Origin of the sequence: Pantoea latae (assembly GCF_002077695.1) — a bacterium.
Taxonomy (GTDB): Bacteria; Pseudomonadota; Gammaproteobacteria; order Enterobacterales; family Enterobacteriaceae; genus Pantoea; species Pantoea latae.
In genome coordinates, this window is the sequence record NZ_MWUE01000029.1 from 1 (window position 1) to 45,134 (window position 45,134).

The window sequence follows — 45,134 nt, forward strand, 5'->3', positions numbered from 1 at the left end:
CTGCCTGACGGACCGGTGGGGATGGAACATCCCTGTTCCAGCCCCACCTTTCGCCCGCTTCCCTGCGGGCTCTCCTGGCAGACTCATTCTGTTCAGCGCTGCGAAATGCCCGCCCCTGAGCGGCCCCGGCCTGCTGGCAAGCTTCCGCATGCGCTGCTGGAAAGGGCACGGCCCGGCAGCCGAGGAGGCGCAGCGGCCCGCACCAGCCTCTCACACGCATAAAAAAGGCCGCCATTTGGAGAAAATAGCGGCCTTACCTTAACTATTAAGCATTAGGCCAGTTGGCCGCCCTTTTCATTACAGCGCTTTGAGAATCCCTTCCACGCTCGCTTTGGCGTCGCCAAACAGCATCTGGGTGTTCTCTTTAAAGAACAGCGGGTTCTGCACGCCGGCATAGCCGGTGTTCATCGAGCGTTTAAACACAATGACGTTCTGCGCTTTCCACACTTCCAGCACCGGCATGCCGGCAATCGGGCTGCGCGGATCGTCCTGCGCCGCCGGGTTAACGGTGTCGTTGGCGCCGATAACCAGCACGGTGTCGGTATCGGCGAAATCGTCGTTGATCTCGTCCATCTCCAGCACCACGTCGTAAGGCACCTTCGCCTCCGCCAGCAGCACGTTCATATGCCCTGGCAGACGTCCGGCGACCGGATGGATGCCGAAGCGCACCTTAATGCCGCGCGCGCGCAGTTTCTCGGTGATCTCCGCCACTGGATACTGCGCCTGCGCCACCGCCATGCCGTAGCCTGGGGTGATAACCACCGAGGAAGAGTGCTTCAGCAGCTCGGCCGTCTCTTCTACGTTGATTTCGCGGTGCTCGCCCGCCTCTTCGCTCTCGCCGCCGACGCTGCTGTCAGTGCCGAAGCCGCCAGCGATCACGCTGATAAAGGAACGGTTCATCGCCTTACACATAATGTAAGAGAGGATGGCACCCGAGGAGCCGACCAGCGCACCGGTCACGATCAGCAGGTCGTTGCTCAGCATAAAGCCCGCCGCCGCCGCCGCCCAGCCTGAGTAGGAGTTAAGCATCGACACCACCACCGGCATATCCGCGCCGCCGATAGAGGCCACCAGATGCCAGCCGAACGCCAGCGCGATCAAGGTCATCAGCAGCAGCGCAAACACCTGCGCGCCAGTGCTTTCGGTGCGCACAAACCACAGCAGCAGCAGAAAAGAGACCACCAGCGCCAGCAGGTTCAGCTTGTGACGATGCGGCAGCATCAGCGGACGCGACGAAATCTTGCCGCGCAGCTTGCCGAACGCCACCAGCGAGCCGGTAAAGGTCACCGCACCGATAAAGATGCCGAGGAACACTTCGGTCAGGTGAATATTTTCCAGCACCGCCGGCAGGCCCGGCGCATGATCGATAAAGCTGTTAAAGCCCACCAGCACCGCCGCCAGGCCGACGAAGCTGTGCAGGATCGCCACCAGCTCCGGCATTTCAGTCATTTCGACCTTCTGCGCCAGACGCACGCCGATGGCGCCGCCGATGACCATCGCCAGCAAAATCCAGGCGACGTTGCCGCTGTCGGGACCAAAAATAGTCGCCAGCAGCGCCAGCGCCATCCCGCTGATGCCGAACAGATTGCCCTGCTTCGAGGTCTCATGCTTCGAGAGCCCCGCCAGGCTGAAAATAAACAGAATCGCGGCAACAATGTATGCCGCAGTCACTAATCCGCCAGACATCAGTTACCCCTTACGAAACATTTTCAGCATGCGCTGGGTGACGGTGAAACCACCGAAAATATTGATGCTGGCGATCAGCACCGCAATAAAGGAAATAAAGGTGACCCAGCCGCCGTGACCCATCTGCAGCACTGCGCCAACCACGATAATGCCGGAGATGGCATTAGTGACCGACATCAGCGGCGTGTGCAGCGCGTGGCTGACGTTCCACACCACGTAGTAGCCGACCACGCAGGCGAGCGCGAACACGGTGAAGTGCGACAGGAACTCGGCCGGCGCGACGTTGGCCAGACAGGCGAACAGCACGATCGCCAGCGCCAGCAGCAGGTATTTGCGCCAGGTCGGCGCCGGTTTCGCCGCTTCCTTAACCACCGGCTGCGCGGCCGCAGGGGCGGCTTTCGGCGCAGCGGAGACCTGAATCGGCGGCGCGGGCCAGGTGACTTCGCCGTCGCGGATCACCGTGACGCCGCGCACCACCACATCCTCGAAGTCGATGGCGATTTCGCCATTCTTCTCTTTGCACAGCAGCTTCATCAGGTTCACCAGGTTTGTGCCGTAAAGCTGCGAAGACTGCGTCGGCAGGCGGCTAGGCAGATCGGTATAGCCGATGATCTTCACACCGTTGTCGGTGACGGTGACGCGGTCGGCCACGGTCAGCTCGCAGTTGCCGCCGGTTTGCGCCGCCAGATCGACAATTACGCTGCCCGGTTTCATGCTGGCCACCATCTCGGCGGTGATCAGCGTCGGTGCCGGCTTGCCCGGGATCAGCGCCGTGGTGACGATAATATCGACCTCTTTCGCCTGCGCGGCGAACAGCGCCATTTCCGCCTTAATAAAGGCGTCCGACATCACCTTCGCATAGCCGTCGCCGCTGCCCGCTTCCTCTTCGAAGTCCAGCTCCAGAAACTCGGCGCCCATGCTCTGCACCTGCTCTTTCACTTCCGGACGGGTGTCGAAGGCGCGCACAATAGCGCCGAGGCTGCCCGCCGCGCCGATTGCCGCCAGACCGGCCACGCCAGCGCCGATCACCATTACCTTCGCCGGCGGCACTTTGCCCGCCGCGGTGATCTGGCCAGTAAAGAAGCGACCAAACTCATGTGCAGCTTCCACAATGGCGCGATAGCCAGCGATATTGGCCATCGAGCTGAGCGCGTCCAGCGACTGCGCGCGCGAAATACGCGGCACGGCGTCCATCGCCATCACGGTGACCTTGCGCGCCGCCAGCTTCTCCAGCAGCGCCGCGTTCTGCGCCGGCCAGACAAAGCTCACCAGCGTGCTGCCGGCGCGCGTCAGAGTGATCTCCTCGTCGTCGGGCGCGTTCACCTTCAGCACGATATCGGACTGCCACACCTGCTGGTTGTCGCACAGCGTGGCGCCAGCGGCGACGAAACTGTCGTCATCAAAACTGGCGCGTTTGCCGGCGTCATGCTCAACGGCAACGCTGAAACCCAGTTTAATAAGCTGCTCAACGGTTTTCGGCGTCGCCGCCACGCGCGCCTCGTTGGGCAATCGCTCTTTGGGTATTCCAATTAACATATTCTTCCCTTTCATCGAGTGATGATGGCCTGTTGACTGCATAACGACACAGCGCCCGAAACAGGGTTTCAGGCGCTTATGAACGAAATGCACTTGTATCAAAGTATTTATAACCTACTGAAAATATGAATAGCGATCTACAGCCAGTGCTTGTACTTATGACATTCATGCGATTATTCAGCGTCTAAAGAGAAAAGCCGCGTTATGCGACTGGCAATAGGGCACTTTCACCTATTTTCTGCTGGGCAGAATCGTGTCATGTCGAATATCGCGTTAATAAAAACCTTTATTTAACAATGTATTAACTGTTTAAGAACTATGGGTTACCACATTTTCAGATATTCGGGTTAAAAAAGCGCCTTAACACAGTTGCATGACGACTGAGTGAATTTCGCTATCAATTTCACGCGTTTTGTCGCATAAATTGGCTGCGACAGCCTGTTTATAACATGCAATAATCAGCGGCTAATCTGTTATACATCAAGAGTCCAGCACGTTTTCGTACTCATTTTTGCGTAAGGCGAAGGATCATTTTTATGAAGCTGAAGAACACCATTCTGGCGTCAACCTTGTTATCCCTGCTGACGGCCAACGCGTTTGCCGCGCAGGAACTGACGCCGGAAAAAGCGGCCGAGCTGAAACCATTCGAACGTATTAACGTCACCGGCCGCTTTAACGCTATCGGCGATGCGGCCGATGCCGTCTCGAAACGTGCGGATGAGATGGGCGCGGCCGCCTACTTTATTCAGGGCATTAACGACAGCAACGGCAACAGCGGCAACTGGCGCGTGACGGCCGACCTCTATAAAGCGGACGCGCCGAAAGCCAATGACGAGACCACCTACCGCGTGATGAACGGCGTGAAAGAGCTGCCGAAAGCGGAGGCCTTTCGTCTGGAGCCGTTCGACACCGTGAGCGTCAGCGGTTTCTTCGCCAGCCAGCCAGACGTCAACGACGCCATCAGCAAAGCGGCAAAAGAGAAAGGCGCGGCCTCGTTCTTTATCGTGCGCCAGGTGGACGCCAACAACGGCGGCAACCAGTACGTGACCGCCTATGTCTATAAAGCCGATGCGAAAGAGCGCAAGGTGCAGAGTCCGAACCTGATCCCGGCGGACTCCGAAGCGGGCAAAGCGGCGCTGGCGGCCGGCGGCGAAGCGGCGAAACGCGTGGAAATTCCAGGCGTCGCCTCGTCAGAGACCCCGAGCAACGGCGTGGGTCGCTTCTTTGAAACCCAAAGTTCCACCGGCCAGCGCTATACGGTGAAACTGGCGAACGGCAAGTCGATTCAGGAAGTGAACGCCATTACCGCTGCGCAGATGCAGCCGTTCGACAGCGTGACCTTTACCGGCCACTTCGGCACCCCGACCGAAATCTCCGAAGAAGTGGCGAAACGCGCCGCCGACAAAGGGGCGAAGTACTACCACGTTACCCGTCAGTGGCAGAACCAGAGCGGCGGCAACCTGACCGTCACCGCCGACCTCTTCAAGTAATTTTCTTCAGGGCGGCGCCCGCCGCCCTGCTGTTTGCATTATCCCTTCACAATTTTGCATAACCACGCATTGCCATCCCTTTTCGCACTCCGTAGAATCTGCGCCCTGCTTTTAGCGGAATCCGTCATGTAAAAGCAAAACAGCGCGGTTAAATTCGACGCTCAGAACATAATCCAGCCACTTATGCTAGCGGGAAGGGTATTTTGGAGAAAAAATTAGGTCTCAGCGCACTTACCGCGCTGGTGCTCAGCTCAATGCTCGGCGCGGGCGTGTTCAGTTTGCCGCAGAATATGGCGGCGGTGGCCGGGCCGGCCGCGCTGCTGATCGGCTGGCTGATCACCGGCGTCGGCATTCTGTTTCTGGCGCTGGCAATGCTGCTGCTGACCCGGCTCAAGCCAGAGCTGGACGGCGGCATTTTTACCTATGCGCGCGCCGGCTTCGGTGAGCTGCTCGGCTTCTGCTCCGCCTGGGGCTACTGGCTGTGTGCGGTGATCGCTAACGTCTCCTACCTGGTGATCGTCTTTTCGGCGCTAAGCTTCTTTACCGACACGCCCGAACGCGTGGTGTTCGGCGACGGCAATACCTGGCAGGCGATGCTCGGCGCCTCGGTGCTGCTGTGGATGGTGCATTTTCTGGTGCTGCGCGGCGTGCAGACCGCTGCCAGCATCAATCTGCTGGCGACGCTGGGCAAGCTGGTGCCGCTGCTGCTGTTTGTGGTGCTGGCGGTTGCGGCCTTTAACTATGACCAGTTCCACTTCGACTTTTCCGGCCTCGCGCTCGGTAAGCCGCTGTGGGAGCAGGTGAAGCAGACCATGCTGATCACGCTGTGGGTGTTTATCGGCGTTGAGGGCGCGGTGGTGGTCTCCGCGCGGGCGCGGGAGAAAAAGGATGTCGGCCGCGCCACTCTGCTGGCGGTGCTGGCGGCGCTGCTGGTCTATCTGCTGGTCACCCTGCTGTCGCTCGGCATCGTGCCGCGCGCCGAGCTGGCGCAGATGCGAAATCCGTCGATGGCGGGCCTGCTGACGCGTCTGATGGGGCACTGGGGCGATGCGGTGATCGCCGGCGGCCTGATCGTGTCGGTGTGCGGCGCCTACCTGAGCTGGACCATTATGGCGGCGGAAGTGCCTTTTATCGCCGCGCAGCAGGGGGCGTTTCCGCGCAGCATCGCGCGTCAGAACGCGCGCAGCGCGCCGGCCGCCTCGCTGTGGCTGACCAACGGCAGCGTGCAGCTCTGTTTGATCCTGATCGCCCTGACCCACGCCGACTACAACACGCTGCTGACCATCGCCTCGGAGATGATCCTGGTGCCCTATTTACTGGTGGGGCTCTATCTGGTGAAGCTGACGCGCGGCAAACAGCAGCCGCTGGCGCTGGCCATCGGCCTGGGCGCCAGCCTGTATGGACTCTGGCTGCTCTACGCCTCCGGGCCGCTGCATCTGCTGCTGTCGGTGGTGCTCTATGCGCCTGGGCTGCTGCTGTTTCTCTTCGCCCGCCGCGGCGGACGCGGCGACGTCTCGCTCACGCAGCTGGAGCGCATCGCTATCGGCTTGCTGATGGCGGCGTCGCTGCCCGCGGTGTGGCAGCTAACGGTTTAGTGCGGCTGACCGGGGATCACCACGCACAGCAGGTCATCCTGCTGTGTGAGGCTGAGAGGCTTGCGGTATTCCTGATGGATGGCGTCCAGCTGCTGCGCGGAGAGCGGATAAGGCAGCTGGATGTCAAAATGGCTGATGTGCTGCTGTTCGGCCAGGGTGATTAAGCGCGCGATATTGATCTCGTCGCTGACCTGGGTTGAAATGATTTGTAATGCTAATTCTTTCAGGTGCTCGTCGCTCGCCTGTACACTGCGAGCCGAGGATTTGCGCGTCACCATGCCGAAGATCGGCATCACGCCGTAAATGGCGTCAACGAAACTCCAGCGTTTTTTGCAGGAGGCGGAGAGAAAATCGCTGTAGTTGAAGCAGATGCGGTCACTGTATATGGCTGAAGCCAGCTCTTTATCAGACACCCTCGCACTCCCCCTGTTTTTCATTACGGTTCAGAACCTTGCTTAAACGCTGTGTCAATGATGGCACATTTTGCCGTGTAGATACCAGTGAAGTAAGGATATTTCGTGCGGTGGCATAGTGCCCAGGACCGGGAAAAGTTATGCTGCTCGCCAGGCTAATTTGTCGTAGTGGATTATGAACAAAATCGTTTTTGTTGAAGACGAGCCGGAAGTCGGTTCGCTGATTGCGGCCTACCTGGGCCGCCATGATATTGAGGTGATTGTCGAGACGCGCGGCGATCGCGCTGAAGCGGTGATTGCGGCAGAGCAGCCGGACCTCGTGATGCTGGATATTATGCTGCCGGGCAAAGACGGCATGACGCTGTGCCGCGATCTGCGCAGCCAGTGGCAGGGGCCGATCGTGCTGCTTACCTCGCTCGACAGCGACATGAACCATATTCTGGCGCTGGAGATGGGCGCGCAGGACTATATCCTGAAGACCACGCCGCCCGCGGTGCTGCTGGCGCGCCTGCGGCTGCATCTGCGTCAGGCGCAGCTGGGACAGAGCGACGAGGCGCCCGCGCCCGCCGCCGCGCAAAAACAGCAGAAGCTGCTGCGCTTCGGCTCGCTGACCATCGACGCGCTGAACCGCGAAGTGACGCTGTTCAGCGAGCAGATTGTGCTTTCCACCGCTGATTTCGATCTGCTGTGGGAGCTGGCCAGCCACGCCGGTCAAATTCTGAATCGCGACGCTCTGCTGAAAACCCTGCGCGGCGTGAGCTACGACGGTCTGGATCGCAGCATCGACGTGGCGATCTCGCGGCTGCGTAAAAAGCTGCACGACAGCGCCACCGAGCCTTTCCGCATCAAAACTATTCGCAACAAAGGCTACCTGTTCGCTCCGCAGGCGTGGGACACCCAGGCATGAGAAAACTGTTTATCCAGTTCTACCTGCTGCTGTTTGTCTGCTTTCTGGTGATGGCGCTGCTGGTGGGGCTGGTCTACAAATTTACCGCCGAACGCGCCGGCAGGCAGTCGATGAACGATCTGATGGCGAGTTCGCTCTACCTGATCCGCAGCGAACTGCGCGAAATTCCGCCGCGCGACTGGAACAAGACGATTAAAAGCCTCGATCTCGGGCTGTCGTTCGATCTGCATATCGAGCCGATGAGCAAGTATCAGCTTGACGAGCCCGATATGCGCCGGCTGCGCGCCGGGGAGATCGTGGCGCTGGACGATCAGTACACCTTTTTACAGCATATTCCGCGCAGCCATTACGTGCTCTCAGTTGGCCCGATCCCCTATCTGTTCTATCTGCACCAGATGCGGCTGCTGGATATTGCGCTACTGGTGTTTATCGGCATGTCGCTGGCGCTGCCGGTGTTTATCTGGATGCGGCCGCACTGGAAAGAAATGCAGCGCCTGGAGATTGCGGCGCAGCGCTTCGGCCGCGGCGAACTGGATGTGCGCACCCATTTCGACAATACCTCCAGCCTGTTCCGCTTAGGCATCGCCTTTAACCAGATGGCGGAGAACATCAACACGCTGGTGGCGAGCAAAAAGCAGCTGATCGACGGCATCGCCCACGAGCTGCGCACGCCGCTGGTGCGCCTGCGCTACCGGCTGGAGATGAGCGACAACCTTACCGCCGGGGAGTCCGCCGCGATTAACCGCGACATCGGCCAGCTGGAGAGCCTGATTGAAGAGCTGCTCACCTATGCGCGCCTCGATCGCCCGCGCGTCGACCTCAACCTCACCTCGCTCGACCTGGCGCACTGGCTGCGCGAGCATATCAACGACGTGCGCGCCCTTAATCCGCAGACCCAGATCGATCTCGACCTGCCGCAGCGCGAAAACCACGGCGTTTCCGACACCCGCCTGATGGAGCGTGTGCTGGACAACCTGGTCAACAACGCGCTGCGCTACGCCAGCCAGCGGCTGCGCGTCAGCCTGTGGTTCGACGGCGCGCTCGGCTGCCTACAGGTGGAAGATGACGGCCCCGGCATTCCCGCTGAGGAGCGCGAACGCGTTTTTGAGCCGTTTGTCCGCCTCGATCCGAGCCGCGACCGCGCCACCGGCGGCTGCGGGCTTGGGCTGGCGATCGTTCACTCTATCGCGCAGGCGCTAGGCGGCCGCGTCAGCATCGAAAACAGCCCGCTGGGCGGCGCCAGCGTTCGCTTTTGCTGGCCGGTTGATCTACCCTTGCGCGATGTTTCCGCACGATAACTTTTCACAAGGAGCTTCAGGTGACTACTGCTTATCAACAACTTAGCGCTACTTTTCAGCGCCTTTCCCGTTTCGGCCACCTGATGGCGGTGGCGGGCTGGGACATGCAGACCATGATGCCCGCCGGCGGCAGCCAGGCACGCGGCGAAGCGCTGGCGGAGATGGGCGTGCTGCGCCATGAGATCCTGACCGATGCGCGCGTCGGCGAGCTGATTAAGGCGGCTGAACAGGCGGACCTCAACGACGTCGAACGCGCTAACCTGCGCGAGATGCAGCGTGCATGGCAGCAGGCCTCCTTGCTGCCCGCCTCGCTGGTAGAAGCGAAATCGCTGGCCGGTTCGCGCTGCGAGCACGCCTGGCGCGAACAGCGCCCGGCCAACGACTGGCAGGGTTTTGCCGCCAACCTGAAAGAGGTGGTGCGCCTGAGCCGCGAAGAGGCGCAGCTGCGCGCCGAGGCGAACAATACCTCGCGCTATGACGCCCTGCTCGATCTCTACGAACCGGGCATGACCAGCGCCAGGCTGGACGCCACCTTCGGCGAGCTGAAAAGCTGGCTGCCCGATCTGCTGCAGCGCGTGGTGGAGAAGCAGGCGCAGGAGAAGGTAGAGCAGCCGCAGGGCCCCTTCGCCATTGCCGCGCAGCGCGAGCTGGGTTTAAGCGTGATGACGACGCTGGGCTTCGACTTCCGCCACGGTCGGCTCGACGTCAGCGCGCATCCTTTCTGCGGCGGCGTGCCGGAGGATGTGCGTATCACCACGCGCTACAACCAGGATGAGTTTCTCAGCGCGCTGATGGGCGTGATCCATGAAACCGGCCACGCGCGTTATGAGCAGGGTCTGCCGCAGCAGTGGCGCAGCCAGCCGGTTGGCCTGGCGCGCTCCACCGCTATCCACGAATCACAAAGCCTGTTTATGGAGATGCAGCTCGGCCGCAGCCGCGAGTTCCTGCAGCGTATTCTGCCGCAGGTGTGCGACAAGCTCGGCGCGCAGCCGGCGCTGCAGCCGGAAAACTTTGTGCGCCTGACGCAGCGGGTGAAGCCAGGCTTTATTCGCGTCGACGCCGACGAACTGAGCTATCCGGCGCACGTGATTTTACGCTTTGAGATTGAGCGCGCGCTGATTGAAGGCGAGATCGAGGTCGAGGATATTCCGGCGCTGTGGGACGAGAAAATGCAGCAGACGTTAGGGCTGGATACACGCGGCAACTACCGCGACGGCTGTATGCAGGATATTCACTGGACCGACGGCGCCTTCGGCTACTTCCCCACCTACACGCTGGGCGCCATGTACGCGGCGCAGCTGTTCCAGGCGGTGAAAAAGGCGCTGCCCGATCTCAGCGACCGGCTGCAGCATGGCGAGCTTCAGCCGGTGTTCGACTGGCTGCAGCAGAACATCTGGCAGCACGGCAGCCGCTTCCCCACCGAGCAGCTGCTGATCAACGCCACCGGCGAAGCGCTGAACCCGCGCTTTTTCCGTCAGCATCTTGAACAACGTTACCTGAATCGCTAATCTGTGCGGCCTTCGCGGCCGCCCTTTTCCCCCTTTGTACAATCCGTTACACGCCGATACCAAACACCCACGGAAACCCCGCCCCTTTTTTTTTATAGTCTTTTCACCGGCCCCGCAGTGGGCTACACATGAAAAAAATGTTCGAGGAATTTGCAATGAAAAAATTGTTTGCACTGGTCATCGCCGCTGCTATGGGTCTCTCTTCTGCTGCTTTCGCTGCTGACACCACCGCTGCGCCGGCTGCTGCCCCTACTGCGACCACCACTACCGCTGCGCCGGCTAAAACCACGCACAAAGTCGCTCACAAAAAACACAAAGCCGCTCAGAAAGCGCAGGCTGCTAAAAAGCATAAAAAAGCCGTGAAGAAAGATGCAGCTCAGAAAGCGCAGGCCGCTAAAAAGCACCACAAAAAAGCAGCTAAGCCAGAAACTGCACAGAAAGCGCAGGCTGCGAAAAAACACCACAAAGTAGCCAAGAAAGCCGCTGCGCCGCAGAAAGCTCAGGCTGCTAAAAAGCACCACAAAGTAGCCAAGAAAGCCGCTGCTCCGCAGAAAGCTCAGGCTGCTAAAAAGCACCACAAAGTTGCCAAGAAAGCCGCTGCTAAATAATTAAGGCTGCGCACCTGCGCCTTAAGAAGCGTTGAATAATAAAAACACCCGGTTCTGCCGGGTGTTTCGTTAGTGGAGTTGCGGAAATGGTGCGTCGCTATCGTTTTGAAATTATTTTGCTGGTGATGATCCTGTGCGGCGTCGTCGCGGCCTTCTTCTTTATTTAGTCGTTGTAGCGTGCTGATTATCCCAATAAATCTCCCTTTTTTACCGCTCACCGGCTATAGTTATTGCGCACGCGTGATGACATTAACCTCTTCTTAAATCTCGCCGTTGAGAGACCTATGCGCCTGGCTATGTTGCTGTTGACTGGATTATTCTGTTTCACCACTCTGGCCCACGCCGATGATGATGACGATGCGCCGAATCCTGATGAAATCAAAACGCTTTTCTTTGGCAAAGATCACCGCAAAGCCATTAGCGACGTCACGGCCGCGCCCTGGGACGCCATCGGGCAGCTGGAAACCGAGAGCGGCAACCTCTGCACCGCCACGCTGATTTCCGCCCATCTGGCGCTGACGGCGGGACACTGTCTGCTGACGCCGCCCGGCAAATTTGATAAACCAGTGGCGCTGCGCTTTATGGCCAGCGACAGCGGCTGGCGCTATGAAATTCACGATATTGACGCGCGCGTTGAGCCTGCGCTGGCGCGCCGGTTGAAAGCAGACGGCGAAGGCTGGATCGTGCCGACCGACGCCGCGCCCTATGATTACGGCCTGGTGATCCTGCGCAACCCGCCTTCGGCGATTACCCCTATCCCTTTGTTCGACGGATCGCGCAGCGATCTCACCGCCGCGCTGAAAGAGACGGGGCGCAAAGTAACTCAGGCGGGCTATCCCGAAGATCATCTGGATACGCTTTACTCTCACAGCGACTGTTTAATCACCGGCTGGGCGCAGCGCGCCGTGCTGTCGCATCAGTGCGATACGCTGCCGGGCGACAGCGGTTCGCCGCTGCTGCTGAAAAACGAGAGCGGCTGGCAGCTGATTGCGGTGCAGAGTTCCGCGCCGGCAGCGAAAGATCGCTATCTGGCCGATAACCGCGCCATCGCCGTGACCTCGTTCCGCGATAAGCTGGAAGCGCTGGCGCAGTAACCCGCGCGACCAGGATGCAAAAAAGGCGCCGCTGGCTATCCAGCGGCGCCTTTTTCATTTCCGCACGCGTCTGCGCGGCGGCTCGCTAACGATTACGCCGCGATCTGCTCCATCGCCTGCAGGATGCGCTTGTCGGAAACAGGATAAGGCGTGCCAAGCTGCTGTGCGAAGTAGCTGATGCGCAGCTCCTCGATCATCCAGCGCACCTCGCGCACCTCTTCATCATCCTGGCGCTGCGGCGGCAGCTTATTACGCCACGCCTGCCAGGCCTGTTCGACCGCCTGCACTTTCAGCATGCGTGCGCGATCGCTGTGCGGATCGGCCGGCAGTTTTTCCAGACGACGCTCGATACCGTGCAGATAGCGCAGCGTGTCGCCGAGTCGCTTCCAGCCGTTGCCGGTGACGAAGCCGCGATAGACCAGCCCGCTCATTTGCGCCTTGATATCCGCCAGCGCCAGCGCCATGGTCATATCGACGCGCCCTTTTAGTCGTTTATTGATGTTGAACACGGCGGTGAGGATCTGCTCGACCTGCTTCGCGATCTCCACCACGGCGTCATTTAGCTCGGCACGTACTTTCTCACGCAGCTGGTCGAAGTTCTCCTGCTGCCAGGCCGGGCCGCCCGCTTCCGCCATCAGCTTGTCGACGCCGCAGGCGATGCAGTCGTCGATCAGCTCCAGCACTTTGCCGTACGGGTTGAAGTAGAGTCCCAGCTTGGCTTTGTTCGGCAGCTTTTCGTGCAGATATTTAATCGGTGACGGAATGTTCAGCAGCAGCAGGCGACGCTGGCCGCGCCACATCATCTTCTGCTGCTCCTGCTCGCTGTCGAACAGGCGGATCGCCACGCTCTCTTTCTCGTCCACCAGCGCTGGCCAGGCTTTCACCTGGTAGCCGCCGCGCTTCTGCTCATAGCTGCGCGGCAGGTCGCCGAAGCTCCAGAGATGCAGGCCGCTCTGCTCCAGGCCATCATCCGCCACTTTAGAGAGCGTCTCCTGCACCTTGCCCTTCAGCTCCGCCTTCAGCGCGCTGAGATCTTTGCCCTCTTTCAGCTTGCGGTTGTGCTCATCCACCACGCGGAAAGTCATTTTCAGATGATCGGGCACCTGTTCCCACTGCCAGTTTTCCCGCTCCAGCGTCACGCCGGTCATGCGGCGGAACTCTTTCGCCAGCGCGTCGAGCAGCGGCAGCTCCATCGCGGTGACGCGGCCTAAAAAGGCGTCCGCGTAGTTGGGTGCCGGCACCAGGTTGCGGCGCAGCGGCTTCGGCAGCGACTTAATCAGCGCGATAATCAGCTCGCGCCGCACGCCGGGGATCTGCCACTCGAAGCCCTGATCCTCGACCTGATTGAGCAGCGGCAGCGGAATATGCACCGTGACGCCGTCGGCGTCGGCGCCCGGCTCGAACTGGTAGCTCAGCTTCAGCTTCAGATTGCCCTGATGCCAGAAGTTGGGGTAGTCGAGCTGGCTGACCTTCTCCGCGCCCTCTTTGATCAGCATCTGCTTGTCAAAGCTGAGCAGATCGGGATTCTCGCGGCTCGCCTGTTTCCACCAGCTGTCGAAGTGCCTGGCCGACACCACCTCCTGACCGATGCGGCGATCGTAAAAACCAAACAGCGTTTCATCGTCCACCAGAATGTCGCGACGGCGCGATTTATGCTCCAGATCTTCGACTTCGCTGCGCAGCTTCTGGTTGTTGCGGAAAAAGGCGTGGCGCGTCTGCCAGTCGCCTTCCACCAGCGCGTGGCGGATAAACAGCTCGCGGCTCAGCGTCGGATCGATGCTGCCATAGTTAACCTTGCGCGCGGCGACGATCGGCAGGCCATAGAGCGTCACTTTCTCCTGCGCCATCACCGCACCCTGGCCTTTTTCCCAGTGCGGCTCACTGTAGCTGCGCTTGATCAGGTGCTGCGCCAGCGGCTCGATCCACTCGGGATCGATGCGCGCCGCGATGCGGCCCCATAGCCGACTGGTTTCCACCAGCTCGGCCACCATGGTCCATTTAGGCGGCTTTTTAAACAGCCCGGAGCCGGGGAAAATGGCAAAGCGGGCGTTGCGCGCGCCGGTGAACTCCTGTTTTTCGGCGTCTTTCATGCCGATATGCGACAGCAAACCGGTGAGCAGCGCGCAGTGCACCTCGCGGAAACCGGCCGGCTCGCTGTTGACCGGGATCCCCAGCTCACGCACCACCTGCCGCAGCTGGGTATAGATATCCTGCCATTCGCGCACGCGCAGATAGTTGAGAAACTCCCCTTTGCACTGGCGGCGGAACTGGTTGCCGGAGAGCGCCTTCTGCTGTTCGCCGAGATAGTTCCACAGGTTGACGAAGGCGAGAAAGTCAGACTCTTTGTCGGCGAACCGGCGATGTTTTTCATCGGCGGCCTGCTGTTTCTCCACCGGACGCTCGCGCGGATCCTGAATCGACAGCGCCGAGGCGATAATCATCACCTCGCGCACGCAGCCGAACTTCTGCGCCTCGAGCACCATGCGCGCCAGGCGCGGATCGACCGGCAGCTGCGCCAGCTGACGGCCAGAGGCGGTCAGTTTGTAGTGGCCGTTCTCTTCGTTGAGCGTCAGCGCGCCCAGCTCTTCCAGCAGGCGCACGCCGTCCTGAATATTGCGTCGGTCGGGCGCCTCGACAAAGGGGAAGGCGGCGATATCACCCAGCCCCAGCGCCGTCATCTGCAGAATGACCGACGCGAGGTTGGTGCGCAGGATCTCAGGATCGGTGAACTCTGGGCGGCTGAGGAAGTCATCTTCCGAGTAAAGACGAATACAGATGCCTTCCGAGACGCGACCGCAGCGCCCTTTGCGCTGATTCGCCGACGCCTGCGAAACCGGCTCGATCGGCAGACGCTGCACCTTGGTGCGGTAGCTGTAACGGCTGATGCGCGCGGTGCCGGGATCGATAACGTATTTAATGCCCGGCACGGTGAGCGAGGTTTCCGCCACGTTGGTCGCCAGCACGATGCGTCGTCCGCTGTGCGCCTGGAACACCCGATTCTGTTCGGCGTTCGACAGGCGCGCGTAGAGCGGCAGAATTTCGGTGTGCGGCAGATCGCGCTTCATCAGGGCGTCGGCGGTGTCGCGGATTTCACGCTCGCCGCTCATAAAGATCAGAATATCGCCGCGGCTCTCGTTGCCCAGCTCGTCGACCGCGTCGAAGATCGCCTGCAGCTGGTCGCGCTCGCTGTCGTCGGCATCTTCCACCACCGGCCGGTAACGCACCTCGACCGGATAGGTGCGGCCCGACACTTCAATCACCGGCGCATTATGGAAGTGGCGCGAAAAGCGCTGCGGATCGATGGTCGCTGAGGTAATGATGATTTTAAGATCGGGGCGGCGCGGCAGCAGCTCGCGCAGGTAGCCGAGCAGAAAATCGATATTCAGGCTGCGCTCGTGCGCCTCATCGATAATGATGGTGTCGTACTGCAGCAGCAGGCGATCCTGCTGGATCTCCGCCAGCAGAATGCCGTCGGTCATCAGCTTGACCTGGGTGGTGTCGCTGACCTGATCGTTAAAGCGCACCTTATAGCCGATGCAGCCGCCGAGGGAGGTCTCCAGCTCGTCGGCGATACGGTTGGCGACGGTGCGCGCCGCCAGACGACGCGGCTGGGTATGGCCAATCAGCCCTTTCACGCCGCGTCCCAGCGCCAGACAGATTTTCGGCAGCTGGGTGGTTTTACCCGAGCCGGTTTCGCCCGCGACGATCACCACCTGGTGGTCGCGGATCGCCTCGGCGATCGCCTGCTGCTTCTGACTGACGGGCAGATTGTCGGGAAAGGTGATTTTCGGCGTCGCGGCGGCGCGCGCGGCGACGCGCTGCTCCGCCGCGGCGATCTCCTGGCTCAGCTCGTCGGCGATGGCGCGCTGCGCCTCGGGATTGTTGGCCTTGCTGGCGCCGCGCAAACGGCGCTGGAGACGCTGACGGTCGCGCAGCATCAGGTTATCGAGTCGCGACCAGAGCGACGCAAAAGAGGCGGAAACCGGTGATGACATAATATTGAAGCACCTTCTCAGACGGAGCCGCTGCAGCTCGCAGCGTCCGGTAGCCGGGCTAACCGGCTGATTCTAAAAAATAGTATTGGGCAAAGAGTAACACATTTCAGCACAACCGGCTGCGCCATCCATGCCATGCTTATTCAAGAAATTCGAACATAGCTCTCGAAATATTGCGCTTTTACCGCGTCGCTAATGTCCGTAGAGTGTAAACCATTGAGCGGGAAGCCTTCCGCGTAACAAACAGGAAACAGCAATGAGCAAAGTATTAGTTCTGAAATCCAGCATTCTGGCGGGTTACTCACAGTCAAGCCAGCTGGCCGATTTTTACGTTGAAGAAGCCAAAGCGAAAGGCGATCAGGTGACCGTGCGTGACCTGGCGGCAGATCCGATTCCGGTGCTGGATGGCGAACTGGTCGGCGCGCTGCGTCCGTCTGATGCCCCGCTCTCTCCGCGTCAGCAGGAGGCGCTGGATCTCTCTAACGCGCTGATCGACGAGCTGCAGGCGCACGACGTGGTGGTGATCGCCGCGCCGATGTACAACTTCAATATCCCGACGCAGCTGAAAAACTATTTTGACCTGGTGGCACGCGCCGGCGTCACCTTCCGCTACACCGAAGCGGGCCCGGAAGGCCTGGTGAAAGGCAAGCGCGCGGTGATCCTCTCCAGCCGCGGCGGCATTCATAAAGATACCCCAAGCGACCTGCTGACGCCGTACGTGAAGCTGTTCCTCGGCTTTATCGGCATCACCGACGTCAACTTTGTCTTTGCCGAAGGCATCGCCTACGGCCCGGAAGTTGCCACTAAAGCGACTGACGAAGCGAAAAGCGCCATCAAACAGATTGTTGCCGCCTAATCATCATCATTATTATTAATTCTGTGTTTCGATTGCCAGGCATGACGCCTGGCTTTTTTTATTTCTGCATCCACAGGCCGTTCAGGCCGCGCACATACTCGCCCGCGCCCGCGCGCTCCACCAGTTTCCCGCCGGCAATGCGCGCCACCTGTTCGGTGGTGAGGCTGTTCTGCTGCGCGATACGCTGATACTCCGCGCTGCGCCCGTCGTTAATGCGCCTGACCAGCGCCAGCGTCTCGCTGTCCTGCTGGCGCGCGGCGATATAGCCGCTAAAGGTTTCGCCAACGCGACCCTGATGACGCGCCTCATCGAGCGTGAGCGCCAGCGCCGGCTGGGCCGCGCCCAGCAGCAGCATGGCGGCGATCAGCCGCTGCGTGATGGCGTGCCTCAAAAGAGATCGCTCTGATTTTTCAGCAGCGCCTCCACGTCTTTGTCCACTTTGATATGGATTTCATGTTCGATCTTCACGTTCATATTGATGGTAATCGGCTCTTTCGGCGCCGCCACCTCGATGCGCGGCACGCAGCCCATCAGCGGCAGCCCGGCTGCCAGCACCAGTAACGCCCTCAGGCTCATGGTTGTTGATCCCTTTTGGTCGGCAGAGTGGCGTTCTGTTCCACCCAGGATTGCAAATTATCGCCAAAGCGCAGGCTGCGCCAGAGTTGAAACAGATTCTGCTGATGGCGGTAGTTCAGGTTTACGGTCTGTTCGCGGTTGCTGAAGCGACTGACGCCCTGCACCTGCGCCTGCATCGTCAGGTTGCCGAGATTGTCGAGATCGAGCGTCGCCCACGAGCGCGAGATCGCCATATAGCGCAGCCAGTCCATCGCCGCGCCCGCCGCGACGTTGCCCGCGGTGATGGCGTCAGCCATATCTTTGTCCATCCGAAAGGTCAGCCCGCCGCTGTTGGCGATCCAGCCGTTGTGCACCAGCCAGTGCGGATTGTTGACCCATAGCGGCAGCTCGCCGTTGATGTTGCCGGACATGGCGAACTGCTTCGGCTTCAGTGCGGTCACCAGCTTGCTCAGGCTGATATCACGCAGGCTCAGGGTCGCGGCGTCGTGCTGCGGCAGGCGCAGCGCGGGCAGCGTGACCTGGCCACCCAGCAGATCGAGGCTGACATCCTGCAGGGTTAAAGGGTGATCCTCGCGCCACGGATAGTAGCCCTGCAAATCGGCGCGGATATTCTGCATCGCGAACTGATTGGTGACTTCGCCGATGCGCAGCGAAACCGGGCCGCGCACGCCGAACTGCCACTGCTGATCTTTCAGACGGAACGGCAGCGAAAAGTCGACGCCGTTGATCTGGTTGTCCGGCGTCCAGAGGCTGCCCTGTTTCACCGTCCAGTGGCCACCGGCGCTAAAGCCCTCCTGCGCGGCGGCGGAAAACGCCACCTGCGCGCGCAGCTCGCCCGCGCGGATTTTCATCTTCAGATCCGGCTTTAGCAGCGGCTGAAACACCGTCAGAGACTGGGTCGGCCACCAGGCTTCGCCGCGCAGGCGCGCGCCATCCCAGCGTCCATGCACGCGCAGCGGCCCGATCGCCTGCGCCTGCAGCTGGCCGCGCCAGATAAAGTGGCTGGGATCCTGGCCTTTCGCCTCAAAGCGCAGCGAGGAGGCGGGCAGCCGGCCGCCGAAATCGAACAGCGTCTCGCCCGCATCGATGCGGAAGCCGCCGTTAAAGGCGGGCGCCTGCAGATCGCGCTGCCAGTTTACCGGCGCGCTCAGCGTCAGGCGCGGCCGTAACACCTGCGCCATGCCGTACTGCATCTGATTAAAACCGGCATCAAGGCTGTCGAGATGGATAAGGGTGTCGCGCCAGCCGCCCGTGCCTTTCAGGGTCCAGGCGGCATTAAGCGGCAGCATTTCGCCCGCGCCCCAGTAGCGCCACGTCCACTCGCCTTTATCCGGCCAGAAGTTGGCGGCGCGGCCGTCGAGATGCAGCTGGAACTGACCAAAACTGGGGTCGTGCGCCTTCAGGATCGCCTGCAGCCGACCATCAACGCCCTGCGAGGCGAGGCGCACGCCCGCCAGCGGCCAGCGCGCCTCGTCCACCTCCAGCGTCGAGAGCAGACGGCCGCGCAGGCGCAGCAGCGCGCCGGGCTGAAATTTCAGCTGCGGATCGAGCAGCGGCCCGCTGAGATTGCCCGGCAGCGCGGCATAAAGCTGCATCGCCGCCAGCTTGCTCTCACCGGTCAGCCGCAGCGGCAGCGCGCTATCGGTCATGCTCAGCTTGCCTGGACCAATACTTAACACCGCGTTGCCCTTACCGCCGCGCCCCTGCGTCAGCACGTTGAGCCGCCCGGTAATCTGCGTCTCCTCCAGGCCCTGCTGCCAGTTATCGAGCCTGAGGTCAAGAAAGCCGGAGAGCGTCTGGTCGCCGGTCGGCCAGCGGTAGCGTCCTTGCACAATGCGGATCTGCTGCGGATCCGCCTGCCACGGCAGCGACAGCAGCGGCTGGCCGTCGCCGCGGGTGTAAAGTTCGAGTTTTCCCTGCTGCTGCTGCCAGTCGAGCGTCAGACGCAGCGGCTCACCGGCGTATTGCAGGTCGCCCTCCAGCGTACCGCTCACCGGCAGGCCATTGGCGAATTCTGGCAGATCAAACGCGCCGTGGAGGGTAACCGGCTGCGGCAGCGCCTGGTGGCGCAGGGTCAACTGCTCGACCTCCAGGTGTTGTCCCTGCAGGCGGGCGTCGACAGAAAGGTTGTCGCCGCGATAGCGCAGCGTCTGCTGCTCTGGGGTCAGGCTGAGATCGAAGCGGCCGGCGTACTGCTGCCAGGGCGCAATCGCGAGGGTATCGAGCTGAATATCGGCGCCGGGCAACAGCTGCTGCCACGCCGCCAGGCTTTTCGGCGCACCAGCCTGCTCGCCTGCCGGCAGCTGCTGCAGGCAGTCGCTGTCGAGCGTCACCTGATGGGCGTTTAGCCGCCAGCGTCGGTGATGCCAGCCGAGCGAAGCCTGCTCCACGCTCGCCAGCACGCACTCGCCCGCCAGATAGCGCACCGCAGGGAACCACAGCGCCCCGTCGCGCCAGCGCGGCGAGCCGTCCAGCACGATGCGCGTCTGCGCCGGCAGCCAGATGCCAGCCAGGCGCGGCAGCCATTGCGTCAGGGAGAGCATCAGCCCCAACACCAGCAGCGTCAGCGCCAGCAGTGCGGCGAGTAGTCGGCGGAGGCTCCGCGGCATGGCAGCAATTTTCCTTTTCCTTACAGGATCCTGACAGTGATGATGGCACGTAATCGGCCAGAGTTGAAGGCGCGCAGCCAGCGGCAGCAAAATTGGCAATAAAACGTTATGCTGTGTGGATACCCGAATGCAGGAGCGTAACGATGAAAATCGCGGTTTATAGCACGAAACACTATGACCAGAAGTATCTCGATCACGTCAACGAAGGCTACGGTTTTGAACTGGTCTACTTCGACTTTTTACTGACGGAAGCGACGGCCAAGAATGCCGTCGACTGCGACGCCGTCTGCATCTTCGTTAACGATGACGGCAGCCGTCCGGTACTGGAAGAGCTGGCGGCGCTGGGGGTGAAGTATATCGCGCTGCGCTGCGCCGGATTTAATAACGTCGACCTTGCGGCGGCGGCCGAGCTGGGTCTGAAGGTGGTGCGCGTGCCCGCCTATTCGCCGGAAGCGGTGGCGGAGCATGCGGTCGGGCTAATGATGACGCTGAACCGCCGCATCCATCGCGCCTATCAGCGCACGCGCGACGCCAACTTTTCCCTCGACGGCCTCACCGGCTTCAATATGCACGGTAAAACTGCGGGCGTGGTCGGCACCGGCAAGATCGGCGTGGCGACGATGCGCATTCTTAAGGGCTTCGGCATGCGCCTGCTGGCGTTCGATCCCTGGCCGAGCGCGCAGGCGCTGGAGCTGGGCGCGGAATATGTCGATCTCAAGACGCTGTTTGCCGAGTCAGACGTGATTACCCTGCACTGCCCGCTGACGCCGGAGAATCACCACCTGCTCAACGCCTCGGCCTTTAGCCAGATGAAAGATGGCGTGATGATCATTAACACCAGCCGCGGCGGACTGATTGATTCTCAGGCGGCGATTGACGCGTTAAAACAGCAGAAGATCGGCTCGCTCGGCATGGATGTCTACGAGAATGAGCGCGATCTCTTCTTTGAAGATAAGTCTAACGACGTGATTCAGGACGACGTGTTTCGTCGCCTGTCAGCCTGCCACAACGTGCTCTTTACCGGCCATCAGGCGTTTCTCACCGCTGAGGCGCTAACGGCGATCTCCGAAACGACGCTGTCGAATCTCAACCAGCTCGAACGCGGCGAAGCCTGCCCGAATCAGCTGTAAGCCTGGCTTAGCGGGCGCAGCGGCCGCCGATCAATGCCTGCTCGTCGCAGCGGCGTCCGTTTGCCAGCTGGCACATGCCGACGCGCGTGCCGTCCAGCTGGTGAGAAAAGGCCAGCGTGCCGCCTGCGCCAGCGCAGTTGCTTTCCGCCAGGGATGACATCACCACGTGCGGCTGGATATGGGCGGCGGTGGCTTGTTGCGGCGGCTCGTTATCGCCGTGGCTGCTGCATGCGCTCAGCAGCAGCGCCGCGCCGGCCAGCAGAAAGGAGGCTGCTTTCATCAGTCGGGCTCCGAAGGTATCAGGGTTAGAGGCCGGTCAAGCATAAGACAGGCGTCGCAGCCGGTCGATAGGCGACACAGCTTTTTACAAAATTTTCTCTGCTGCTTTGCAAGCAGAATTATCCTGTTTCACGCCTGCTGGCGGCTCAGCTTCCTCTTTCTGCAGCAGTGAGCGCCCAAAGCACCGCCAGGAGTGACACTGTCACTTCTGGCAGGCCCGAGGCCCCTGTGCGCTAACGCTTTGATCTAACGCAAACAATACGCCTCTGCTGGCTGCCGCCGTTGAGGCGCGGTTTAACATCGCAGCGCCATGATGGCAAATGAGGCTACGCCTCACGACAACAAGTACGGCTGTTGATCCTTTAACCGGCTGCTGCGGTAACGCTCCACGACAGGAGCGTTTTTTTATGTGTCCGCTAATGACCGCACCCTTTGCATCCGGCGCAGCCAGCCGCGTCTGCTGCCCGCATGCCGGGCTGCAGGCTGTTGCGCATGCGCCGCAGCAGCGCGACGGCAGCGGCCGCCGCCAGCGCGATAGCCAGCAGACAACTCAGGCTAAAGCCGGGATGTTGCATAAAGGTGCCGAGCTGATACACCAGGGTGGCGGTGGCGTAGGCCACGGCTGTTCCCCAGATCAGAGCGAACCACATCCAGTTCCGCCCCGCCTCTTTTGCCAGTGCGCCTAAAACCGACACGCACGGCACGTAGAGCAGCACAAACACCAGGTAGCTGTATGCCGCCAGCGGGCTGCCGAACATGCTCTGCATTATCCCCAGCGCATCCTGACTCATCTCACCGTCGCCTTTGCTGGCTTCAACCGGATTAAACAGCGCCTGCGGCGTGAAGGCGTCCTTGAGGTTTTGCCAGGTCTCCTCCAGCGCGGAGAGCATCACCGTCGACAGGCTTTGCGTCGCTGCCTCGTCGCCTGGATTCTGCGGCTCCGCCAGATAGAGCGCGTTAAGCGTGCCAACCACGCTCTCTTTTGCCATCGCGCCGGTCACCAGACCGACCGTCGCCTGCCAGTTGTCGGCGCGGATCCCCATCGGCGCGAACAGCGGCGTCACGTAGCGGCTGGCCGATGCCAGCACTGAATCGTCGACGCGCCGGGCGACATCGCCCTGCGCCGTCAGGCCAGAGAGCAGGCTGATCGCCACGCAGGCCACGACAATCACCGCCCCTGCGCGAACAACGAAAGCGTGCAGGCGGAACCAGGTTTGCAGCAGCAGGCTGCGCATCACCGGCACATGCCACAGCGGCAGCTCCATAATCGCCTGCGACGAGGCGCCGCTCAGCAAGGTCTGCTTCAGTACCAGACCGGTGACCACCGCCACCGCGATGCCCAGCAGATAGAGCGAAAAAGTGAGTGCCGCGCCTGCGCTGCCGAAAAACGCCGTGGCGAAAAGCGCGAATATCGCCAGCCGCGCGCCGCAGGACATAAAAGGCGCCATCAGCATCGTCAGTATCCTTTCGCGCTCCGTCTCCAGCGTGCGCGCGCCCATCACCGCCGGCACGTTGCAGCCGAAGCCGACGATCAGCGGCACAAAAGATTTGCCCGGCAGCCCGAGCCAGCGCATCAGGCGGTCGACCACAAAGGCGGCGCGCGCCATATAGCCCGACTCCTCCAGTACCGTCAAAAAGAAGAACATCAGCGCCAGCTGCGGAACCAGCGGCAGCACGGTAGTGATCCCGCCGCCGATCCCCTGCGCCAGAAACGACGTGAGCCAGTCGGGAAAATGGAGCGAGGCGCAGAGGCGCGCCGTGCCGTCGATAAACAGCGCGGTGGAGCCATGCTCAAACAGCGGCTGCAGCGCGCCGCCGATATTAATAGAGAGGTAGAACATCAGGTACATCACCGCTAAAAACAGGGGAAAGCCGAGCCAGCGGTTGAGAAACAGCGCATCCAGCCGGCGCGTCAGCCGATGCGCCTGGTTCGGCTCCCGCTGGCAGGCGGCCTGACAAATCGTCTCTATGCGCGCCAGGCGATCCTGCTGGCTGACCTCTGCCCGGTTTAGCCGCAGCGCCGCCGGCGCGTCGGCTGCAACCCGATCGATGGCCGCCAGCAGCTGCGGCACCCCTTCCGCGGTCGACGCCGACATCAGCACCACGGGACAGCCCAGCTGCGACGCCAGCGTCTCCGCCTCGACTTTCACGCCGCACGCGCTGGCGACGTCAGCCATATTCAACACCACGATCATCGGCAGATTGAGCTCGCGCAGTTGCAGCGTAAGCCACAGGCCTTTCTCCAGGCTGGAGGCGTCAACTACGTTGATCAGCAGGTCCGCCTGGCCGCTCATCACATAGCTGCAGGTGACGCGCTCGTCGGCCGAGAGTCCATCTTCCGCGTGCACCCTCTCCAGCGAGTAAATGCCCGGCAGATCGATCAAGGTCACCGATGAATGCGGCGTAGCGAACGCGCCCTGCTTGCGCTCAACGGTGACGCCCGGCCAGTTGCCGGTGCGCTGACGCAGGCCCGTCAGCAGGTTAAACAAGGTGGTTTTGCCGGCGTTTGGGTTGCCGGTCAGGACGGCGTTGAGGCTTTTCATTGGCTCGCCTCCTCCGTCACGGCCGCCAGTTGCAGCAGCGCCAGGTCAGCTTTGCGCAGCGCGTAGCTGGTGTGACGCACGCGCACCTCTGCCGGATCGCCCAGCGGGGCCAGCCTGACGATTTCGATCAGCGCGCCCGGCACCAGGCCCAGCGAGAAAAGTTTTCGGCTAAAGGTTCGCGATACGTCGTCCCGGAACCCTTCAATGCGCCATTTGCTCCCAGGTGTTATCAGCATCATCTCATCTCCGCTATTTCTGTGGCGCCACTATGCAATTGCGAACAATTATCGTTATTGATTTAGATCGCGTTAGGGGCGAGAGCGGCGGGCAAAAATGCGCGGGTTGAGTCAAGGTTGAGGAAGCGGGCTGCGGCGGTTAGCGCGCGGTTGAGGTTAGTAAGATGACAATAGCCGCGACTGTTTTAACGAGAAACCTTTTCATGCTGAAATCTGTCGCGCTCTTCTTCTGCCTGCTGCTTTCTGGCTGCGCCGTGCCGCATCATCCCCAGGCGAAAAACAGCAACCCGCCGCCGGAATGCGCGTCGCACGGCGATGAAATCGACTGCACCTGGCGTGAGGTGCCTGACAGCCCGGCAGACCAGCCAGGCTGAGCGGCGGCTAGGCTTTTTTTCTGCGCTTTTCTGAATACATCACGCTGTCACTCTCTTTGATCATCTCCAGCAGCGAGGAAAATTCGCCGTCATCGCTGTTGATCACGCCATAGGAGTAGTTGATGTTATAGGGCTTGCCGGAGCGCTGGTTCCAGCCGTTCAGGCTGTCGCGCAGCCTGGTTTGAAACGCCGCCGCATCGTTGCCGCTGGCAAGCAGCACGGCAAACTCGTCGCCGCCCAGTCGCCCAATAATATCTTTCGCGCCCGTCAGCTGACGCAGCTGCGCAGCAAATACCTTCAGCACCTCGTCTCCTTCGGCGTGTCCCCACATATCGTTGATGGGCTTGAACTTATCCAGGTCAAAATAGAGGATGCTGAAAGGCTTATTCTGCTGCTGACAGGCTCTGAAGCGTTTTTCTCCACTGCGGTAAAAGCCGCGTCGGTTAGGAATCGCGGTCAGGCTGTCGGTCATCGCCATGTTGATGACTTGAAACTCATCTTCTACGATAAAGGCCAGATCTTTCAGGGTGGCGATATCTTCCTGCGTAAAGTCGCGCGGTTCGCTGTTCACCAGGCATAAGGTTCCCACCACCGCGCCATCTGGCAGATGAACCGGATAGCCGACGTAAAAACGAATATAGGGCTCGCCCGTCACCAGTGGGTTATCGTAAAAGCGTTCATCCTGACGCGCGTCGCTGACGATCAGCGGCCCTTGCTGCAGGATGGCGTGGGCGCAGAAGGAGATATCGCGCGACATTTCGCGCCCGCTGAGCCCCTGGCAGGCCAGCGCCCACTGGCGATCGCGATCCACCAGATTAATCACCGCGATCGGCACCTGAAACAGTTTCTGGCCGATGCGCGTCAGTCTTTCGAAGCGCTCTTCATCCCTGACATCGAGCAGGTCAATCATATACAGCGACTTCAGTCGCTCCTCTTCATTTTCCGGGATGCCGGGAAACTTCATGTTTACCTCATTAGCGGGCCAGACAGGCGTATTGTGGCAAAAGAATTATGCCTGCAAACCGCGGAGCAGAGATAATAAAAACCCACTTTCGCAGGTTTATTCAGGCCTGGTGATCGTTACGCCACTCTTCAACCTGCTGTTTAGAGATCTCTTTTTTGTAGCACACCGGCGCATAGCCCCCTTGCTTGCTCCACGCGCTGCGCCGCCCACAGCTGCTGCCATTGCGCGCTGAGTTAAACGGGCAGGCGCAAACGCCCGGATATGAGGCGACTGAGTCATCGATAATGCGCTGGCGGATTTGGTCATCTGTCTGCTGCGGCGTTTTGGCGTCTGACGCGTCGAACCAGAGCAGACTGATGCCCATAACCAGTGAAACGGCAATAGTACGTTTGTCCATTATCCCTCCTGAGGTAAGAGGGATAACGTAACGCTGTTGGGCAGACGGTAATCGCGCGAAAAAGCAGCGATTAATGCGTATTTAACCCGCGTCTGGCCTGGCGCCCTCTCTCTGTCAGTTCTGCTCAGCCGGAAGCAACCCGCTACAGCAGCGTGAATTAGCGGTATACTGCTGCAAATTTTTCAACGGGCTTAGACAGAGAGATGACAAAACTTACCTTACAAGAGCAGATGCTAAAAGCGGGCCTGGTCACCAGCAAGAAACTGGATAAGGTGCAGCGAACGGCGAAAAAATCGCGCGTGCAGGCGCGCGAAGCGCGGCAGGCGGTGGAAGAAAATAAAAAAGCGCAGCTCGAACGCGACAAGCAGCTCAATGAGCAGCAGAAGCTGGCGGTGTTATCGAAAGAGTATAAGGCTCAGGTCAAGCAGCTGATTGAGATGAACCGGATCGACATCGCCAGAGGCAATATCGGTTTTAACTTTACCGACAATAACCTGATTAAAAAAATCATGGTGGATAAGACCACTCAGGCGCAGCTGATCAGCGGTCGCCTCGCTATTGCACGCCTCGCGGCGGAAAACGGCGGCGAGAGTCAGTACGCGATCATTCCCGCCAGCGTGGCGGATAAAATTGCCCAGCGCGATGCAGACTCCATAGTGTTGAACAGCGCCCTGAGCGAAGAAGCGCAGGACGAAGACGATCCCTACGCCGACTTCAAAGTGCCCGACGATCTGATGTGGTAAGGCGTGTTACCGCCGCTTTAAAACGGGCTGGCGTGACGGATGGCGATGCGCTCTGCGCTGACGGGATGCACAAACTGCAGCTCGCTGGCGTGCAGCATCAGCCGCGGCGCCTGCTCCGTGCCGGGCAGCAGACGACCGCCATACAGATCGCAGCCTAAAATCGGATGCCCCAGCAGCTGACAGTGAATGCGCAGCTGATGGGTGCGTCCGGTCTCCGGGGTCAGCGCGACGCGCGTTAACGGCAGCATCGGCCCCGCTTCCTGCGCCTGATAAAAACGCTCAACCACACGATAGCGAGAACGTGCCGGTTTGCCATGCTGCGCGCAGATCGTCATGCGCGGAAACAGCATGGGATCTTTGGCGATGGCCGCCTCGATCACCCCTTCATCCGCCTCCAGATGCCCACAGAGCAGCGCGCTGTAGCCTTTGGTGACGCTGCGCTGGCTGAATTGCTGGCACAGCGCGGCGTTAATCGCCTTATTGCGGGCAATCACCATCAGCCCGGAGGTGCCAAAATCAAGGCGATGCACCAGCGTGCAGCCGGGGAAAAAGCGCGCCAGCCGATAATGCACCGAATCGAGATTAAGCGGATTTTTCCCCGACAGGCTCAGCAGCCCGGCGGGTTTATTGATCACCAGCAGATGGTCGTCCTGATAGAGCGTCTCTATCTGTTCAGAGCACAGCGGAGCAATAAAGGTATCAATAAGCGTAGACATCGGGCTGCCGGATAGAAAAAGAGCGCGGAGTGTAGCGGATTTTACCCACGCTGGCGAACCCGTCGACTGGCGGTTATCTGCCGCAGCGATAACCGCCATGCCTTTTCACGGCTGCCGTCAGCCGAACGCCTCACCCTTCACCGAGGCGATTGCGCTACAGGTTTTGCGCCTGGCCCTCTACCACCGCCGCACGCTTTATCCGGCTGGCGCAGAAGATCGCCAGCAGCGAAATCGCGACGGTGACCAGCAGATAGGCGGCGACCGGCGTCCAGTCACCGTCATATTTCGCCAGCAGCCCGGTGGCGATCAGCGGCGCCGTGCCGCCCGCCAGCGCCGCGCCCAGCTGATAGCCCAGCGTGATGCCGGTATAGCGCACATTAGCGCTAAAAATCTCCGAGCAGAGCGTGCCGAGCACGGCGGTAATCGGCGCCCAGAGAATGCCGAAGGCGATCAGCGTTGCCAGCATAATGCCCCATGTCGTGCCGGTGTTGAGCAGTAAAAACCAGGGCACGATAAACAGGCCAAGCGCAAAGACGCTGACCGCGTACATGCGCTGACGACCGATTTTGTCGGAGAGTAATCCCATCAGCGGGATCATCAGGGTAGCGACCAGCGCAGCCAGCGTCACCGCCTCCAGCGCCTGCGACTTTTGATAGCGCAGCGTCGTGGTGGCATAGCTCACAACAAAGGTAGAGAAAATATAGAACGGCGCGGTTTCCACCACCTTCAGCCCGGCGGCGATCAGCACCTCGCGCCAGTGGTGTGTTAACGTGTCACGCAGCGGCGTTTTCGCCAGCTGCCCCGCCTGCTTAACCTGTTTAAACTCCGGCGTTTCGTCGATATCTTTACGGATCCACAGCCCCAGCAGCACCAGCACCGAACTCAGCAGAAAAGGAATACGCCAGCCCCACGCGAGAAACGCCTCATCGCTGAGCAGCGTCATCAGCGAGACGATAAACGTCGCCATCAGCATGCCGATAGTGACGCCCGCCTGCGGGATGCTGCCGAAAAAGCCTTTGCGCTTTTCGGGCGCATATTCATAGGCCAGCAGCAGTGCGCCGCCCCACTCTCCGCCAATGCCGATCCCCTGGATCACGCGCATTAAAATCAGCAAAACAGGCGCCCACATGCCAATCATCTGATAAGTGGGCAACAGGCCGATCAGCACCGTTGCGCCGCCCATTAGCGACAGCGTCAGCACCAGGGTTTTCTTGCGCCCGATGCGGTCGCCGATATGGGCGAAGATCACGCCGCCGATGGGACGAATAAAGAACGTCAGCGAAAAAGAGAGATAGGCGAGGATCAGCCCGATAACCGGATCGACCATTGGGAAAAAGAGTTTATTGAACACCAGTGCAGCGGCGGTGCCATAGAGAAAGTAGTCGAACCATTCAATCGCGCTTCCCGTCAGACTCGCGATCAACACCTTCCTGTTTTTACGTAATACCACCATGCTGCTTTCCTGTTGCGTCATAGCTTTTGACCCTCTCAGCTGATTAATTACGCAGGTTTCACCCACTCGGAATCGGGTGCAACCTTAATGTTAAAAAGGTTGTTAATTTGTAAATGAACTTATTTGAGGACGTTACAAATAACAAGGTTGCGGTGCCGCCAACTGGTCAGATCACGCTCAATTTATCGGCATAAAACCCTCCTCATCAGCCAGTTAATGGCGAAAAACAGGGTCTAATGCCTTTTCTGTGGCGGGTTATTCAGGTGCAACCCGGCGTTTTTTGGATGTTTCTGGTTTTTTCACTTTCATGACGAGGGCATCGAACCCGCTCCCGATTTTCTGCATTCGTGCGTAGCCTGTCTTTTATCCGGCAATCCACTTATCGTGTCAGGAGCGTTGTTCCCTGAATAATCCACCCAGGAGATCGCATCATGTCAGACTATCCCAGCATTGCGCTGCTTGGCCCAGGCGCTATCGGCACCACCATCGCGGCCGCGCTGCATGAAGCGGGCCGCACGCCGCGCCTGTGCGGACGCAGCGCGCATGCGCAACTGGTGCTGCGTCACGATGAAGGTGAAATTGTGGTGCCAGGCCCGGTGTTAACCGACCCGACGGCGATCGCGCATCCGGTCGATCTGCTGTTTGTTGCGGTGAAAACGACGCAGGTGGCGGATAGCGCCAGCTGGCTCGCCAGGCTGTGCGATGAAAATACGCTGGTGTGCGCGTTACAAAACGGCGTTGAGCAGCAAGCCCAGCTGGCGCCCTACGTTAATGGCGCCACGGTGCTGCCTTCGGTGGTGTGGTTTCCGGCCCAGCGTGAGCCAGACGCCTCTGTCTGGCTACGCGCCAGCCCGCGCCTGACACTGCCCGATCTGCCGCAGGCGGCGCGCGTGGTTGAGGCGCTGAGCGGCACGCGCTGCGCGGTGGCGTTGTCAGCTGATTTTCCCTCTATTGCCTGGCGTAAACTGCTGCAAAACGCGGTCGCGGGGCTAATGGTGCTGGCGAATCGCCGCGCCGGCATCTTCTCACGCGACGATATCACCACGCTGGCGCTGGCCTACCTGCGCGAGTGCCTGAGCGTCGCGCGCGCAGCGGGCGCGCTGCTTGAAGATAAGGTGGCGCAGGAGATTGTTGAGGCTTTTCATCAGGCGCCTGCGGATCTGGGCACCTCTATCCTCGCCGATCGCCAGGCTAACCGGCCGCTGGAGTGGGAGATCCGCAACGGCGTCATACAGCGTTATGGCCGCGACCATGGCATCGCAACGCCCATTAGCGATGTGGTGGTGCCGCTGCTGGCGGCGGGAAGCGAAGGGCCTGGCTAACGCCCTTCCGCAGGAATTTCTCTCTTAAACATCCCTTTGCGCTACGTACGGCGAATGCCGCCGCCTGAAAGGTGATTTTGTGATCCACATTGTAGTACAACTAATATTTATCGTACTACAATGGCACCGCACTGCATCAGTTTACCTCTCACGTTGTACTTCAAAGACGAGGTAAAACCAGGCGCACAGGGTAAAGTAGAGGCGAGCCATCATGCACAAGGAGCCTCTATGACCCTCAACAAAACCGATCGCATCGTTATCACGCTGGGTAAACAAATTGTCAGCGGGAAATATCTTCCCGGCGCGGCGTTGCCGGCGGAAACCGAGCTGTGCGACGAGTTCGACACCTCACGCAATATCATTCGTGAAGTGTTCCGATCGCTCACCGCGAAGCGGCTGATTGAAATTAAGCGTTATCACGGCGCCTTCGTGACGCTGCGCGGTCAGTGGAATTATCTGGATTCGGATGTGCTGCAGTGGGTGCTGGAGCAGGATGACGACCCGCGCCTGATTGCAGCGATGAGCGAAGTGCGCAACCTGGTAGAGCCGGTTATCGCCCGCTGGGCGGCGGAACGCGCCACCTCGCAGGACCTGGCGCAGATTGAGGCGGCGCTGAACGACATGATCGCCCACAACCAAAACCGGGAAGCCTTTAACGAAGCGGATATTCGCTATCACGAGGCGGTATTGCGATCGGTGCATAACCCGGTGCTGGAGCAGCTAAGCGTGGCGATTAGCTCGCTGCAGCGCGCCGTCTTCGAGCGCAGCTGGAAAGGCGACGCGGCCAATATGCCGAAAACGCTCAGCGAACATAAAGCATTGTTCGACGCCATACGGCTGCAAAACGGCGACGCGGCAGAGCAGGCGGCGTACACCATGATTGCCAGCGCGACACACAGATTAAAGGAGATTACATGACATCTCGCTACATCGCCGTTGACTGGGGCTCAACCAACCTGCGCGCCTGGCTGATCGAGCAGGATCGCTGTCAGGCGAGCAGGCAGTCAGAGGCGGGTGTCACCCGGCTAAACGGAAAATCGCCGCAGTCGGTGCTCGCGGAGATCACGCACGGCTGGCGCGACAGCGCGACGCCGGTGGTGATGGCCGGGATGGTGGGCAGCAACGTGGGCTGGAAAAACGTGCCCTATCTGACGCTGCCTGTTCGCCTGGACACGATAGGCGAGCAGCTGACGCCGGTCGACGACAACGTTCTGATCGTGCCAGGCCTGTGCGTGCGCCGGGAGGAGAACCACAACGTGATGCGCGGCGAAGAGACGCAGCTGATCGGCGCGCTGGCGCTGGCGCCCGCTTCTCTCTATGTGATGCCGGGCACCCACTGCAAATGGGTGCAGGCCGACAGCGCGCACATTGTCGATTTTCACACAGTAATGACCGGCGAACTTCACGCCGTGCTGCTGCGCCACTCGCTGATTGGCGCCGGTTTACCTGAGCAGCAGCCGTCGCCGGCCGCCTTTAGCGCGGGGCTTGCGCGCGGTCTGGCGACGCCGGCGCTGCTGCCAGAGCTTTTTACCGTTCGCGCCGCGCACATTTTGGGCAGCCTGGCGCCTGAAGCGGTCAGCGAATTTTTATCCGGTTTGCTGATCGGCGCCGAGGTCGCCACGATGCGCGAACGCTTTAGCCCGCAGCCCATCACCCTCGTCGGCGGAGAGGCGCTGACGAACCGCTATCAACAGGCGCTGGCCGCCGTCGGCTATCAGGCGACGGTGTTAGCTGGCGACACCGCTTTTCAGGCTGGAATAAGGAGCATCGTGAATGCAATGGCCAACTGAACTCCCCCTTGTCGCCATCCTGCGCGGGGTCACGCCCGATGAGGTACTGGCGCACGTCGGCGCCGTTATCGAGGCGGGCTTCGACGCAGTGGAGATCCCGCTGAACTCGCCGCAGTGGGAAGAGAGCATCCCGCTGATCCTGCAAACCTTTGGTGACAGGGCGCTAACTGGCGCCGGAACGGTGCTGAAAATCGAGCAGGTCGACAGGCTGGCGGAGATGGGCAGCAAGCTTGTTGTCACACCGAATATCCAGCCCGCGCTGATCCGCCACGCCGTCAGCCTCGGCATGTTCGTCTGTCCTGGCTGCGCAACGGCCAGCGAAGCCTTTAACGCGCTGGAGGCGGGCGCGCAGGCGCTGAAAATTTTCCCCTCCTCCGCGTTCGGTCCCGGCTATATCAAGGCGCTGAAAGCGGTGCTGCCCGGTGATGTGCCGGTGCTGGCGGTGGGCGGCGTCACGCCGGAGAATCTGGCGCAATGGATTGAGGCAGGCTGCGCCGGCGCCGGGCTCGGCAGCGATCTCTATCGCGCTGGCCAGCCCGTGGCGCGCACCGCGCAGCAGGCGGCGGCATTTGTTCAGGCATATCGAGAGGCAGTGAAATGAAAATAACCCGACTCACCACGTACCGTTTACCCCCGCGCTGGATGTTTCTCAAAATCGAGACCGACGAAGGAGTGGTTGGCTGGGGAGAGCCCGTGATTGAGGGACGCGCGCGCACCGTTGAAACCGCCGTGCACGAACTCGGCGACTACCTGACTGGTCAGGATCCGGCGCGCATCAACGACCTGTGGCAGGTGATGTATCGCGCCGGTTTTTACCGCGGCGGCCCGATCCTGATGAGCGCCATCGCCGGCATCGATCAGGCATTGTGGGATATCAAAGGCAAGGTGCTGGGCGCGCCGGTCTGGCAGCTGATGGGCGGGCTGGTGCGCGACAAAATTAAAGCCTACAGCTGGGTCGGCGGCGATCGCCCGGCGGAGGTTATCAACGGCATCGCCAGCTTGCGGGCGATCGGCTTCGACACCTTCAAGCTCAACGGCTGCGAAGAGCTGGGCGTGATTGACGACTCGCGTAAAATCGACGCGGCGGTCAATACCGTGGCGCAAATCCGCGATGCGTTCGGCTATGACATCGAGTTCGGCCTCGACTTTCACGGTCGCGTCAGCGCGCCGATGGCGAAAATTTTAATTAAGGAGCTTGAGCCCTATCGACCGCTGTTTATCGAGGAGCCGGTGCTGGCGGAGCAGGCTGAATACTATCCTCGCCTGGCGGCGCAGACCCCTGTTCCTATCGCGGCGGGCGAGCGCATGTTTTCGCGCTTTGAGTTCAAGCGCGTGCTGGAGGCGGGCGGACTGGCGATTCTGCAGCCCGATCTGTCGCACGCTGGCGGCATCACCGAATGCGTGAAAATCGCCGCTATGGCGGAAGCGTACGACGTCGCCCTTGCGCCGCACTGCCCGCTCGGCCCGATCGCCCTCGCCGCCTGTCTCCACGTCGATTTCGTCTCGCGCAACGCGGTGTTCCAGGAGCAGAGCATGGGCATTCATTACAATCAGGGCGCTGAGCTGCTCGACTTCGTCAAAAATAAAGCGGATTTCAGCATGGAAGGCGGCTTCTTTAAACCCCTGATGAAACCGGGTCTCGGCGTGGAGATCGACGAAGAGCAGGTTATTGAGCGCAGTAAACAGGCGCCTGACTGGCGTAATCCGCTGTGGCGGCATGCGGACGGATCCGTCGCGGAGTGGTGATTTCCGCAACGTAGCACCGCACCTCCAGTCGTTTTAAACATACATAAAAAAACACACCCTCTGTAACTCACAGGGCATGGTGAGCGGCTTCGCTATGCCCAAAATCCAGGAAATATGGCGATGAATATTTCATTGACTGATGCGAAACCCGGGCGTCGTCGTTATTTGACGCTGTTGATGATCTTTATTACCGTCGTGATTTGCTATGTAGACCGCGCGAATCTGGCGGTGGCCTCTGCCCATATTCAGCGCGATTTCGGCATCACCAAAGCGGAAATGGGCTATGTCTTTTCCGCGTTCGCCTGGCTTTATACTCTGTGCCAGATCCCAGGCGGCTGGTTTCTCGATCGCGTCGGTTCGCGTCTCACCTATTTCAGCGCCATTCTGGGCTGGTCGGTGGCGACTCTGCTGCAGGGTTTTGCCACCGGGCTGATCTCGCTGATCGGCCTGCGGGCCATCACAGGCATTTTCGAGGCGCCCGCCTTTCCCACCAATAACCGCATGGTCACCAGCTGGTTCCCGGAGCAGGAGCGCGCCTCCGCCGTGGGGTTCTTCACCTCCGGTCAGTTTGTCGGCCTGGCCTTTTTGACGCCGCTGCTCATCTGGATCCAGGAGCTGCTGAGCTGGCACTGGGTGTTTATCATCACCGGCGCCACTGGCATTCTCTGGTCCTTTATCTGGTTTAAGGTTTATCAGCCGCCGCGCCTGACCAAAGGCATCACCCAGGCCGAACTGAATTATATTCAACAGGGCGGCGGCCTGATTGACGGCGATGCGCCCGTCGCCAGCGCGGCGCGTCAGCCGCTGAGCAAGGCGGACTGGAAACAGGTGTTTCATCGCAAGCTGCTGGGCGTCTATATCGGCCAGTTCGCCGTCACCTCGACGCTGTGGTTCTTTCTCACCTGGTTTCCCAATTACCTGACACAGGAAAAAGGCATCACCGCGCTGAAGGCGGGATTTATGACCACGGTGCCGTTTCTCGCCGCCTTTTTTGGCGTGCTGCTCTCTGGCTGGCTGGCGGACAGGCTGGTGAAGCGCGGCTACTCCCTCGGCGCGGCGCGTAAAACGCCGATTATCTGCGGGCTGCTGATCTCCACCTGCATTATGGGCGCCAACTACACTGACGACCCGGTCTGGATCATGGCGCTGATGGCGCTGGCCTTCTTCGGCAATGGGTTCGCCTCGATCACCTGGTCGCTGGTGTCGTCGCTGGCGCCGATGCGCCTGATTGGCCTCACCGGCGGCGTGTTTAATTTCGTCGGCGGGCTGGGCGGCATCACCGTTCCACTGGTGGTTGGCTATCTGGCGCAGGATTACGGCTTTGGCCCGGCGTTGATCTATATCGCCGCGGTGGCGCTGATCGGCGCGCTCTCCTATCTCCTGCTGGTGGGCGAGGTCAAACGCATCGCCGAGCCTGAAGCAAGCCGGAACAGTTTGCGCACGTTAAAGCGCCATCAGTCAAAATAGGGCTTCAGCAGCGTTACCGTCCAGTGCATAAAGGCTCTGACGCGCGGCGACAGGCTACGCCGATGCGCCACCACGAAACTGGCGGTCAGCGCGGCGGGACGCAGTTCCGGCAGCACCTCCACCAGCGCGCCGGCGGCAAGATGCGGCGCCAGCGCAGAGTAGCCCGCCTGAATTAAGCCCATCCTCGCCAGCCCGGCCTCATGATAAGTCTGCACGCTATTCACCTTCATCATGCCTGGCAACATCAGGGTTTAGTGGTTTTGCACCCCACCTGTAAACCACTGAAGGAGATCATCATGACGACAAAAGGTTATTTAATCGCTCACGTTACCGTGTCGGACGCAGCGGCTTACGCTGAATAGGCTCGCGCAGCCGCAGAGGCGATGCAAGCATTCGACCCAGAGATCGTCGCCTGGTCCGGGCAATATGAAAAGCTGGAAGGCGAAGCGTTTCTATGAAAGTCCAGCCTGTCAGGCCGCGCGCCAACTGCGCGAGGCGGCGGCTACCGGCACTTTCGTGCTGGTGGAAGGCAGCAACTGATTCCTCGCGCCGCGCGGACGCGTCGCTAGTAGCGGATGCGTCCGTAGCGTCCCGTGACCCGCGCGCCGCTCTCCTGCAGCGCCAGGCTATCTTGTTCCGCATCCTCCGTGAGGCTGGCGAGCATGCTGTCGGCCCACCAGTGACAGTCGAGGCGGCGAATGCCTTTCATCAGCCTGGCGTGGCGGTTCTGACGCTCTTGCAGCGGCAGCCGCAGCGCGGTATGAATGGCGTCGGCAATCGCATCGGGATCGTAGGGATTGACGATAAGCGCGCCGTCCATATGCTCCGAAGCGCCCGCGAACTGCGACAGGATCAGCACGCCAGGATTGCTGCGATCCTGAAGCGCCACATACATTTTCGCCATCAGGCTCATGCCTGCCATCAGCGGCGTCACCAGCGCAACGCGCGCGGCGCGGTAGATGCCCGCCTGCTCCTCGCGGCTGTAGGCGTGCGTCAGGCAGCTGACCGGATACCAGCCAAACCTGCCGTGCACGCCGTTGAGTTCGCCGCACAGGCTCTCCAGATGCTGGGCCACCTCTTGCGCGCGGGGAAGGTAGCCGGCATCCGGCGCGGCCAGCTGCAGCAGGCGAATCTCCCCTTCATGCTCGGGATGCGCGCGCAGCAGCACTTCCAGCGCGCTAAGGCGATACGGCAGCCCAGCGCTGCTGTCCAGATGGCCGCCGCTGAGCAGCGTCTGCTCCGGCAGCGTTTCGCGGCACTGCTGTTCCGTCTGGCGGCAGCTGTTGCTCTCTTTCAGATACGCCACGTCCTCAAGGTCGATCCCCACCGGAAAGACGCCGGTAGTGATGACGCGGCCCTGAATGCGCAGCGTGGTGGCGCTGAGGCGCTCGAGGCGATATTCGCTCTCTATCCACAGCAGGAAATTGTTCATATCCTGCAGGGTCTGAAAACCGATCAGATCGCAGCAGAGCAGCGATTCCGCCAGCCACTGCCAGTCGGGGATCGCCTCAAACCCCTGGCCGGACGGAAACGGCTGGTGAAAGAAAAAACCGATGCGGTTAAGCAGCCCCGCTTCGCGCACCAGGCTGATACAGGGGATGAGATGGTAATCCTGGATCCACAGCACATCGTCCGGCATCGCATACTCTGTGATGGCCCGGGCATAGGCCTCGTTGATCTTCCTGTAGTGGCGGCGGCCGTTGGCGCCAAAGCGCGCCAGATCCGGGCGCTGATGGAAAACTGGCCAGAGTCCCTGATGCACGTAGCCGTGATACCCCTCTTCCAGCTCCTGCTGCGTCAGCGGAAACGTCAGGGTGTCGAACCGGCTTCCGTGGCGGAATGAGAGCGCGCGCGGCGTATCGGGCGCCAGCGTGTCGCATTGCCCGTTCCAGCTGATCCATAGCCCGCCGCGGCGCGACAGGATACTTTCATACAGCGCCGCAAGCGTGGAGCGCCGCGCGTAATTGTGTGACACCAAAATTAAGCCTGACATACGATGATCCTTAGAGGTTTCCGGCTGCGGTGAGTCGAGCAGATAAAAGGGATGACGCAGTAAAAACTGCATGCAGCCGCTCACAGAGGTGGCCATCGGCGCTGCTGCGCCGCCTGTTCCGTTCTGCTGCTGAAAAAACGCAAATGCGCTACATCGATGCTTTTCATTGGAGGTTTCCTCTTGAGCAGGCGCTGACGAGGATTCAATCATCAGGCGTGTAAAAAAGGTGTATTAATGCGCGAGGCGGGAATAAAAATGGCGTAAAGGGCGATATTTTTGATTTTGCTCAGGTTTCACAGCGCACAGTGGCGCATTCGCGCGACTCTCACTATGATGGCGTTTTCCCGCCATCTGGTTGGGACCGCTTAAAGACTCAGGAAAACACCTTGCGATGACCCTTTTAAACGACCTGGATTTGCGCCAGCTGGAAGCGTTTTCAGCGGTAATCGCCGCGGGCAGCGTGACGGCGGCGGCCAAAGCGCTTAATCGCTCGCAGCCGGTGGTGTCACGCCAGATTCAGGAGCTGGAGCAGTCGCTCGGTTATCCGCTATTTATCCGCAACGGCCCGCGTATTCATCCTTCTGAACAGGCGCTGCAGCTGCATCAGTACGTGCAAAAGGCGCTGCTGTCACTGCAGCAGATCCGGCTGCGCGCGCAGGAGATCGCCCACCAGCAGCACCGGCCGCTCAGTATCGCCGCCACGCCCGCGCTGGCCGCCGGTCTGCTGCCACAAGCGCTCGCCGCGCTCAATTTGCAGAACAAAGTGCAGATCATCAGCGAATCCGCCGAGCAGACCGCGCACGCGGTGATCACCGCCGAAGCCGATCTGGGGTTGTGCAGCCTGCCGCTGGAGCATCACGCCGTCGCGCTGCACTGGATCGGCCAGTCCCGCTGCGTCGTGGCGCTGCCGCAGAGTGACGAACTGGCAGCGCAGACGCAGCTGTCGCTCAGCCAGCTGGCGGGACGCCGGCTGATTGCGCCCTGGAGTCCGCAGCGGCTGCGCGGGCGTTATGACAAAGCGCTTAAAAAGGTCAAAGCGCCGCTGCTGGAAACCATTGAAACCAACTCGTCGGCCAATATTCTCGGCTGCGTGCGCGCCGGGCTGGGCGTGGCGATACTGGAGCCGGTGACCGCCTGGGGCATGCCGCTGGAAGGGGTGGCGATTCGCCCGCTGGAAGAGGAGATCCCCTACTATTTCGGCGTCATTACGCCGCAGGGCCGCCAGCTCTCCGCCGCCGCACTGGCGCTGGTCGAGGCGCTGGCAAACGCCGCCGCCGATCTGCTTCCCGGCTTTATGCGTCTCCCTGCCAGCGATCATCCGCAGGTGATGCGCGCCATTAATCAGGCGTAATCCGCGCGGTCTTTTTGGCCGCGCTTCCGCTAGATCATCCCCTGACCAAAAAAACCGTTTTATATCAATTGATATATCAATTCCTGCATAACATATAAGAAATCCATTGGTACAAAGCCGAGCGCGGCAATTGACTCTTTTTCAGTCGCAGAGGAATATGCGAAATCTTGACGCTTACTATGCAAAATATCGATTAGTAGCGTTCTAGTATGCAATTTTCGGATAGTAAAACGGCGCTAACTGCTGGCATGTATCAGGTTTCGCCCCTACGCCGCTGACAAAAGGAAAGAGCGATGACACAGACTGCTGACGGCCTTGCCGCGCTGGAAGCCCAGCTGCAGCAGGATCTGGAATACCTTGAACTGCCCGCCAAACCCTGGGTGCCGGCGCGCACCTTCCACGGCGAGCCGGTGCGCGACGTGGTGGTGATTGGCGCAGGCATGTGCGGTCTGGCGGCGCTGGCTAAACTGCGGCTGACCGGCATCAGCAACGTGGTCGCCTATGATGCCGCGCCTGCTGGTCTGGAGGGGCCGTGGGTCACCTTCGCGCGCATGGAGACGCTGCGCTCGCCGAAAAGTCTGCAGGGTCCGGCGCTCGGCCTGGCGCCGCTCACCTTCCGCGCCTGGTTTACCGCGCAGCATGGCAACGCCGCGTGGCAGGCGCTGGACAAAATTCCCAAAGATCAGTGGATGGATTATCTGATCTGGTATCGCAAGGCGCTGAACCTGCCGGTTGAGAACGGCGTGCGCGTCACCCGCATTGCGCAGGCGGACGCGCTGATCGCGCTCGACCTGAGCGGCGCGGAAACCGGCCGCGTCTATACCCGGCGGCTGGTGCTGGCGACCGGGCGCTCCGGCCTGGGCGGCTTCGCCGTGCCCGATTTTCTCCACAACGTCGATCGCCGCTTCTGGGCGCACTCCGCCGATACGATCGATTTCGACGCGCTGCGCGGCAAGCGCGTGGCGGTCATCGGCGCAGGCGCGTCGTCGATGGATAACGCCGCCACCGCGCTGGAGCACGGCGCGGCGGAGGTGGATCTGCTGATCCGCCGTAAGGCGATGCCGCGCATCAACAAAATGACCGGCATCGGCAGTCCGGGCGTGGTACAGGGCATGCACCAGCTGCTGGACGCCTGGAAATGGAAATTTGTCGACTACGCGGCGACGACGCAAACGCCGCCGCCGCGCGCCTCCACGCTGCGCGTATCCCGTCACGCCAACGCGCGCTTTCTGCTGGACTGCGGCATCAACGCCGTGCGGCAGCAGGAGGATGGCCTGCTGATCGACACCACACAAGGCACGCTGCGCTACGACTATCTGATTGCCGCCACCGGCTTCAGCAATAACTTTCACGGCCGCCCGGAATTCGCCGCTCTTGCGCCGCACATTCGTAGCTGGGCCGATGGCCGTTATCAGCCCGCGATGGGTCCGGCGCGCCAGAGCATGCTGGAAGCGCCCGATCTCGGCCCGGCGTTTGAATTCCGCGAACGCACCCCTGGCGCCTGCTCGATGCTGGCGCATATTCACTGCTTCAACGATGCCGCAATGCTGACCCACGGCAAGGTTTCCGGCGATATTCCGGCGGTTAGCGCCGGCGCCGATCGCCTGGTGCGCGGCATCACCGCCTCGCTGTTTAGCGAAGACGTCGAGCAGCACTACGCCAGCCTGCAGGCCTACGCTATCCCTGAGCTGCAGGGCGATGAGTGGGTGGACGCCACCCCATTACTGAAACAGGAGAACGCGCAATGAGCGACGCGATTGATCGAGCCGCAGGGCTGACGCCGCAGGAGGCGCTCTACAGGACGCGCCGCTTGCGTCCGGAATTTGTGGACGGCGCGGAACAGTGCCGCGCGTCGGTGCTGACACCTGCGGATGACCAGGGCCTGGCCGCTGAGCTGCGTCTGGCGCTGGCGCTGCGGATGGCGAAGCTGAACCAGGACGCCGCGCTGCAGCACGACTATCAGACGCAGCTGGCGCGCTATCAGCCCGCGGCCACGCTGCTGGCGCTGGCGGAAGGCGCGCAGCCTGCGGACGAACCGCTGGCGACCCTTGCGCGCCACACCGATTTAATTACCCAGCAGCCGACGCAGGCCACCGAACAGCATATTCGCCTGCTGGAACAGGCCGGGCTCACGGCGCCGCAAATCGTTGCGCTGTCGGAGCTGATCGCTTTTGTTAACTTCCAGACGCGCGTGGCGGCTGGCTTACGTTTACTGAGGTCCGCATGATCCCGTCGGTCAGTCTCAAGCCGTTACACTGGCACCCCTATATTGCGCCGGTCGAGGTGGACGCCGCGACGCCCGCGCAGCTGGACGCCATGAAGGTGACGCCCTCAAATAAAAAAATCTCAGAGTATGTGCGTACGCTGGTGCACGATCCCGAAAGCTACGTGGCGCGCACCGCGCTGTTCAACGCCATTATGTATGTCGAAGGCGGTCTGAATCGCGCCGATCGCGAGCTGGGCGCGCTGGGCGCATCGATCGTCAACGGCTGCAAATACTGCGCGGTGGTGCATGCGCGCCGCCACGTTCAGCTGGCGGAGAACGACGCGGCGGTGAGCGCCATCTATTTTGACCGCGCCGATGCGCTGGGGGCGCGCGACGCGGCAATCTACCGTTTTGCACGCCGCCTGTCGGTGACGCCGTCAGAGGCGACGCCGGACGACGTCGCAGCGCTGCGCGCGGTGGGGATGAACGAGGCGGAGATCGTCGATCTGATCCACGCGATCGCCATTTTTGGCTGGGCCAACCGTCTGATGCATGTGCTCGGCCATGCTGACCAGAACAAGTAGAGTGACGCCATGTTAGAACTCAACAATATTACGCTCGCCTACGGCAACAATCCGATCCTGAAAGGGGTCGATCTGTCGGTGAAACGCGGCGACGTGGTGTCGATTATCGGCCCCAGCGGCACCGGGAAAACCACGCTGCTGCGCTGCATCAACTATCTGGCGAAACCCGCCTCAGGCACCATTCAGCTCGATCAGATCCGCATGGATTACCAGACGCCGGATAAAGCGGCAATTCAGGCGATTCGTCTGCGCACAGCCATGGTGTTCCAGCAGTTCAACGTGTTCAAAAACATGACGGTGCTGGAGAACGTGATGGATCCGCTGATAGTGATCCAGCGCAAAAGCAAACAGCAGGCGCGCGATATTGCCCTGGAGGAGCTGGACCGCGTAGGCCTCGGCGCCAAACGCGATCACTATCCGTCGCAGCTCTCTGGCGGTCAGCTGCAGCGCACCGGCATTGCGCGCGCGCTGGCGGTGCGCCCGGACGTGATGCTGTTCGACGAACCCACCTCCTCGCTCGATCCCGAGCTGGTCGGCGAGGTGCTGAAGGTGATTAAAGATGTCACCTCTTCCGGCATTACGTCGCTGCTGGTGACGCATGAGATGCAGTTCGCTAAAAGCGTCTCAAATCGTATCGTCTTTATGGATCAGGGCGTGGTGGCCGCGCAGGGCAGCCCGTCTGAGATTTTCGACCGTCCCACCCTGCCGCGCCTTGCCCAGTTCCTCAATACAGAACGCGTCTTCTAATAATTAAAGGAAACCAAGACATGCCTGCACTTAAAACCACCTTACGTCGTCTGGCCGCGCCAGGCATCATCGCCCTCGCGCTGGTCAGCGGCAGCAGCTTCGCCGACGCGGTGCGCACCATTAAAATCGCCACCGCAGCGGAGTCCAAACCGCTGTCGTGGGGCGCCATCGGCCACGAGCCGCAGGGCTACGAGCCGGACGTGCTGAAGGCGATCAACGCTAAGCTGCCGCAGTACAAATTTGTGATGGAAGGCGCGGCGGATATCGCGCAGGAAACCGGCCTCGCCACCGGTAAATACGATATGGCCACCGGCGGTTATTACAAAGCGCCTGCGCGCAGCAAGCAGTTCCTAATCCCGGACGCGCCGATTGGTGCCAGCCTGATGAAGATCTACAGCCGCAGCGACAGCAATATCAACGGCATGAAAGATCTGGTGGGCAAAAATATCGTGCCCGTCACCGCAGGCGGCGGCGTCTATAAATTTGTTACCCAGTGGCAGCAGGAGAACCCGAACGACAAAGTCTCTGTTAAAGCTTCCAGCGCTGGCGTGCCCTATCCCGACCGCCTGAAAGAGGTGCAGAACGGCAAATATGACGCGCTGATCCTGCCTTCCAACCTCGGCGAGCAGACCGTTATCGACAACCAGAAGCTGGCGATCAAAGCCAGCGAGCCGGTGGCGATCAATAACACCTATGTGCTGATCCACCGTTCCGCTGAAAATCAGGCGCTGAGCAGCGACGTCAACAACGCGCTGCAGCAGCTAAAGGCTGACGGCACGCTGGATAAGCTGGCGCAGAAGTGGTTCGGCGAAGACGTCACGAAGTACATGAAGTAACGGATGCGGCGCCGTGTGATGCACGGCGCAGGCTGTCCCTATTAGCTGGAGTGTTTCACCGTGAATCTTTCCGCAATGATCCCCGAGCTGCTGTCAGCGCTGCCGCTGACGCTCGGCATAATGCTGGTCGCCATGCTGGTGGGCTTTGTGCTGGCGCTGATCGCCACCCTGTTCCGCGTGCGGCGCATTCCCGTGCTCAGCCAGCTGGCCGATCTCTACGTTTCCTACGCGCGCAGCGTGCCGGTGGTGCTGCAGCTGTTCGTCGCCTTCTACGGCCTGCCGCTTATCAGCGATAACCTCGGCATGAGCGATTTTTTCACCGCCAACGTGGCGGCAATGATTGGTCTCAGCCTTTATCACGGCGGCTATTTGTCTGAGGTGATGCGTCCGGCGTTTCTCGCCGTCGAACGCGGCCAGCACGATGCCGCTGACAGCATGGGCTACAGCTTCCGCCATAAGATGCTGCGCATCGTCGGCCCGCAGGCGCTGCATTTCGCCCTGCCCGGCTATGGCAACGCCATTATCTACCTGATCCATAACGTGGCGCTGGTGATGTATATCGGCGCGGCGGATGTCATGGCGACCGCGCATCTGATCATGGAGCGCGACTATAACCAGTATCAGTTCGGCACCTATCTGGTGCTGGCGGTGATCTATTCGCTGCTGTGCCTGGTGGCATGGCTGATTGTGCGTTTCTTTGAGCGGCGCCACGCAAAGTACAGCGCGAAAGCGCCACGCGTGAAGCTGAACGTCAGCGTCTGAGCGAGGGAGAAAGAGCATGTTTGACAGTGAAGTGTTGCTGCCGGATTTCTGGAGCATTCTCGACGCGGTGCCGGTGACGCTGCTGATGGCAGTGACGGTATTTATCTGCTCGACGCTGCTTGGCGGCCTGTTCGCCTTTATTGAGCATCGCCGCTATCCGCTGCTGCGCCAGCTGGTGATTGCCTACAAGATTGCCTTCAAGGGCGTGCCGATGGTGGTGGTGATCTTCCTCGCCTACTACGGTCTGCCGCCCGCGGTGCATTTCGTCGCCACGCTGGCGGGCGTAGCAGTCAATGCGCACTCGTTGCCGAACTGGGTGATTATCATCGTGGCGCTCAGCGCCTGCGTAGCCGCTTTTCAGGCCGAAGTGTGGAAAGGCGCGCTCAACTCATTCGACAGCGGTCAGTCGGACGCCGCGCTGTCGCTCGGCTACAGCGGCGGCCAGCTGTTCCGCCGCGTCATGTTCCCCCAGATTATCGTGGCGGCAATCCCGGATCTGGCGAATGCGTTTATGGTAATTATGAAAGCGCTGTCGCTGGCGTTCGCCATTGAGGTAGTCGATATTTTTGCCCAGGCCCAGCTTACCGCGGCGCTCAATTTCTATTATCTGGAAGCCTTCCTGATTGCGGTGGTGTTTTATATGGTGATCGCCTATGTGGTCACTAAAATCGCCGATAAGATTGAAGCGATGCTGCGGGTACGGACCTGAGTCGAGGAATAGCGTGATATAACGGCAGCCCGGTGGGGCTGCCGTTTTTATTAACTGAATGCAAAAAAGAAAGTGTACCTTCAGGCAAAAATCAATTGCAGAGTGAGCTTAGCCAATGACAATCTATAATAGTTCACAAAAGGCCGTGACTCTCCGCCTCAGAATGTTACCTGCTGTTGCCGGGTCGTTATTAAAGACTTAAAACTGAATTTCTGTCAAAGATACATCAGTCAAATCTGCGTAAGCCTCTTCAGGTTCAAAAGTATTCGGCATCACAACCGTTATGACATCAAGATACTCATCGCTTTCATTATCAATCTCAACGGAATACTCTTCAAAAAACCCTATACTGGTGACCCGCGCCGTGTCGTTGGGTTTACTTAGCCTTCTGCTACCCACATAAACTTCCAGTAAAGAGTGACTTACCCTTGCCTGACATGAAAATGTATATTTTTTGTTTTTATCAATATTAATTCGTTGATAAATCAGATGAGCATTGGCATAAAGTCTCGCAAAATTAATGCTACCTTCACTCAAAACCTTAACAGTTCCCTCGTCAACATTCCAGCTATCAAGGCCGTTAGTGAAATCACCATTAATAACTTTATTCATATA

41 protein-coding genes and 3 pseudogenes are annotated in these 45,134 nt (G+C 60.4%); 27 read left to right on the forward strand and 17 right to left on the reverse strand.

The features are described from left to right. Positions 1 to 297: 297 nt before the first annotated feature. The gene (gene pntB, locus B2J69_RS19285) at positions 298 to 1,686 is read right to left on the reverse strand and encodes a Re/Si-specific NAD(P)(+) transhydrogenase subunit beta (protein WP_081141284.1); all 1,389 of its coding nucleotides are present in this window, start codon (positions 1,684 to 1,686) and stop codon (positions 298 to 300) included. Positions 1,687 to 1,689: 3 nt separating this feature from the next. After that, entirely contained in the window at positions 1,690 to 3,222 is a 1,533-nt protein-coding gene (gene pntA / locus B2J69_RS19290) for a Re/Si-specific NAD(P)(+) transhydrogenase subunit alpha (protein ID WP_081141285.1), read from the reverse strand. A 536-nt stretch (positions 3,223 to 3,758) separates the two neighbouring features. Between pntA and ydgH the strand changes: the two genes are divergently transcribed. Next, entirely contained in the window at positions 3,759 to 4,712 is a 954-nt protein-coding gene (gene ydgH / locus B2J69_RS19295; protein WP_081141286.1) for a DUF1471 family protein YdgH, read from the forward strand. A gap of 203 nt (positions 4,713 to 4,915) precedes the next feature. Continuing rightward, the gene (locus tag B2J69_RS19300) at positions 4,916 to 6,307 is read left to right on the forward strand and encodes a basic amino acid/polyamine antiporter (protein WP_081141288.1); all 1,392 of its coding nucleotides are present in this window, start codon (positions 4,916 to 4,918) and stop codon (positions 6,305 to 6,307) included. On the opposite strand, the gene B2J69_RS19305 is transcribed toward B2J69_RS19300, so the two are convergent. Further along, positions 6,304 to 6,720, reverse strand: coding sequence for a hypothetical protein (locus B2J69_RS19305; RefSeq protein WP_081141291.1), 417 nt, complete (start codon positions 6,718 to 6,720; stop codon positions 6,304 to 6,306). The two genes, B2J69_RS19300 and B2J69_RS19305, sit on opposite strands and share 4 nt — an antisense overlap. 175 nt (positions 6,721 to 6,895) lie before the next feature. On the opposite strand from B2J69_RS19305, the gene rstA reads away from it, so the two are divergent. From rstA to B2J69_RS19330, 6 genes are all read left to right on the forward strand, one after another. Continuing rightward, the gene (gene rstA / locus B2J69_RS19310) at positions 6,896 to 7,627 is read left to right on the forward strand and encodes a two-component system response regulator RstA (RefSeq protein WP_081141294.1); all 732 of its coding nucleotides are present in this window, start codon (positions 6,896 to 6,898) and stop codon (positions 7,625 to 7,627) included. Beyond that, positions 7,624 to 8,925: a two-component system sensor histidine kinase RstB gene (gene rstB, locus B2J69_RS19315; RefSeq protein WP_081141297.1), complete on the forward strand. Its 1,302-nt coding sequence runs from the start codon at positions 7,624 to 7,626 to the stop codon at positions 8,923 to 8,925. The genes rstA and rstB overlap by 4 nt, the downstream gene beginning before the upstream one ends. Positions 8,926 to 8,945: 20 nt before the next feature. Next, positions 8,946 to 10,433 (forward strand): carboxypeptidase M32, encoded by a 1,488-nt coding sequence (locus B2J69_RS19320; RefSeq protein ID WP_081141300.1) that lies wholly within the window; start codon positions 8,946 to 8,948, stop codon positions 10,431 to 10,433. Positions 10,434 to 10,588: 155 nt separating this feature from the next. Further along, positions 10,589 to 11,041, forward strand: coding sequence for an acid resistance repetitive basic protein Asr (gene asr, locus B2J69_RS19325; RefSeq protein WP_081141375.1), 453 nt, complete (start codon positions 10,589 to 10,591; stop codon positions 11,039 to 11,041). An 86-nt stretch (positions 11,042 to 11,127) separates the two neighbouring features. Further along, positions 11,128 to 11,208 (forward strand): small membrane protein YdgU, encoded by an 81-nt coding sequence (gene ydgU, locus B2J69_RS24610; RefSeq protein WP_456238497.1) that lies wholly within the window; start codon positions 11,128 to 11,130, stop codon positions 11,206 to 11,208. A 117-nt stretch (positions 11,209 to 11,325) separates the two neighbouring features. Further along, entirely contained in the window at positions 11,326 to 12,135 is an 810-nt protein-coding gene (locus B2J69_RS19330) for a trypsin-like serine peptidase (RefSeq protein ID WP_081141303.1), read from the forward strand. 92 nt (positions 12,136 to 12,227) lie between these two features. Here B2J69_RS19330 and hrpA read toward each other — a convergent pair whose 3' ends face one another. Continuing rightward, positions 12,228 to 16,130: an ATP-dependent RNA helicase HrpA gene (gene hrpA, locus B2J69_RS19335; protein ID WP_081141306.1), complete on the reverse strand. Its 3,903-nt coding sequence runs from the start codon at positions 16,128 to 16,130 to the stop codon at positions 12,228 to 12,230. Positions 16,131 to 16,386: 256 nt separating this feature from the next. Here hrpA and B2J69_RS19340 point away from each other — a divergent pair, with 256 nt between their 5' ends. After that, complete coding sequence (locus B2J69_RS19340) at positions 16,387 to 16,986, forward strand: FMN-dependent NADH-azoreductase (RefSeq protein WP_081141308.1); 600 nt, start codon at positions 16,387 to 16,389, stop codon at positions 16,984 to 16,986. Between the two features lie 58 nt (positions 16,987 to 17,044). On the opposite strand, the gene B2J69_RS19345 is transcribed toward B2J69_RS19340, so the two are convergent. The 3 genes from B2J69_RS19345 to B2J69_RS19355 are packed head-to-tail and all read right to left on the reverse strand — an operon-like array spanning position 17,045 to position 20,171. Beyond that, on the reverse strand, positions 17,045 to 17,341 hold the full coding sequence (locus tag B2J69_RS19345; RefSeq protein ID WP_094078534.1) for a YdbL family protein: 297 nt from the start codon (positions 17,339 to 17,341) through the stop codon (positions 17,045 to 17,047). A gap of 32 nt (positions 17,342 to 17,373) precedes the next feature. Beyond that, on the reverse strand, positions 17,374 to 17,562 hold the full coding sequence (locus B2J69_RS19350) for a YnbE family lipoprotein (RefSeq protein WP_081141311.1): 189 nt from the start codon (positions 17,560 to 17,562) through the stop codon (positions 17,374 to 17,376). After that, positions 17,559 to 20,171: a YdbH family protein gene (locus B2J69_RS19355; RefSeq protein WP_081141314.1), complete on the reverse strand. Its 2,613-nt coding sequence runs from the start codon at positions 20,169 to 20,171 to the stop codon at positions 17,559 to 17,561. The genes B2J69_RS19350 and B2J69_RS19355 overlap by 4 nt, the downstream gene beginning before the upstream one ends. A gap of 143 nt (positions 20,172 to 20,314) precedes the next feature. On the opposite strand from B2J69_RS19355, the gene B2J69_RS19360 reads away from it, so the two are divergent. Next, complete coding sequence (locus tag B2J69_RS19360) at positions 20,315 to 21,301, forward strand: 2-hydroxyacid dehydrogenase (RefSeq protein WP_081141317.1); 987 nt, start codon at positions 20,315 to 20,317, stop codon at positions 21,299 to 21,301. 7 nt (positions 21,302 to 21,308) lie between these two features. On the opposite strand, the gene B2J69_RS19365 is transcribed toward B2J69_RS19360, so the two are convergent. The 3 genes from B2J69_RS19365 to B2J69_RS19375 all read right to left on the reverse strand — a co-directional run bounded on the left by B2J69_RS19365 (position 21,309) and on the right by B2J69_RS19375 (position 24,362). Next, positions 21,309 to 21,581 (reverse strand): putative hemolysin, encoded by a 273-nt coding sequence (locus tag B2J69_RS19365; protein ID WP_081141319.1) that lies wholly within the window; start codon positions 21,579 to 21,581, stop codon positions 21,309 to 21,311. A 415-nt stretch (positions 21,582 to 21,996) separates the two neighbouring features. Beyond that, positions 21,997 to 24,123 carry a Fe(2+) transporter permease subunit FeoB gene (gene feoB / locus B2J69_RS19370; RefSeq protein ID WP_081141320.1) on the reverse strand — a complete coding sequence of 709 codons (2,127 nt, stop codon included), beginning with the start codon at positions 24,121 to 24,123 and terminating at the stop codon, positions 21,997 to 21,999. Next, entirely contained in the window at positions 24,120 to 24,362 is a 243-nt protein-coding gene (locus tag B2J69_RS19375; protein WP_236722754.1) for a FeoA domain-containing protein, read from the reverse strand. The genes feoB and B2J69_RS19375 overlap by 4 nt, the downstream gene beginning before the upstream one ends. A gap of 200 nt (positions 24,363 to 24,562) precedes the next feature. Between B2J69_RS19375 and B2J69_RS24120 the strand changes: the two genes are divergently transcribed. Next, complete coding sequence (locus B2J69_RS24120; RefSeq protein ID WP_158083444.1) at positions 24,563 to 24,733, forward strand: YdgH/BhsA/McbA family protein; 171 nt, start codon at positions 24,563 to 24,565, stop codon at positions 24,731 to 24,733. 7 nt (positions 24,734 to 24,740) lie between these two features. Here B2J69_RS24120 and B2J69_RS19380 read toward each other — a convergent pair whose 3' ends face one another. Both B2J69_RS19380 and B2J69_RS19385 read right to left on the reverse strand, forming a co-directional pair. Beyond that, positions 24,741 to 25,697 (reverse strand): sensor domain-containing diguanylate cyclase, encoded by a 957-nt coding sequence (locus B2J69_RS19380; RefSeq protein WP_081141321.1) that lies wholly within the window; start codon positions 25,695 to 25,697, stop codon positions 24,741 to 24,743. Between the two features lie 100 nt (positions 25,698 to 25,797). Further along, on the reverse strand, positions 25,798 to 26,094 hold the full coding sequence (locus tag B2J69_RS19385; RefSeq protein ID WP_081141322.1) for a hypothetical protein: 297 nt from the start codon (positions 26,092 to 26,094) through the stop codon (positions 25,798 to 25,800). Between the two features lie 203 nt (positions 26,095 to 26,297). Here B2J69_RS19385 and B2J69_RS19390 point away from each other — a divergent pair, with 203 nt between their 5' ends. Then, positions 26,298 to 26,837 carry a DUF2058 domain-containing protein gene (locus B2J69_RS19390; protein ID WP_081141323.1) on the forward strand — a complete coding sequence of 180 codons (540 nt, stop codon included), beginning with the start codon at positions 26,298 to 26,300 and terminating at the stop codon, positions 26,835 to 26,837. A 17-nt stretch (positions 26,838 to 26,854) separates the two neighbouring features. Here the strand turns inward: B2J69_RS19390 and B2J69_RS19395 are convergent, their stop codons facing one another. Further along, positions 26,855 to 27,553 (reverse strand): RluA family pseudouridine synthase, encoded by a 699-nt coding sequence (locus B2J69_RS19395; protein WP_081141324.1) that lies wholly within the window; start codon positions 27,551 to 27,553, stop codon positions 26,855 to 26,857. A 154-nt stretch (positions 27,554 to 27,707) separates the two neighbouring features. Further along, positions 27,708 to 29,027 (reverse strand): MFS transporter, encoded by a 1,320-nt coding sequence (locus B2J69_RS19400; protein ID WP_081141325.1) that lies wholly within the window; start codon positions 29,025 to 29,027, stop codon positions 27,708 to 27,710. A 410-nt stretch (positions 29,028 to 29,437) separates the two neighbouring features. Here B2J69_RS19400 and B2J69_RS19405 point away from each other — a divergent pair, with 410 nt between their 5' ends. The 6 genes and pseudogenes from B2J69_RS19405 (at position 29,438) to B2J69_RS19430 (ending at position 35,331) form a co-directional block, all read left to right on the forward strand. Then, positions 29,438 to 30,328: an oxidoreductase gene (locus B2J69_RS19405; protein ID WP_081141328.1), complete on the forward strand. Its 891-nt coding sequence runs from the start codon at positions 29,438 to 29,440 to the stop codon at positions 30,326 to 30,328. A 228-nt stretch (positions 30,329 to 30,556) separates the two neighbouring features. Continuing rightward, positions 30,557 to 31,246 carry a D-galactonate utilization transcriptional regulator DgoR gene (dgoR, locus tag B2J69_RS19410; RefSeq protein ID WP_081141331.1) on the forward strand — a complete coding sequence of 230 codons (690 nt, stop codon included), beginning with the start codon at positions 30,557 to 30,559 and terminating at the stop codon, positions 31,244 to 31,246. Beyond that, entirely contained in the window at positions 31,243 to 32,118 is an 876-nt protein-coding gene (locus tag B2J69_RS19415; RefSeq protein WP_081141334.1) for a 2-dehydro-3-deoxygalactonokinase, read from the forward strand. The genes dgoR and B2J69_RS19415 overlap by 4 nt, the downstream gene beginning before the upstream one ends. Beyond that, positions 32,102 to 32,719 (forward strand): 2-dehydro-3-deoxy-6-phosphogalactonate aldolase, encoded by a 618-nt coding sequence (locus B2J69_RS19420; protein ID WP_081141337.1) that lies wholly within the window; start codon positions 32,102 to 32,104, stop codon positions 32,717 to 32,719. Before B2J69_RS19415 ends, B2J69_RS19420 begins: the two co-directional genes overlap by 17 nt. Further along, positions 32,716 to 33,864 (forward strand): galactonate dehydratase, encoded by a 1,149-nt coding sequence (dgoD, locus tag B2J69_RS19425; protein WP_081141339.1) that lies wholly within the window; start codon positions 32,716 to 32,718, stop codon positions 33,862 to 33,864. Before B2J69_RS19420 ends, dgoD begins: the two co-directional genes overlap by 4 nt. Positions 33,865 to 33,940: 76 nt before the next feature. Next, a pseudogene (locus tag B2J69_RS19430) lies at positions 33,941 to 35,331 on the forward strand (MFS transporter). On the opposite strand, the pseudogene B2J69_RS19435 reads toward B2J69_RS19430, so the two are convergent. After that, positions 35,319 to 35,582, reverse strand: a pseudogene (locus tag B2J69_RS19435) (LysR substrate-binding domain-containing protein); the annotation flags it as partial. The pseudogenes B2J69_RS19430 and B2J69_RS19435 overlap by 13 nt on opposite strands. A gap of 45 nt (positions 35,583 to 35,627) precedes the next feature. On the opposite strand from B2J69_RS19435, the pseudogene B2J69_RS19440 reads away from it, so the two are divergent. Continuing rightward, a pseudogene (locus B2J69_RS19440) lies at positions 35,628 to 35,871 on the forward strand (DUF1330 domain-containing protein). Between the two features lie 25 nt (positions 35,872 to 35,896). Here B2J69_RS19440 and B2J69_RS19445 read toward each other — a convergent pair. After that, positions 35,897 to 37,324 (reverse strand): alpha,alpha-trehalose-phosphate synthase (UDP-forming), encoded by a 1,428-nt coding sequence (locus B2J69_RS19445; protein WP_081141384.1) that lies wholly within the window; start codon positions 37,322 to 37,324, stop codon positions 35,897 to 35,899. Positions 37,325 to 37,715: 391 nt separating this feature from the next. On the opposite strand from B2J69_RS19445, the gene B2J69_RS19450 reads away from it, so the two are divergent. From B2J69_RS19450 to B2J69_RS19485, 8 genes are all read left to right on the forward strand, one after another. After that, complete coding sequence (locus B2J69_RS19450) at positions 37,716 to 38,675, forward strand: LysR family transcriptional regulator (protein WP_081141348.1); 960 nt, start codon at positions 37,716 to 37,718, stop codon at positions 38,673 to 38,675. Positions 38,676 to 38,968: 293 nt separating this feature from the next. Next, positions 38,969 to 40,423, forward strand: a complete 1,455-nt coding sequence (locus tag B2J69_RS19455; RefSeq protein WP_081141351.1) for an NAD(P)-binding domain-containing protein — start codon at positions 38,969 to 38,971, stop codon at positions 40,421 to 40,423. Beyond that, positions 40,420 to 40,902, forward strand: coding sequence for a carboxymuconolactone decarboxylase family protein (locus B2J69_RS19460; RefSeq protein WP_081141354.1), 483 nt, complete (start codon positions 40,420 to 40,422; stop codon positions 40,900 to 40,902). Before B2J69_RS19455 ends, B2J69_RS19460 begins: the two co-directional genes overlap by 4 nt. Beyond that, positions 40,899 to 41,465, forward strand: a complete 567-nt coding sequence (locus B2J69_RS19465; RefSeq protein ID WP_081141357.1) for a peroxidase-related enzyme — start codon at positions 40,899 to 40,901, stop codon at positions 41,463 to 41,465. The genes B2J69_RS19460 and B2J69_RS19465 overlap by 4 nt, the downstream gene beginning before the upstream one ends. Positions 41,466 to 41,474: 9 nt before the next feature. After that, entirely contained in the window at positions 41,475 to 42,212 is a 738-nt protein-coding gene (locus tag B2J69_RS19470) for an amino acid ABC transporter ATP-binding protein (protein ID WP_081141360.1), read from the forward strand. 20 nt (positions 42,213 to 42,232) lie between these two features. Continuing rightward, the gene (locus B2J69_RS19475) at positions 42,233 to 43,048 is read left to right on the forward strand and encodes a transporter substrate-binding domain-containing protein (RefSeq protein WP_081141363.1); all 816 of its coding nucleotides are present in this window, start codon (positions 42,233 to 42,235) and stop codon (positions 43,046 to 43,048) included. Positions 43,049 to 43,123: 75 nt separating this feature from the next. Next, a complete protein-coding gene (locus B2J69_RS19480) occupies positions 43,124 to 43,810 on the forward strand; it encodes an amino acid ABC transporter permease (protein ID WP_201789483.1) in 687 nt (228 codons plus the stop codon). Between the two features lie 16 nt (positions 43,811 to 43,826). Then, positions 43,827 to 44,519: an amino acid ABC transporter permease gene (locus B2J69_RS19485; RefSeq protein WP_081141369.1), complete on the forward strand. Its 693-nt coding sequence runs from the start codon at positions 43,827 to 43,829 to the stop codon at positions 44,517 to 44,519. A gap of 198 nt (positions 44,520 to 44,717) precedes the next feature. Here the strand turns inward: B2J69_RS19485 and B2J69_RS24125 are convergent. Continuing rightward, a partial coding sequence (locus tag B2J69_RS24125; protein WP_158083445.1) for a hypothetical protein occupies positions 44,718 to 45,134 on the reverse strand: 417 nt, incomplete at its 5' end.

What these genes read in the sequence shown, in the direction of transcription:
- pntB (WP_081141284.1), bottom strand. Translation starts at nt 1,686, where the DNA reads ATGTCTGGCGGATTAGTGACTGCGGCATACATTGTTGCCGCGATTCTG.
- pntA (WP_081141285.1), bottom strand. Translation starts at nt 3,222, where the DNA reads ATGTTAATTGGAATACCCAAAGAGCGATTGCCCAACGAGGCGCGCGTG.
- ydgH (WP_081141286.1), top strand. Translation starts at nt 3,759, where the DNA reads ATGAAGCTGAAGAACACCATTCTGGCGTCAACCTTGTTATCCCTGCTG.
- rstA (WP_081141294.1), top strand. Translation starts at nt 6,896, where the DNA reads ATGAACAAAATCGTTTTTGTTGAAGACGAGCCGGAAGTCGGTTCGCTG.
- rstB (WP_081141297.1), top strand. Translation starts at nt 7,624, where the DNA reads ATGAGAAAACTGTTTATCCAGTTCTACCTGCTGCTGTTTGTCTGCTTT.
- asr (WP_081141375.1), top strand. Translation starts at nt 10,589, where the DNA reads ATGAAAAAATTGTTTGCACTGGTCATCGCCGCTGCTATGGGTCTCTCT.
- ydgU (WP_456238497.1), top strand. Translation starts at nt 11,128, where the DNA reads ATGGTGCGTCGCTATCGTTTTGAAATTATTTTGCTGGTGATGATCCTG.
- B2J69_RS19330 (WP_081141303.1), top strand. Translation starts at nt 11,326, where the DNA reads ATGCGCCTGGCTATGTTGCTGTTGACTGGATTATTCTGTTTCACCACT.
- hrpA (WP_081141306.1), bottom strand. Translation starts at nt 16,130, where the DNA reads ATGTCATCACCGGTTTCCGCCTCTTTTGCGTCGCTCTGGTCGCGACTC.
- B2J69_RS19340 (WP_081141308.1), top strand. Translation starts at nt 16,387, where the DNA reads ATGAGCAAAGTATTAGTTCTGAAATCCAGCATTCTGGCGGGTTACTCA.
- B2J69_RS19345 (WP_094078534.1), bottom strand. Translation starts at nt 17,341, where the DNA reads ATGCTGCTGCTGGGCGCGGCCCAGCCGGCGCTGGCGCTCACGCTCGAT.
- B2J69_RS19350 (WP_081141311.1), bottom strand. Translation starts at nt 17,562, where the DNA reads ATGAGCCTGAGGGCGTTACTGGTGCTGGCAGCCGGGCTGCCGCTGATG.
- B2J69_RS19355 (WP_081141314.1), bottom strand. Translation starts at nt 20,171, where the DNA reads ATGCCGCGGAGCCTCCGCCGACTACTCGCCGCACTGCTGGCGCTGACG.
- B2J69_RS19360 (WP_081141317.1), top strand. Translation starts at nt 20,315, where the DNA reads ATGAAAATCGCGGTTTATAGCACGAAACACTATGACCAGAAGTATCTC.
- B2J69_RS19365 (WP_081141319.1), bottom strand. Translation starts at nt 21,581, where the DNA reads ATGAAAGCAGCCTCCTTTCTGCTGGCCGGCGCGGCGCTGCTGCTGAGC.
- feoB (WP_081141320.1), bottom strand. Translation starts at nt 24,123, where the DNA reads ATGAAAAGCCTCAACGCCGTCCTGACCGGCAACCCAAACGCCGGCAAA.
- B2J69_RS19375 (WP_236722754.1), bottom strand. Translation starts at nt 24,362, where the DNA reads ATGATGCTGATAACACCTGGGAGCAAATGGCGCATTGAAGGGTTCCGG.
- B2J69_RS24120 (WP_158083444.1), top strand. Translation starts at nt 24,563, where the DNA reads ATGCTGAAATCTGTCGCGCTCTTCTTCTGCCTGCTGCTTTCTGGCTGC.
- B2J69_RS19380 (WP_081141321.1), bottom strand. Translation starts at nt 25,697, where the DNA reads ATGAAGTTTCCCGGCATCCCGGAAAATGAAGAGGAGCGACTGAAGTCG.
- B2J69_RS19385 (WP_081141322.1), bottom strand. Translation starts at nt 26,094, where the DNA reads ATGGACAAACGTACTATTGCCGTTTCACTGGTTATGGGCATCAGTCTG.
- B2J69_RS19390 (WP_081141323.1), top strand. Translation starts at nt 26,298, where the DNA reads ATGACAAAACTTACCTTACAAGAGCAGATGCTAAAAGCGGGCCTGGTC.
- B2J69_RS19395 (WP_081141324.1), bottom strand. Translation starts at nt 27,553, where the DNA reads ATGTCTACGCTTATTGATACCTTTATTGCTCCGCTGTGCTCTGAACAG.
- B2J69_RS19400 (WP_081141325.1), bottom strand. Translation starts at nt 29,027, where the DNA reads ATGACGCAACAGGAAAGCAGCATGGTGGTATTACGTAAAAACAGGAAG.
- B2J69_RS19405 (WP_081141328.1), top strand. Translation starts at nt 29,438, where the DNA reads ATGTCAGACTATCCCAGCATTGCGCTGCTTGGCCCAGGCGCTATCGGC.
- dgoR (WP_081141331.1), top strand. Translation starts at nt 30,557, where the DNA reads ATGACCCTCAACAAAACCGATCGCATCGTTATCACGCTGGGTAAACAA.
- B2J69_RS19415 (WP_081141334.1), top strand. Translation starts at nt 31,243, where the DNA reads ATGACATCTCGCTACATCGCCGTTGACTGGGGCTCAACCAACCTGCGC.
- B2J69_RS19420 (WP_081141337.1), top strand. Translation starts at nt 32,102, where the DNA reads ATGCAATGGCCAACTGAACTCCCCCTTGTCGCCATCCTGCGCGGGGTC.
- dgoD (WP_081141339.1), top strand. Translation starts at nt 32,716, where the DNA reads ATGAAAATAACCCGACTCACCACGTACCGTTTACCCCCGCGCTGGATG.
- B2J69_RS19445 (WP_081141384.1), bottom strand. Translation starts at nt 37,324, where the DNA reads ATGTCAGGCTTAATTTTGGTGTCACACAATTACGCGCGGCGCTCCACG.
- B2J69_RS19450 (WP_081141348.1), top strand. Translation starts at nt 37,716, where the DNA reads ATGACCCTTTTAAACGACCTGGATTTGCGCCAGCTGGAAGCGTTTTCA.
- B2J69_RS19455 (WP_081141351.1), top strand. Translation starts at nt 38,969, where the DNA reads ATGACACAGACTGCTGACGGCCTTGCCGCGCTGGAAGCCCAGCTGCAG.
- B2J69_RS19460 (WP_081141354.1), top strand. Translation starts at nt 40,420, where the DNA reads ATGAGCGACGCGATTGATCGAGCCGCAGGGCTGACGCCGCAGGAGGCG.
- B2J69_RS19465 (WP_081141357.1), top strand. Translation starts at nt 40,899, where the DNA reads ATGATCCCGTCGGTCAGTCTCAAGCCGTTACACTGGCACCCCTATATT.
- B2J69_RS19470 (WP_081141360.1), top strand. Translation starts at nt 41,475, where the DNA reads ATGTTAGAACTCAACAATATTACGCTCGCCTACGGCAACAATCCGATC.
- B2J69_RS19475 (WP_081141363.1), top strand. Translation starts at nt 42,233, where the DNA reads ATGCCTGCACTTAAAACCACCTTACGTCGTCTGGCCGCGCCAGGCATC.
- B2J69_RS19480 (WP_201789483.1), top strand. Translation starts at nt 43,124, where the DNA reads ATGATCCCCGAGCTGCTGTCAGCGCTGCCGCTGACGCTCGGCATAATG.
- B2J69_RS19485 (WP_081141369.1), top strand. Translation starts at nt 43,827, where the DNA reads ATGTTTGACAGTGAAGTGTTGCTGCCGGATTTCTGGAGCATTCTCGAC.